The sequence below is a fragment of the Ornithinimicrobium murale genome (assembly GCF_003352835.1).
In the GTDB taxonomy this organism is placed as follows: Bacteria; Actinomycetota; Actinomycetes; order Actinomycetales; family Dermatophilaceae; genus Ornithinicoccus; species Ornithinicoccus muralis.
In genome coordinates this window covers 1-57671 of sequence record NZ_QLVD01000002.1, presented here as the reverse complement: position 1 = coordinate 57671, position 57671 = coordinate 1, and the positions used below count along the sequence as shown (strand labels likewise).

The window sequence follows — 57671 nt, the reverse complement described above, 5'->3', positions numbered from 1 at the left end:
TCACTGGAGAGCCCTGCACCGGCGCTGACCTGCGGGTTCCCTGCCACGACCGCCACCAGCCTGAGCAGCTTGGGCACCGGGCTGCCACCAGGTGCCCACGGGGTCGTCGGGTGGCAGGCCCTGATGCCGGAGCACGACCGACTGCTCAACCACCTCTCCTGGGACGACGGCCCCCACCCCGAGACCTGGCAGCCGCACCCCACCGTCTTTCAACTGCTGGAGGCGGCGGACGTCCGGGTGACCCGGATCGGTCCCGGCTACTTCGACGGCTCCGGCATGACCCGCGCAGCCCAGCGTGGCGGCGGTTTCGCTGCCGCGCAGGAGCTCCCGGCCCGGGTTGACGCTGCCATCGCCGCGCTGTCGGCCGCGCCGCGCTCGTTCGTGTACCTCTACTGGGGCGAGGTGGACAAGATCGGCCACACCTTCGGGCCCGGGTCCTGGCAGTGGGGTGAGGAGGTGGAGCGCACCGACGCAGCCCTGGCCGACCTGGCCACGCGGCTGCCGCCAGGCACGTCCCTGACAGTCACCGCAGACCACGGCATGGTGGACGCGCCCGAGTCCCTCCGCCGGGACCTGGCGTGGGAGGAGGACCTGGCCCGCGGCATACGGCACCTGGGCGGCGACCCACGGGTGCCCCAGCCGCACTGCGATCCGGGAGCCGTCCCCGACGTCCTCGCCGCCTGGACCGAGCTGCTGGGGGACTCTGCCCTGGTGGTGAGCCGCGAGGAGGCTGTGGATCACGGGTGGTTCGGCCCCGTCGAGGACCGTGTCGAGCCCCGCATCGGCGACCTGGTTGTGGCCATGCGCGGCCACGCCACGGTGCTCGACTCACGGGCCCAGCGGCCCGAGTTCCTCGCGCTGCAGGGACACCACGGCTCGTTGACACGCGACGAGATGGCGATTCCCCTCCTGCACCTCCCGGCGATTACGTAGACTGCACGCCGTGGCCGAGCTTGTCTTCTTCACCGGAACGATGGACTGCGGCAAGTCGACTCTTGCGCTGCAGATGGACCACAACCACGCCGCTCGTGGTCGGGCCGGTCTGATCTTCTCCAAGCACGACCGCGCCGGACAGGCGATGCTCTCCTCGCGCCTCGGGCTGGCCCGGGTGGGCATCGAGGTGACCGACGACCTGGACTTCTGGGACCTGGTCACCGAACAGGCCACGAACGGACGGCGGATCGACTACCTGATCTGTGACGAGGCCCAGTTCTACACCCCGGTCCAGGTCGAACAGCTCGCGCGGCTGGTCGACGAGATGGGCCTGGACGTCTTCACCTTCGGCATCACCGCAGACTTCCGGGCCCAGCTCTTCCCCGGCTCGCGTCGGCTGATCGAGCTCGCCGACCGCACCGAGGTGCTGCAGGTCGAGGCGCTGTGCTGGTGCGGCAAGACCGCCACCCACAACGCCCGCGTCGTCAATGGCGTCATGGTCGTCGAGGGTGACCAGGTCGTTGTCGGAGACGTGGGCGAGGCGGACGGGGAGGGCGAGCTGCCCGGCCTGCCGGAGGTGGAGTACGAGGTGCTCTGCCGCCGGCACTACATGCGCCGGATGACCTCACACGCGGCCCGGGCCGCGGCCCTCTCGCCCGAGGTGCTGCCCTTCGACCTCGACCTTTGCCCGGTGCCGCAACGATGATCGGGCGCAGGCGGGACGAGGCGTCCGAGAGCGCCCCGGGGGAGCGTGACGACTGGACCCTCGACCCCGATCCAGACCGTGATCGTGCCGCCGGAGCATCCCTCTGGGAGGACCCCGCCTCCCAGGCCGAGCAGGAACGCTGGCGCGAGCAGCATCCGCTGGACGAGGGCCCGGGATACGGCCCGATCGCCGGCACCTCGGCCCGACCCCGGCCGTCCAGGACCGCCAAGGTCGCTCAGGCCGGCGCCACCGTGGGGCACGGCCTCACCAAGGGCGCCAAGGCGGTGGCGCACGGCACCAATGTGGTCAGCCACTCGGCATACCGGGTGACGCGCCGGGCGACCCACGCCGGCGGTGCGGGGGAGACCGGACTGTCCCGACTGATCGAGGTGCACGGACTGCACAACGCCGGTGACGCCGTCGTGGCGATCTCGTTGGCCGGGTCACTGTTCTTCTCCGTGCCGACCGGCGAGGCGCGCGGACAGGTCCTCTTGTTCCTGCTGCTCACGCTGTTGCCCTTCAGCATCATCGCCCCGTTCGTCGGCCCCTTCCTGGACCGCTTCCGGCATGGCCGACGGTGGGCGATCGGCTCGATGATGGCCGTGCGTGCCGTCCTCTGCCTCGTGCTCGCCGGCTCGCTGGAGAGCGCCGCCTGGTGGCAGTTCCCCGCAGCGCTAGGGATTCTTGTGGCCTCCAAGGCCTACAACGTGACCCGCTCGGCTGCGACGCCGCGGTTGCTTCCGAAGGGGATGACGCTGGTCAAGGCCAACGGGCGCATGTCCATGGCGGGGGTGGTCGGCGCGGCCGTCGCGGCACCGCTGGCGGTGGGCATCGCCTACTTCGGGTCCGGATGGTCGCTGCGGCTGGCCTTCGCGATCTTCGCCCTCGGCACGGTGCTCGCCATCCTGCTGCCACCGGCGGTGGACTCCTCCAAGGGGGAGAGCGAGGTGCCGATCTCCGAGGTCGCCGGTGGCCGGAGCCGCTGGGTGCCACCGGCCGTGGTCAACGCACTGCGCGCCAACGTGGGCCTGCGGATGCTCTCGGGCTTCCTCACGATCTTCCTGGCCTTCCTGCTGCGCGAGTCGCCACCGGAGGGCTGGGGTGGCAGCTTCACCCTGCTCATCGGGCTGGTCGCCGCTGCGGCAGGCATCGGCTCCGCGATCGGCACCGTGCTGGGGTCGCTCACCAAACTGGTGCCGCCCCGGGCACTGGTGCGCATCTCACTGATCATCGATGTGGGGGCCGCTGTGGCCACCGCCATCAACTTCGGCATGGTGACCGTCATCATCCTGTCCGCAGTTGTCGGCATGTGCCAGCAACTCGGCAAACTGGCCCTCGATGCGGTGATCCAGGAGTCAGTGCCCGAGCACAGTCGCACCTCGGTCTTCGGGCGCTCGGAGACCCTGATCCAGTTGGCGTGGGTGATCGGCGGTGGGTTGGCCGTCGTGCTGCCTGCGGATGCCACGATCGGCATGACGGTGATCGCGGTGGTCCTGGTGCTCTGGCTCGTGGTGGTGCTGCTGCCCTCCCGCGGCCGGAAGATCACCTCGCCGACATCGATCGCGTCCCCCTCGGACTGAGTCCCTGCGGCAAGGTCCGCAGGCTGGGTCGATGGAGCGGGGCCGATGGTGCCCCGGTGCTGAGGTGTCGGGGGACGTGACATTGGTGTCTCCAGATGCACCAGCCGACCCATTGGTGCGGGTCAGGACACCAGTGTCACGTCCTGGCAGACCTAGCCCTAGTGGGCTCGGTCTGCGAACGTTGGGTGCTCAGCCGCGCCGGTCCTTGGCGCCGAACATGATGTCGTCCCAGCTCGGCACACCGGGGCGGCCGTCCTTGCGCCGCTTGGGCTTGGGGGTCGGCTTAACGGGCTCGTCCCCGGCCTCGGCGGGATCCTCATTCGACTCCTCGGCAGAGGAGTCACCATCGCTGCTGTCCGGCGCCGGTTCGGCGTCGCTCGCCGTGTCGGACGACCGGTCAGGCTGGGTCGTCTCGGCCTCGTCGAGGTCGCCGCCCAGCTCAAGCGCGTCCTCCTCGACCACCTGTTCGCCGAGCTCGACCTCCACGTCCTCATTCTTCGTCCCGACCGCGTCCCCGCCACTCCGCTGGTCCGTGCCGGACGTTCCGGTGCCCTCGCTGAGGTGGTCGTCGTGCCCGCTGGTCTCGTCGTCTGCGCCGCTGGGCTGGTCGTCGAGCTCACTGGCCTCGTCTGCCTCGTCGGGGCCGAAGAGGTCATCCAGGGTGGACTCCTGCGGGCTGAGGTCCTCGTCGGACTCACCCGGGTCCACCTCGTCGTTGTCGAACTGCAGCGGCACGTCATAGCCGGTCTGCTGCTGCTCGGTGGTCCTCTGCGCCGCTGGTTCGTCAGTGCCGTCGGCCTCAGGATCAACGGCGGCCTCAGGATCAACGGCGGCCTCCAGTTCGGTCGCCGTCCCCGGCGCCGGCGACTCACCGTGGGCCGCGGGCGGCAGACCCATCGTGTCCGGGTCGTAGGCCAGTTCCTCCAGGGGCAGCACGTCTTCAGGGGCATGCTCCAGCTGCGGCAGGCCGGCCGGGTCCGTGCTGCTGGTCGAGGCCTTCTTGCGGCGACCGCGGGAGCGGGAGCGCTCCCGCATCGACATCACGAGGTCGACATCGCCCGCCGACGACCGGCCACTGAGCAGCGGCGTGTCGGCCGCGCGCCCACCCGAACCGCGCGAGGTGCTGCGGGCCCCGCGCGCGGCACTGCCCGGCAGCGCCTGCTCGTCCTCGCTGAGCCAGCGGGCCTCATCATCGAGTGCTTCGACGGTGCGGTCCACGGGGTCGAACTGCCAGGCCGCAGCGCGCTGTCGCTGACCGGCGACGAAGCTGACCACCACGGTCCAGGTGCCACCCTCGGGTCGGGTCGCGTCCCACCCGACGTTGTCAGTGTCCACGCCTCGCTCCGCCAGCCGCTCCAGCACGCGAGAACCCAGGGTGGGAACGCCACCCTCGGGGGAGCGGCCTCGCACGTGGGCGGCCTGGGCCATCCCGGAGACGTGCTCGCGCTCGGCCAGGATCGGACCCTCGAACCGCGCCACCCGCTCGGTGGGCCAGCCGGTGATCTCGGCGACCTCCTCAGGGCTCTGACCAGCGCGGATCATCGCCTGGACGTTGCGGGGACTCAACGGCGTGGCTGGCGCGTCGGCGGGCGCGCTGCGCGAACGCAGCGCCGAGCGGAGCCTGGCATCGACCGGCAGCAGCAGCTCGGTGCCGTCAGCGATCGACAGGACCAGGTGCTGCCCGTCCTCGTGGACGGCAGTGAACCGCAGCTGCTCCATCAAACTCTCCTTGTGTCGGCCTGGTCCGACTGTGCCACTTCTCACCTCGCCCGGACAGCAGGCCACGCCGCCTGGAGGGCTACCTTAGGCATAACCATGGTGACCCAGGACTACGACCTCCAGTTGCTGCTCGACATCCTCGGGGTCTTCGTCTTCGCGCTGTCCGGCGGTCTGGTCGCGGTGCGCAAGGGACTGGACCTCGTGGGTGTCGTCGTGCTCGCCTGGGTGGCTGGCCTGGGCGGTGGGATGATCCGCGACGTGCTGCTCGGCGACACCCCACCGGACGGACTGACCGACTGGCGCCTGCTGGCACCGGCGGCCCTGGCCGGGTTGGGCGTCTTCCTCTGGTACAGCCGGCTGCGGGCGGTCATCCCGATCCGGTCCAGCCTCCGGGCCAAGCTGATCGGCCGCGCAGTGAGAGTGCTGGACGCCGGTGGTCTCGCGCTGTTCGCGGTCAGCGGCTCCCTCAAAGCCCTGCAGTTCGACTCCGGGGCCCTGGCCGCGGTCATCCTGGGCGTGATCACCGCCACGGGCGGCGGCGCCCTGCGCGACGTGCTGGCCGGGCAGGTGCCGGAGGTGCTGCGGCGCGAACTCTATGCCGTGCCCGCAGTGCTCGGCGCCACGCTGATCGTGGTCGCGCACTCCCTCGACTTCCTCACCCCCTTACTCATCTGGGGCGCGGTCGCACTGGTCTTCGTGATCCGTGTCGTCGCCGTCGCCCTGGACCTCAATGCCCCGACCGCACTGCGAACAACAGGAGAGCACCGATGACTGACCCGATCGCCGAGCCCACGGACCCCGGACAGGACGGGGCCGACCAGAGCCCGACCGCGGCCCGACCGCCGACCGGCGAGTCGGCCTACGAGGCTGAGTCCCTGGCGGAGCTGGAAGAGGAGGCTGCCGAGGAGACCACCGGCGAGGCTGACCCCTATGACGCCGTCGTCCTGGTGAGCTTCGGAGGCCCTGAGGCGCCGGAGGAGGTCATGCCCTTCCTGCGGCGGGTGACTCGCGGGCGGGGGATCCCCGACGAACGGCTGGAGGACGTCGCCGAGCACTACCACGCCTTCGGCGGCAAGAGCCCCATCAACGACCAGAACCGCGCGCTGCTGGCCGCCCTGGGTGAGGAGTTCGCGCGCCGCGAGATCAGCACGCCCCTGCTGTGGGGCAACCGCAACTCCGAGCCGTTCCTGACCGACACCCTGCGCGGAGCAGCCAGCGAGGGGATGACCCGGTTCCTGGCGGTCACCACGAGCGCCTACAGCTCCTACAGCTCCTGCCGGCAGTACCGCGAGGACCTCGCCGAGTCGATCGCCGAGTTGACCGAGGAGGGCACGCCGGTGCGGGTCGACAAGGTCCGGCAGTACTGGAATCACCCCGGCTTCGCCTCCACCAACGCTCGCCTGGTCACCGAGGCTGCCCGCCAGGTCCGCGACCGCAGCGGCGAGGTGCCGCGCCTGGTCTTCGTCACGCACTCCATCCCGAACGGGATGGATGACACCTCGGGTCCGGGGGACGGTGAGGGCAATGTCTACAGCGCCCAGCATGAGGCTCTGACCCGCGCGATCACCGAGGAGGTCCGGGCCACGCTGGGGGAGGACCTGGTCGGCGAGCTGACCTACTGCTCCCGCTCCGGCCCGCCCACCCAACCGTGGCTCGAGCCGGACATCAACGACCGGCTGCGTGAGCTCTCGAGCGAGGGCGTGACCCAGGTGATCCTGGCGCCGATCGGCTTCGTCTCCGACCACATGGAGGTCATCTTCGACCTGGACACCGAAGCACAGGAGACGGCAGCCGAGGTCGGCATCGAGGTGCTGCGCGTGCCGACGGTGGGCATCGACCCGCAGTTCGTCTCCGGCCTGGCCGACCTGGTCGTGGAGCGTGCCGCAGAAGCGCGCGGTGAGTCCCCGGAGCGACCGTCCTGGCCGGTGGCCGAGCCATGGCCGTCGGTCTGTGCTCCGGGCTGCTGCCCGAACCTGCGCGTCGCCAAGCCCGCCGCCTGCGGCGCGGACTGAAGGACCGGCATGTCCCGGGTGTCCCACGACGCGGGGTCCCGACCCACCGCCGCGGTTCCTGCTGCCGGAACCCACGGCGGTGACGGTCTCGCGGTGGCGCGGGCTCTGGGGCTGGACCCCGACGAACTCGTGGACCTGTCCCAGAACATGAACCCTGTGGCTCCACCGGTCGCCCCGTTGGTCGTCCGACACCTGGACGCGTTGGGGCGCTACCCGGACACCCGGGAAGCGACCGGTCTGCTCGCGGACGCACTGGGAGTCGGGCCGGAGCGGGTGCTGCTGACCAACGGGGGCAGCGAGGCGATCCACCTGGTGAGCTCCGTCCTGGGCGGACACATCCGCAGCGAGCCGGAGTTTGCCCTCCACCCGCGGGGCATGACCGGCCCGGTGTGGCGCACCGACCCGCACAGCCCCACCGGCGTGCTCGCCGGCCCCGACGAGCACGCCGATGTCTGGGACGAGGCGTTCTACGCCCTGGCCACCGGCCGATGGAGCGCCGGACGACCCGGCGTCGTGGTCGTGGGGTCGCTCACCAAGACGTTCCACTGTCCCGGGCTGCGGCTGGGCTACGTCGTGGCTGCGCCGGAGCTGATCGAGCGACTCACCCGCGCGCAGCCGCACTGGTCGGTGAGCACCCTCGCCCTCGCCGTGCTGCCCGACCTGCTGGCCGGTGCCGACCTGCCGGGCTGGTCGCGGGCGATTAGCGGGCTCCGTGGCCAGCTGGTCGAGGTGCTGCAGGGGCATGGGCTGAGCGTGCGGCCTGGCGACGCCCCCTGGGTCCTGGTCGAGGACGCCGCCGGGCTGCGGGAGCGCCTCGCGCCCCACGGGGTGCTGGTGCGCGACTGTGCCAGCTTCGGGCTGCCCGGCACGGTGCGGATCGCGGTCCCCGCCCCGGAGGGCTTGGAGCGGTTGGACCAGGCACTCCACCGGGATGCGGCCGCGGAGGTCCGGGGGCCTGTGTAGAGTGCCCAGCGTCATGCAGACGAAGTCCGGTGAGAACCCGGCACTGTCCCGCAACGGTGAAGCCACCCAGACCCCGGTCAGAGGTGGACGAGTCCGGTCGAACTGCCTGGCGTTCCGCACCATTTTGCCCTCGAGGACAAGGGCTGGTTCGGCAGACGGATCCTGACCGGGACTGCTGTCGCTCGAGCACTCACCTCGACCGACAGGAGACCAGATGACCATCCGTCCCCGGGCGGCCGCACCCGCCGCCTTCCTTCTCTGCCTGACCCTCGTGGTGGCCGGCTGCGGCAGCGACGACCAGCCAGCTGAGCAGGCCACCGGCACCGACGCAACGGACGAGGCCAGCGCCACCGCACCGAGCGACGACACCACGGCCACGAGCGCGGCGGACGACTTCCCCGTCACGCTGGACACCGCCTCCGGTGAGGTCATCATCGACGAGCAGCCTGAGCGTGTCGTGTCGCTGTCCCCGTCGGCCACCGAGACGCTGTTCGCCATCGGCGCGGGTGAGCAGGTCATCGCCGTGGATGCCTACTCGACCTTCCCGGAGGAGGCGCCGGTCACCGACCTCTCCGGCTACGACCCCAACGTCGAGGCCATCGTCGGCTACGAACCGGACCTGGTGGTCATCGCCAACGACAGCAACGACGTCGTGGCCTCGCTGGACGCCCTCGACATCCCCGTCCTGGTCAACCCGGCGCCAGCCGACATCGAGGACGGCTACGACACGATGGCGGCCCTGGGGATCGCGACCGGCCACGTGGACGAGACGGCCACCGTGATCGAGGACCTGCGCGCCCAGATGGACGAGGCCTTCCAGGGAGCTCCGCAGGAGGAGGGGCTGCGGGTCTACCACGAGCTCGACGACACGTTCTTCTCCGCCAGCAGCCACAGCTTCATCGGCTCGGTGTATGAGCAGATGGGGGCGGTCAACATCGCCGACGCGGCCGACGCCGACCAGGCCGGCTACCCCCAGCTCACCGAGGAGGCCATCATCGAGGCCGACCCGCAGCTGATCGTCATCACCGACCAGGTGTCCTACACCGCCGAGGACGTGGCGGCCCGGCCCGGCTGGGCCGACGTCTCCGCCGTGCGGGACGGGAACATCGTGGTGGTTGACGCCGACATCGCCTCCCGCTGGGGTCCGCGACTTCCCCAGCTGGTGGAGACCGTGGCTGGGGCGATGAGCCAGGTCGGCGCGCCGGTCGGTCGGTGACCACCCGAACGCACGCCGCCAGCGCGGGCGACCCCCTGGAGCGGTCCGCCGACCGAGCCTTCCGGCTGCCTGTTCCCGCCCTGCTCGGCAGCCTGGCTCTGCTCCTGCTGGCCTGCCTGCTCTCGGCCACGCAGGGCGCCGCCGGACTGCCGGTGGGTGGCGTGATCCGCTCCCTCCTGGACGCCGTCCCGCTCATCGAGGTCGACCGGACGCTGTCCTCCCAGCACGAGGCGGTGTTGTGGCAGATCCGGCTCCCGCGCACCGTCCTGGCCGCCCTGGTCGGGGCCTCGCTCGCCGTGGCCGGAGCCGGCTACCAGGGCGTCTTCCGCAACCCGCTGGCCGATCCCTACCTGCTGGGCGTGTCAGCGGGGGCGGGGCTCGGTGCCGTGCTGGCCCTCGGCTTCGGCCTGAACCTTGCCCTCGGCCCGGTCGCCGCACTGCCGATGGCCGCGTTCGTCGGCGCGCTGCTGGCCGTCACCGGCTCCGTGCTCGTGGCCCGCGGCTCGTTCCGGAACCCGGCGACGCTGTTGCTGGCCGGCGTCGCGATGGCGGCGCTGTTCTCGGCGGCCCAGACGTTCGCCCTGCAACGGCTGGACCAGACCAGGGCGCGGGAGGTGCTGTCCTGGCTGTTCGGCCGGCTGGCCGCCGACGGTTGGCACCCCGTGCTGCTCCTGTTGCCCTATGTCCTGGTTGCCGGCCTGGTCCTGCTGCTGCACGCCCGTCACCTGGACGTCCTGCGGCTGGGCGACGACGAGGCCCGTGCCCTGGGTCTGAAGCCGGCGCGCTCGCGCCTGCTCGTGGTGACCGCCGCGACCCTGATCACGGCGGCGGCGGTGTCGGTCAGCGGCCTCATCGCCTTCGTCGGGCTCGTGACGCCGCACATCGTGCGGGTCCTGGTCGGGCACTCCTACCGGGCGATCGTGCCGCTGTCCGCGGTCGTGGGAGGTGGCTTCCTCGCCCTCGTCGACATCGGGGCACGCACCCTCACCGCGCCTGCTGAGCTGCCCGTCGGCGTGATCACCGCCTTCGTCGGGGCGCCGTTCTTCTGCGTCATCCTGTGGCGACGGAGGCACGACGCATGAGTTCCCCGACGACCCGCTCGCCAGCGGTCCTGCGCGCCCGTGACGTGCAGGTCGCCTTCGGCGGTGTGCAGGTGCTCGCGGGCGTCGACCTGGACCTGCACCGTGGCGAGTGGCTCGGCCTGATCGGTCCCAACGGATCGGGGAAGTCCACCTTCCTCAGGTCCCTGGTCGGGCTGGTGCCGAGCACTGGACAGGTGCACCTCGGTGATGGCTCGGTCCCGGGCCCGCGGGACGTGTCGCTCATGCCCCAGTCACCCGAGCTGCCGCCCGGGATGACCGTGGTCGAGTACGTCCTTCTCGGTCGCACCGCCCACCTCGGGTGGCTCGAGCGGGAGTCTCCCGCCGACCGTCGCATCGCCGTCGACGCGCTGCACCGGCTCGGGATGGGCGGGTTCGCCGACCGGACCCTGCGCGGACTCTCCGGGGGAGAGACCCAGCGTGTGGTCATCGCCCGCGCGCTGACCCAGCAGGCACCGGTCCTCCTGCTGGACGAGCCGACCAGCGCCCTCGATCCCGGTCACCAGGTGGAGGTGCTCGAGCTGGTCGATGACCTGCGCCATCGGGACGGGCTCACCGTGGTGGCGGCGATGCACGACCTGGGGATCGCCTCCCGCTATGCCGACCGGTTGCTGCTGCTCGAGCGCGGTGCGCCGGTCGCTCTGGGCACGCCCCACGAGGTGCTGCAGGACTCGCTGCTCAGCCAGGTCTACGGCTGGCCCCTGCACGTCCACCACCTGGACGGGCACCTGGTCGTCGTGCCCGCCCCCCGTGCCCCACGGCATACCGGCGCGGTGTCTGCCACCGAGCACTGCACCCCACCGGGCCGACGAGGCTCGCCCACCCACCACCCACTCGACCCCGACCGGACCCAGGAGGTCTCGTGAACAACCCCGAGCACACCGAGCCACGCACCGCACGGCCCTACGACCGGAGGGCGCTGCGCTCGGCGCCGTCCCTGGTCCTGGTCACCACCGGCCACGGCAAGGGCAAGTCCACCGCGGCCTTCGGGACGCTGCTGCGCAGCAGGGCGCGGGACTGGCCGACCCTGGTGGTCCAGTTCCTGAAGTCAGGGAAGTGGCGCACGGGCGAGGAGGCGATGCTGCGACAGCTCGGGGTGGAGTGGGCCAGCGCCGGGGACGGCTTCTCGTGGGAGTCCACCGATCTGGACGAGAGTCGCGCCAAGGCCGTCGCGGCCTGGTCCTTCAGCAAGGACCTGATCGCCGCGGGGTCGCACCGGATGGTGATGCTGGACGAGATCTCCTACCCGATGAACTGGGGCTGGATCGACCCGGTCGAGGTCGCCGGTGTCCTGCGGGACCGCCCCGAGGACGTCAGCGTCTTCCTCACCGGGCGGGAGATGCCGGAGCCGGTGATCGAGGTGGCCGATACCGTCACGGAGATGGTCAAGGTCAAGCACGCCTTCGAGCGCGGGATCCGGGCGCGGCGGGGGATCGACTATTGAGCACCGCCCGTGGTGCGCTCCTGGTCGTGGGGGCGACCAGTGGCGCCGGCAAGTCGACGGTCGTGTCCGCGCTGTGCCGGGCCCTGGCGCGCCGAGGTGTGCAGGTCGCGCCGTTCAAGGCGCAGAACATGTCCAACCACTCCGCCGTCACCCCCGACGGTGGTGAGCTCGGCCGGGCGCAGGCGATGCAGGCGTTGGCCGCCCGCGTCGAGACCGACCGGCGGATGGGTCCGGTCCTGCTCAAACCCTCCGGAGCCCGCTCCTCCCATGTGGTCGTGCTGGGGGAGGAGGTGGCCGTCGACGAGGCCGACGGCTACGGCGAGCGCGCAGTGCGCCTGCGGACCCTGGTCCTCCGGTCGCTGGTCGGGCTGCGGGCGATGCACGAGGTGGTCGTGCTGGAGGGCGCCGGCCGTGCGGCGGAGATCAACCTGCTGGACCGGGACCTGGTGAACCTGCCGCTGGCCGCTGCCGCGGGCATTCCGGCCGTGCTCGTGGTCGACATCGACCGGGGAGGGGCCTTCGCCTCGGCCTACGGCACCTGGGCCCTGCTGCCCGACCGGCTGCGGGAGCGGCTGGTCGGTGTCGTGTTCAACAGCTTCCGGGGCGACGCGTCGCTGCTGGCCGACGGTCTGCGGGAGCTGGAGGAACGCACCGGGCTGCCCGTCCTGGGGGTGCTGCCCCACCTGGGCGACCACCTGATGCTGGGGGTCGAGGACTCGCTGGACCTGGCCTCGCCCGGGCGGCCGGCACCGGAGCCGGTCGGCAGTGAGGGCGCGTCCGCCCGGCCGCTGCGCGTGGCGGTCATCCACCTGCCCCGGCTGGCCAACCCCTCCGACCTGGACCCCCTGGTGCTCGAGCCGTCCGTCGAGCTGCGCTGGGCCACCCGTCCCGGTGACCTGGCCGACGCCGACCTGATCGTGCTCCCCGGCACCCGCGCCACGGTGGCCGACCTCGCCTGGCTCCGGGACCGGGGGCTGGACCGTGCCCTCGCGACCAGCAGCGCCCGGGTCCTCGGGATCTGCGGCGGCTACCAGCTGCTCGGCGAGGTCATCCACGACGAGGTGGAGTCCGGGGCCGGGACGGTTCCCGGCCTGGGGCTGCTGCCCGTCGCCACGACGTTCGCGGCGCCCAAGGTCGTCACCCGGTCGAGCGGGGTCCCCGACGGCCCGGCCGGGACGCCCTCCGTCTCCGGCTACCAGATCAGGTGGGGCCGCCCGGAGCGCCACGGCTCCGCGCAGGCGTGGCTGCACCTGGAGGAAGGGCCCGAGGGCTGCCGGAGCGCCGACGGCCGGGTGCTCGGCACCAGCCTGCACGGTGTGCTCGACAGCGACGGGCTGCGTCACGGGCTGCTGGCCGAGGTGGCCGCAGACCGCGACCGCTCCTTCACTCCCTCAGGCGTGCCGTACGCCCGGGCCCTGGACGCCCACCTGGACCACCTGGCCGACTGGGTCGAGGCGCACCTGGACGTCCCGGGCCTGCTGGAGCTGGCTCGGACGGCGGTCGCGCCCGGCGCGGAGCCGGGCTGGTGAGCCGCCTGGGTGACCGTGCGCTCGGCGTCGCCGTCGGCCTGGTGCTGGACCGCCTGCTCGGTGAACCACCGGACCGGCTCCACCCCGTCGCGTGGTTCGGCACGGCCATGCAGGGGGTGGAACAGCGGTTGTATGCCGACTCTCGGCCCCGCGGCACGTGGCACGCCGCGCTCGGGGTCGGGCTCGGCGTGACGGCCGGGGAAGCGCTGCGCGCGGCCGCCGGAGGGCGCGGCACCCACGGTGAGGTGCTCTCGACCGCCGTGGCCGTGTGGCTCGCCAGCGCGGGCCGTCTGCTGCGCGGGACCGCGGGCCAGATCGAGGATCGCCTGAGGGAAGAGGACCTCACCGCGGCCCGGGACCAGCTCTCCTGGCTCGCGGGGCGCGAGCCCTCCGGGCTCGACTCCGCCGGTGTGGCGGCAGCCGTGGTGGAGTCGCTCGCGGAGAACACCGTGGACGCGGTGCTGGCACCGGCCTTCTGGGGGCTCCTCGGCGGCGCGCCGGGTGCCCTGGCGCACCGCGCCTCCAACACGATGGACGCCATGGTCGGGCACCACAGCGCGCGCTACGAGCGCTACGGCTGGGCCTCGGCCCGGCTGGACGACGTGCTGGCCTGGCCACCCGCGAGGGCCTTCCCGGTGCTGCTGACCGGGTGTGCTCCGGGCCGGGCTCGGCAGGTCATCACCACGGTGCGCCGGGACGCCGCCGCCCACCCCTCGCCCAACGCGGGTGTCGCCGAGAGCTCCCTGGCGGGTGCCCTGGGCGTGGAGCTGGGGGGACCACTGCGCTACGGCGAACGGACCGAGGACCGGCCCCTCCTGGGCGAGGGGCCACGCCCGCAGGCGCCTGTCGTGACCCGGGCGCGCAGGCTGGTCGACCGGGTCGAGCTGGCGGCCGTGGGGCTGTGTCTGCTGACCTGGTGGGCTGACCGGAGGACGGGCCGGTGAGGCCATGGCGACCCCCCGGTTAGGTGCACCGGCACGGCATACGGCACAATCCCCGCGAACGACTGCGTTCGCGGGCATCTGCACCCACGGCACAGGCGCCGTGACGCAAGAACCTGACCTTTGGCGACAGTGCAGCCAGGGGCGGGCACAAAATCGGGTCTTCCGACGTTCATACGCAGACCAATCGCACACCACAGGGTCAGCCAGGCCCTGTGACACCAGCTCGAGAGAGAGGAGAGGGACGTCATGGCAACCGACTACGACGCACCTCGTAAGTCTGAGGACGACATCAATGAGGACTCTCTGGAGGAGCTGAAGGCTCGGCGGGCGGACAAGAGCTCCTCGAGCGTGGACGTCGACGAGACGGAGCACGCCGAAGGGTTCGAACTCCCGGGGGCAGACCTGTCGGGTGAGGAGCTGTCGGTCCGGGTGCTGCCGCGCCAGGCCGATGAGTTCACCTGCTCGCGCTGCTTCCTGGTGCACCACCGTAGCCAGCTCGCCAAGGAGGTCGGCGGTCTTCCCGTCTGCACCGAGTGCGCGGCCTGACCACCGACGATGGCCGGGGGCCCGCGCATTGCGGGTACCCTCGACTCACGTGACCACCCAACCGATTCCGGTGCTTCTGCAACGGCTCGACGACGCCCTGCCGGTCCCCGGCAGGGCACACCCGGGTGATGCCGGGGTCGACCTGTTCGCCCGCGAGACCGTGACGCTCGCGCCGGGGCAGCGCACGCTGGTGCCGACGGGGGTGGCGATCGCCCTGCCCGACGGCTACGCGGCCTTCACCCACCCCCGCTCCGGCCTGGCCACCCGCCACGGCATCACCATCGTGAACGCGCCGGGCACCATCGACGCGGGATACCGCGGCGAGATCATGGTCAACCTGCTCAACACCGACGCCGCCGACGCCTTCACGGTGCAGCGCGGCGACCGGATCGCCCAGCTGATCGTGCAGCCGGTGTCCGTCGTGGCCTTCACCGAGGTGGCCACGCTGCCCGGCAGCGCACGGGGCACGAGCGGGCACGGTGCCTCCGGGGGATTCGGGACCGGCACCACCCAGACCAGCACCGACACCAAGACTGAGAAGGACTGACGCCTCGTGGCAATCTTCGGCCGGAAGAAGAAGGAGACCGCCGACGCGGTCGAGGAGACGACCGAGCAGGTCGTCCCGGAGGGGGAGCCGGGCGTGGACCGTGACTGGGAGCGTGAGTTCGACGGTCCCTACGACATCTCGGAGCGCCCGGAGGCGACGGGCCTGGTCAACCTCGGAGCCCTCAAGGTCCCGGCCGTCCCCGGCATGGAGATGCGCCTGGACCTGGAGAAGGCGACCAACCGCATCACGGGCGTGACCTGCACCATCGGCACCTCCAAGGTGCAGCTGCAGGCCTTCGCCGCGCCGCGCAGCGAGGGACTGTGGACTGAGATCCGCGAGGGCCTGGTCGAGGGCATCAAGGCAGCCGGTGGCTCCGCCCAGGTCGACCCCAAGGGCGTGCTGGGCCAGGAACTGCTGGCCCGTATGCCGGGGCGCGACGCCAGCGGTCGCGTCGCCTTCGCCCCCAACCGCTTCATCGGGGTCGACGGGCCCCGCTGGTTCGTGCGCGCCGTGATCAACGGCCCCGCCGCCGGTGACCCGCAGCAGCTGCAGGTCGTCCGCTCCTTCCTGCGCCGGGTGGTCGTCGACCGCGGGACCGAGGCACGCCCGCCACGTGAGGTGCTGGCGCTGACGCCGCCCAAGTCCGTCGTGGAGGAGGCCGCCCGCAGGCGCCAGGCCGCCCAACAGGCCGCTGCCGAGAAGAAGGCCGCGGAGCAGGCGGCCGCATCCCAGGCCGCAGCGGGGGCCGACGACGCCGCAGGGCCCCCTGCCGACGGGCCGGAGCAGACCGACCGATGAGCCTGCGCAAGGCCCTGGACGAGCTGGCCGTTGACGAGTCCGAGCTGGCGGCCGAGGAGCTGGCCGCCGAGTGTTCCCGCCCGGGGTGCACGCGCATCGCCGACCTGCAGGTCCGGTCGCAGGCCTCGGTCACCGGCACCGTCCACAGCATCGCGGTCCTGCCCGCCGGTCGGGCCCCCGAGCTGCGCATCGAGCTGTTCGATGGGACCGGGGTCCTCGACGTGGTCTGGCTCGGTCGCCGCGAGATCGCCGGCATCCGACCCGGCGCCTATCTGACCCTCACCGGGCGGGTGACGCTGGTGGATGGCCGCATCACGATCTTCAACCCGGGCTACCAGATGCTGCCGAAGCATGTCTGAGCAGCAGCGCGTCCCAGGCCAGGGCGAGGCGTCCGGTCCGGACCACGAGGTCGCCGCCGTCGAGACGGTCGAGCAGGTCATCCGCCGCCGGATCTCCGACGTGCTCGGCGGGTGGTACGGCTCGCTGGAGACGGCGTTGCCCACCGTCGCGTTCGTGGTCCTGTGGCTGATCCGCGACGAGGTCCGGCCGGCGCTGCTGGCCGCCGGCGGCGTGGCGATCATCCTGCTGGGCATCCGCCTCTACATCGGCGGCTCGGTCCGCTTCGTGCTGACCTCGATCTTCGCCACGGCGATCGCCGCGTTCTTCGCCCTGCGCTCGGGCAACGCCCAGGACGCCTTCCTGCCCGGCATCCTGACCTCGGCGGCGTATGCCGTGGGGACGCTGATCTCGATCCTCACCAGGTGGCCCGCAGTGGGTTTCATCGTGGCGGCCGGTGATCCCGACTATGTCGAGCACCCCACGGCCTGGCGCAGGGACAGCGCGCTGGTCAAGGTCTGCAGCCGGCTCACCTGGGTCCTGGTGGTGCTCTTCGTCGTGCGGGTGGCGATCATGCTGCCGCTCTACTTCGCCGAGGAGGTCGCCTGGCTCGGGGTGAGCAAGATCGTGCTGGGCTGGCCGGCCTACCTGACGGCCATCGTGATCATGGGCATCATGCTCGCCACCGGCCACACCCCGACCGCCGAGTCGTCCGCGGCCCAGCCCGAGGACAAACCTGCGCCGTGACCGGGCCATGACGAGCGAGGGGTGGCGCGGCCTCCGGTCGTGACGGTGGCACGGTCGTGCCCGGTCGGGCGGTTCAGGTGCGCGGCGGTAGCTTGGCCCTCGCCTGGCGACGGATCGGTGCCGGCACCCGGTCACCGAGACGGTCCAGGAACTCCTCGACAGCCTCGGGGGCGACCCCACCAGCGTGTTTGAGGGCGATGCCGACCGGTTTGGACACCACCGGGTCGGGGTCGTCCAAGAGCAGCTCGGCGAGCCTGAGCAGGTCGGTGATGCCTGGCGCGTGCAGTGGTCGGGTGTAACTCAACGGCGCGGTCATCGCCGTGCGCCTGCGGAGGGGATCAGGGGAGGCCGCGAGCTCGAACAGCGGTGCGCGGGACCGCTCCCTGAGGTAGTTGCCGACCACGCGGGGAGCCGCCCGGTCGACCATGGACCACGTGTCGATCGCATCGTGTCGATCCAGGTAGAGCCGGTAGCGGGCCTCCCGTTGGTCCTCGGTGACGCGTTGCCCACGCACGCCGAAGTCGAGGATGCAGATGGCCGCTAGCCTCGGCTCGTAGGCACTCAGGTCGAGCAGCTTCTCGACCTCCGCGAGGGGCATGCTCCTCGCCTGCTGCGTGATGGCAAAGAGGGTGCCCATCCGGACCCCCAGCACCTCACCGGGTCCCCGGTAGTGCTCGTTGGGGTGCCGGGCCGGGTCGGCCACGGCGTGGAGCTCCTCGAGCAGCGCGGCAGCGGTCGACGTGGTCACGACGGCGCGGCACCCAGGAAGGCGGACACGACCTCACCCGCGCGCGGAGATCTGCTGGACGGCCCAGCTGTTGCCGTCCGGGTCCTGGAAGTAGACGAAGCCGATGTTGTCCAGTGCCGATCCTCCCCGCTCCAGCGCATCGGGGGGACCGCCCATGACGTGAATCTCGCTGACCTCGACGTCACGCTCGACCAGGTGCGCGTGCGCTGCCACCAGGTCCGGGACCACCAGCTGCAGGCCCTGGAGGCTGCCCGGCGGCATGGAGGGCACGACGCCCTCGCCGATGACGATGGAGCAGCCGGAGCCCCGCGGAGTCAGCTGCACCACGCGGTTGCCGGGGCTGATCGTGGTGTCGTGGTCGACCGTGAAGCCCAGCTGGTCGGCGTAGAAGCTCTTGGCCCGGTCGATCTCGGCCACCGGGACCACCACGACCTCCAGCGTCCAGTTCATCATGTCCCCTCGGGTCGGCTCGGGTGATGTGCTCATGACAGACCCGACTCCCAGCCCAACGAAAACTCATCGGCTCGGCTCACGGGGCGTCGAGGGCGGCCACGAGCTCCATGTGGTGGGTCATCGGGAAGGCGTCGAAGGCGCGCACGTCGCGCAGGATATAGCCCTCCTCGATGAGGTAGCCGACGTCCCTGGCCAGTGCGGCCGGGTCACAGGCGACGTAGCCGATCGTGCGTGGGCCGAGCGCCCCGACATCCCGACACACCGCGCGTCCGGCGCCGGTGCGCGGAGGGTCCAGCACGACCAGGTCGGCGGTGCGGCCAGCGCGCACCATCCGGCGCACGGCACGGTCCACCCGGTCGCGGGTCACCGTGACCCACGGGCTGGCAGCCAGGTTGTCCCGAGCATGCTCGGTGGCCGTCCGGTCACCCTCGACCGCCTCGACCGAACCCCGGTCACCCACCGCGGGGGCGAACGCTGCCGCGAAGACCCCCACCCCGGCATACAGATCCAGCACGTGCTCACCCGGGCGAGGTGCCAGCCACTCCAGAACGGTGGCGACGAAGGTGCGGGCGGCGCCCGGGTGCACCTGCCAGAACCCGCGGGCGGACACGTCCAGCTCGAGCTCGCGGTCGGGCAGGGCGACCCGCTCACGGACCACGGGGACGGGACCGTCGGGCACCTCCACCACGACGGGTGCGCCGACCGACGGCGCCACGACATCGACCGCGGTGGCTCCCGGATAGGTCGTGGCGAGCACACCGGTGCCGAGCACCCGCGGGTCGGCGATCAGGCAGGTGTCGATAGGGAGGATGTCGTGGCTGCGGTGCCGGCGCAGACCGGGGTGACCGGCGTCGTCGACGGCGAACTCCACGCGGGTGCGCCACCCCTGGCCGTCGCGGTCGCCGGGGATCGCCTCCACCTCGATGTCGCGGCCGAGGTGCTCCGTGAGGTCCAGGCCAGCCAGGCGGGAGAACTGCTCGAGAATCACGTCATGCTTGAGCGCGCGCTGTCCCTGCGGTGACACGTGCTGCCAGTCGCAGCCGCCGCATCGGCCGGGGCCGGACCAGGGGCAGGGCGCCGGCACTCGCGCGGGGGCGGGCTCCAGGACCTCGATGGCGTCGGCCCGCGCGAACCGCCCGCCCGGACCGATCTCGGTGACCTCGACGCGGACCCGCTCACCGGGCAGGGTGTGCCGGACGAAGAGCACCTGGCCCTCGTGGCGGGCGATGCAGTGACCGCCGTGGGCCACAGGCCCGACGGCGACGACGAAACGGTCACCGAGTGCCGCCCCGGTCTGCTCAGTCCTCATCGGTTCCCTCTCCCTGCCACGGCACGGTCACCAGCATGACGCCCGTGGTGCGCAGCAGCCCGCGCCGCAGCCGCTCCAGGGTGCGGTCCCGGACCATCCTGATCCACCAGCCCTCACGCCCGACATACTCGGCGAGGTAGACCACGACCACGTCCCGGGGCCGGTCCCGGCGCACGCGCCGCACATAGTCGATGACCGGCCGCACGGACTCTCGGTAGGGGGAGTCCAGTGCCCGCAACGTCACCGGAAGCTCGCGGGCCTCCCACGCCGCCCGCAGTTCCTGGGTCGACTCCGGCACGACGTCGACGGTGATCGCCTCGAGGGTGTGGGGCCGGGTCGCGCGAGCGTAGGCAAGCGCCCGCATCGTCGGGCGGTCCAGGCGGGGGACGTAGACCAGGGCGTGCACCCGGGAGGGCACGACCTGGCTGGTGTCCACGCCCTCGGCGGGCAGTGAGATCTCGTTGTCCATCGTGCGGTGATAGCGGTAGACCATGGTCATCCCCATCCAGATGAGACCGATCGCGAGCAGGGACAGCCCCGCTCCGTTCGTGAAGCGGGTGAGCAGGACGATCACCAACACGGCGGTGGAGACGGTGACCCCGACCTGGTTGATGGTGCGGCTGCGGATCATGCCGACACGCTGGCGCAGGCTGAGCTCGGTGCGCAGGCGCCGGTTCCAGTGTCGGACCATGCCGGCCTGGCTGCAGGTGAAGGAGATGAACACGCCGACGATGTACATCTGGATCAGCTCGGTCACCGTGGCGCGGTAGACCAGCACGAGCGCGGCGGAGGCGGCGGCCAGCAGGATGATGCCGTTGGAGTAGGTCAGCCGGTGGCCACGGGTGACCAGCCCCCGCGGCAGGAAGCGGTCGCGCGCCAGCCGGGAGGCGAGCACCGGGAACCCGTTGAAGGCGGTGTTGGCGGCCACGAAGAGCATCACGCCCGTCGTGATCGCTACCAGCAGGACGCCCAGGGCCTCCGGACCGAAGACGACCTTGGACAGCTGGCCGAGCACCGTGTCCTGCACGAAGTCGGGACCCACCGGTTCGCCGTCCTGGCGGAGCTGTTGCTCGGGGTTGACCGCCATCTGGATGCCGGTCTCCCGGGTCAGCCAGAGCACCGAGACGATGATGGTGATCGACAGCGTGGCCATGATGGCCAGGACCGAGGCGGCGTTGCGGCTCTTGGGCCGTCGCAGTGCGGGCACCCCGTTGGCGACGCCCTGCACGCCGGTGAGCGCCACCGAGCCGGAGGCGAAGGCTCGCAGACACAGGAAGATCAGGGCCAGACCGGTGAGCTCCTCGTAGCCCTCGGCGGGGAGGAGCTCGTACTCGGCGCTCGCGGCCCGGCCGAGCGTGCCGGTCAGCAGTTGCACGGCTCCGGTGACGATGAGGATGCCGAGGGCACCGAGGAAGGCGTAGACCGGCACGGCCAGCGCGCGGCCGGACTCGCGGACGCCACGCAGGTTGATCAGCGTGAGCAGGGCGATCAGCCCGGCGGCCACGGCCGCCTCATAGCCCCGCAGGAACCCCAGGGCCGCGGCCGCGTTCTGCACGGCGGCGGAGACCGACACCGCCACGGTCAGCGTGTAGTCGACAATCAGGGCGGACCCGACCACCACCCCCGCGCGCGGCCCCAGGTTGTCCGAGGCGACCTCGTAGTCGCCGCCGCCGCCGGGGTAGGCGTAGACGGTCTGCCGGTAGGACGCGACGATGACGAGCATGACCAGGCCGACGGCGACGCCGACCTCCCAGGAGTAGAAGTAGATCGCCGCACCACCGGCCAGGGCGAGGGTCAGCACGATCTCGTCCACGGCATACGCCACCGAGGACAGCGCGTCGCTGGCGAACACCGGCATCCCGAGCCGCCGGGGGAGAAGGGTGTCGCTGAGCCGATCGGTGCGCAGTGCGCGACCGATGAAAACCCGCTTGAGCAGGTCGCCGGACTCCATGCGGGCCACTCTAGAGAGAGATTGGCCGTGAGTCCGACATCTGACCGCCCGCCGAGGTAGCGTCGGCACCGTGCACTTCGTCATCATGGGCTGCGGTCGCGTCGGGGCGACCCTCGCGCACAGCCTGATCAAGCGCGGCCACCAGGTCGCCGTCATCGACCAGGACCCGGCGGCCTTCCACCGCCTCGGTCCGGACTTCCCGGGGCGTCGTATCAAGGGTGTGGGCTTTGACCGGGAGGTCATGAAGGACGCCGGTGTGCCGCAGGCCTTCGCCTTCGCCGCGGTCAGCAGCGGCGACAACTCCAACATCATCGCGGCGCGGGTGGCCCGGGAGACCTATGGCGTGGAGCGGGTCGTGGCCCGGATCTATGACCCCAAGCGGGCCGAGATCTTCCAGCGCCTCGGCATACCGACCGTGGCCACGGTGCGGTGGACGGCCGACCAGACGCTGCACCACCTCCTTCCGGAGGGGAGCACCCCCGACTACTTCGATCCCAGCGGTGCCCTGGTGATCGGCCAGATCCACGTCAACCCGCTCTGGATCGGGCGTCGGCTGACGGAGATCGAGCGGACCTTCGGCGTGCGGGTCGCCTTCGTCACCCGACTGGGTGACGCCCTGATCCCCACGGCAGAGTCGGTCTATCAGGAGGGCGACGAGCTGCACCTGGTGGCGCGGCGAGGGACCCTGCCCGAGCTGGAGCACCGGCTGGACACCGTCCGGCCGGAGGAGTGAGGTCCTCGTGCGTGTCGTCGTGATCGGTGCCGGCAGTGTCGGCCGCTCCATCGGCCGGGAGCTGCTCCACAACGGCCATGACGTCCTGATCATCGACCGGGACGCCACCGAGGCCAAGACCTCGATGGTCCCTGCCGCCGACTGGATCATCGGGGATGCCTGTGAGATCAGCACGCTGACCACCGCGCAGCTGGAGACCTATGACCACGTCGTCTGTGCGACCGGCGACGACAAGGTGAACCTCGTGGTCTCCTTCCTGGCTCGCACGGAGTTCGCCGTGCCGCGCACCGTGGCCCGGGTGAACAACCCCCGCAACGAGTGGTTGTTCAACGACGCCTGGGGTGTGGATGTGGCCGTCTCCACCCCGCGGCTGATGACCGCGCTGGTCGAGGAGGCGGTCACGGTCGGTGAGATCGTGCGGCTCTTCGAGTTCCAGCACGGCGCCGCCCACATGGTCGAGCTGACCCTGCCCGAGTCCAGCCCCTACGTCGGTTCCCGCGTCGGTGACGTTCCCCTGCCTCCGGACACCCAGCTGATCACGATCCTGCGCGACGGTCAGGCGATCTCGCCCAGCCCGGACGAAGCGATCGAGGTCAACGACGAGATCCTGTTTATCTGCCCGCCCGAGGCTGAGCACCAGCTGGCCCTCACTCTCAACCCGGAGAGCCGCACCCGCCCCCAGCGTGACGACGAGGACGAGGCCTGACACCGCTCCCCGAGGTCGGCGCACACGCACGGGCTCGACACCGGGGCGACCTGTCCGGTGGCGACCGGGGAGCGGGCTGTGCGGGTTAGGCAAGCCTTCCGTAGACGTGGCTCCCGAGGTGCGCGAGACTGCCAGGTAGGAGAGCGTCTGTGATAGAGTTATCTTGACGTCAAGATAAATCGGAGAGGAGTCGGCGTGAGCGACACGACCAACAGTTTCGGGGCCAAGGGCACCCTTGAGGTGGGTGACGCCAGCTACGAGATCTACCGCATCACCGACCTCGAGGGCTCGGCCAACCTGCCATACAGCCTGAAGGTGCTGCTGGAGAACCTGCTGCGCACCGAGGACGGCAAGAACATCACGGCCGACCACATCAACGCGCTGGCGCAGTGGGATGAGAACGCCGACCCGAGCACGGAGATCCAGTTCACGCCGGCCCGCGTGATCATGCAGGACTTCACCGGTGTTCCGTGCGTCGTCGACCTGGCCACGATGCGCGAGGCGATGGTGGACCTCGGTGGTGACCCGACCAAGATCAACCCGCTCGCACCGGCCGAGCTGGTCATCGACCACTCCGTCATCATCGACGTCTTCGGGCAGCCGGATGCCTTCGAGCGCAACGTGGAGATCGAGTACGAGCGCAACGGGGAGCGCTACCAGTTCCTGCGGTGGGGCCAGACCGCGTTCGAGGACTTCAAGGTCGTGCCGCCGGGCACCGGCATCGTCCACCAGGTCAACATCGAGCACCTGGCCCGCACGGTGATGACCCGCGAGGTCGACGGCGAGCTCCTGGCCTACCCGGACTCCTGCGTCGGCACCGACAGCCACACCACCATGGTCAACGGGCTGGGTGTGCTGGGCTGGGGTGTGGGTGGCATCGAGGCCGAGGCCGCAATGCTGGGCCAGCCGGTCTCCATGCTGATCCCGCGTGTCGTGGGCTTCAAGCTGTCCGGGTCGATCCCGGCGGGTGCGACCGCGACCGACGTCGTGCTGACGATCACCGAGATGCTGCGGGAGCACGGTGTGGTCGGCAAGTTCGTGGAGTTCTATGGCGAGGGTGTGACGCAGGTGCCGCTGGCCAACCGCGCCACCATCGGCAACATGAGCCCGGAGTTCGGGTCCACGTGTGCGATCTTCCCGATCGACGGTGTGACCCTGGACTACCTGCGCCTGACGGGCCGCTCTGACGAGCAGGTCGCCCTGGTCGAGGCCTATGCCAAGGAGCAGGGCATGTGGCTGGACGCCTCGGTCGAGGCCCGCTACAGCGAGCGCCTCGAGCTGGACCTGTCCACGGTCGTGCCCTCGATCGCCGGCCCGAAGCGCCCGCAGGACCGCATCGCGGTGACTGAGTCCAAGGAGCAGTTCTGGGCGGACTTGAAGAACTACGTGGTCGACGGCCAGGGCATCGAGAAGAGCTCGGTCGACCAGGAGCTCGCGGACACCTTCCCGGCCTCCGACGCGCCGTCCCACGATGCGCACGAGGCCTCTGAGCAGGCGGGGCGGCCGGAGCACTCGGCGCGTTTCCCGAACGGCGAGCGGGCCAGCAACCCGGCCACGGTCACGCTGGACGGCAAGGAGGTGGAGATCGACCACGGGCACGTGGCGATCGCCTCGATCACCAGCTGCACCAACACCTCCAACCCCTCGGTGATGATGGCCTCGGCGATGCTGGCCAAGAACGCCGTGGAGCGCGGCCTGACCGTGCCCCCGTGGGTGAAGACCTCGATGGCGCCCGGATCCAAGGTCGTCACCGGCTACTTCGAGAAGGCGGGCATGTGGCCCTACCTGGAGAAGCTCGGCTTCCACCTGGTCGGCTACGGCTGCACCACCTGCATCGGCAACTCCGGCCCGATCATCCCGGAGGTCTCCGAGGCGGTGAACGCCAACGACCTCGCGGTGACGTCCGTGCTCTCGGGCAACCGCAACTTCGAGGGCCGGATCAACCCCGACGTCAAGATGAACTACCTGGCGTCCCCGCCGCTGGTCATCGCCTACGCCCTGGCCGGCACGATGGACTTCGACTTCGAGGCCGAGCCGTTGGGCGTCGACACCGAGGGCAACGAGGTCTTCCTGAAGGACATCTGGCCCGCGCCCGAGGACGTCGAGGCCACCATCGCGACGTCGATCAGCCGCGACATGTTCACCGAGGACTACTCCGACGTCTTCGCCGGTGACGAGCGCTGGCAGTCGCTGCCCACCCCCGACGGTGACACCTTCGAGTGGGCCGATGACTCCACCTACGTCCGCAAGCCCCCATACTTCGAGGGGATGCAGGCCCAGCCGGCGCCGGTCGAGGACGTCAGCGGCGCACGGGTGCTGGCCAAGCTGGGTGACTCGGTCACGACCGACCACATCAGCCCGGCCGGGTCGATCAAGGCTGACAGCCCGGCAGGTCGCTACCTGTCCGAGCACGGCATCGAGCGTCGAGACTTCAACTCCTACGGCTCGCGACGCGGCAACCACGAGGTCATGATCCGCGGCACCTTCGCCAACATCCGGCTGCGCAACCAGCTGCTGGACGGCGTCGAGGGCGGCTTCACCCGCAACCTGCTGGACGGCTCCACCGAGCCGGTTGCCATCTTCGATGCGGCGCAGGCCTACGCCGAGGCCGGCATCCCGCTGGTCGTGCTCGCCGGCAAGGAGTACGGCTCCGGCTCCTCCCGCGACTGGGCCGCCAAGGGCACCCGCCTGCTGGGGGTCAAGGTCGTCATCGCCGAGTCCTACGAGCGGATTCACCGCTCCAACCTGATCGGCATGGGCGTGCTGCCGCTGCAGTACCCCGAGGGCCAGACCGCCGACTCCCTCGGCCTGGACGGCACCGAGACCTTCTCCTTCACCGGCATCACCGCACTGAACGACTCGATCCCCGAGACCGTGCACGTGGTGGCCGAGAAGGACGGTGGCGAGAAGGTGGAGTTCGACGCCGTGCTGCGCATCGACACCCCCGGTGAGGCGGACTACTACCGCAACGACGGCATCCTGCAGTACGTCCTGCGTTCGTTGGTCTCTGCCTGAGACTGACGTCCGCACGACAGCGGCCCCGCACCGGTTCACGGTGCGGGGCCGCCCGCGTCTCATCAGGCCCCGGGAATGCCCGAGCGGCTGCCTCTGTTAGAATGATTGAAAGATCAACCAATGATGGAAGAGGCACTGATGACCACCACGCCCGCACTGCTCACCCCGAAGGACCTGCTGGCGGCTGACACCTCGATGGGCGCGGTGACCCTCGACGTTGCCGACCTCGACGTGATGACCGCCTACTACCGGGACGCGATCGCCCTGCAGGTGCTCTCCAGCCAGGGCTCGCGGGTCACGCTGGGTCGCGGGACCGAGCCCGTCGTCATCCTGCGACACAGCCCCGAGCTCAAGGCCGCCACGCCGGGGCAGGCCGGGCTCTTCCACACGGCCATCCTCTACGAGACCCAGCAGGCCCTCGCCGCGACCGTGGCCACCGCCGCGCAGTACCCGGGTGTCCGGTTCGTCGGCTCCAGCGACCACCTGGTCAGCCAGGCCTTCTACTTCGACGACCCGGAGGGCAACGGGATCGAGCTCTACTGGGACCGCGACCGCACCGAGTGGAGCTGGACGCACGGCCAGGTCGAGATGTCCACCCTGTTCCTGGACCCGAACCAGTTCCTGCGCGAGCACCTCACCGAGGAGGGCCTGGCCGACCCCGCCGCGCTCGGCAGCGCCATCGTGGGGCACGTCCACCTGTCCGTGGGGGACGTCGCGACCGCCCAGGAGTTCTATGTCCACAAGCTCGGCTTCGAGACGACGGCGACGCTGGGGAACCAGGCGCTGTTCGTCAGCGCCGGGAAGTATCACCACCACATGGCGATGAACGTCTGGAACTCCCGTGGTGCCGGTCCCCGTCAGCGGACCCTCGGTCTGGGGCAGGTCGACATCGTCGTGCCGACCGCAGACGAGGTCGGAGCGCTGACCGAGCGGATGAAGCACTTCGGCATGCAGACGCGCGACGACGGCCGCACGGTCTCCTTCGATGACCCGTGGGCCAACCTGATCAACGTCCGCGCCGCGGACTGACCCGGGGCCGTATGCCGATGCTCACCTGCCCCTGATCCCGCCCCGGTGGTGGGGGCCTCGCTCTGCCGAGAGTGAAATGACTCGCTCCGGTCCGGGCGCCGCGCTAGCGTCACCTCATGGGAAACGTGGTGCGACTCTCCGACCGCCCGTCGCCGGGTCGAGCACGGCGCGGCACGGTGCGCCACGTGCAGCCGCCGCTGTGGCGGGAGGCGCTGGGTCGGCAGCTCCGCGGTGAGCGGGAGTTCCGAGGGGAGCGCATCGCCGACGTCGCGGGCCGGGCGGGGCTGTCGCCCCAATACCTCTCCGAGCTCGAGCGGGGCAAGAAGGACCCGTCCTCGGAGATGCTCGAGGCCCTCGCTGGTGCCCTGGACCTGTCGGTCCTTGACCTCACGCGTCGTGCGAGCGCTCAGCTCACGGTGGCGTTGCGCACGGCCCGGGGGAGCGACCCCGTCCTGCTGGCCGCGTGACCGTCCCACTACGCCCCCTGGCGGTCTCGCTGCGGCCCCTGACGGCGGCTGACGGGGAGGTCATCGCCGGGTGGGCCCAGGACCCGGATTTCTGCCGGGCCGCCGAGTGGTCCACCGCTCTGTCGCAGGTGGAGCACCGCGACTTTCAGCGCAGAACGATCACCTCGCCGCCGCCCGACCTGCTGCGCCTGGCGGCGGAGCAGGAGGGGCGGCTGGTGGGCTACGTGGACCTGCACGGCACGGAGGCCGGACGCCGGGAGCTCGGGTTCCTGGTGGGACCCCGGTCGCTGTGGGGCCGAGGTCTGGGTCTGGCCCTGGCCCGCTCAGGTGTGGCGCACGGCTTTGCGGTGCTGGGGCTGCGGGAGATCTGGGCCGAGGCCATCGGGGCCAACCGGGCCTCAGTCCGGATCCTGCAGCGCCTCGGCATGACGGAGACAGGGCAGGGGCAACCGGCCAGCTACCTCGGGCAGCCCAGCCACTACCGGCGGTTCGCCCTGGGCTCCACGTCGTGGGACCACGCGCGGTTGCGCCCCACTCACGCCACGAGCGCCTCCCGCGCGGAGAGCACCTGGTCGACGACGCCATAGTCGACGGCAGCCTGGGCGGTCAGGATGAGGTCGCGGTCGGTGTCTCGGCGGACCTGGTCGGCCGTGTGGCCGGTGTGCTGGCCCAGGATCTCCTCCTGCATGCGGCGCACCCGCTCGATCTCGTCGGCCTCCAGGATCAGGTCCGGCACGGTGCCGCGCCCCTCGGCCGCCGGCGCGTGGATCACGACCCGCCCGTGCGGAAGGATCGAGCGGTGCCCTGCCGCACCGCCGGCCAGCAGGACGGCCGAGCTGGCGACCACCTGGCCCACGCAGGTCGTGTCGATGCGCGGCCGGACGAACTGCATCGCGTCATAGATGGCCAGGGTTGCCGGGATCGAGCCGCCGACCGAGTTCAGATAGAGCGCGATCGGAGTGTCTGGGTTCTCGTTCTCCAGGTGCAGGAGCTGGGCGATGACCGCGTTGGCCACCCCCTCGTCGATGCCGGTGCCCAGGTAGACGATGCGGTCGGCGAGCAGCCGGCTGTAGATGTCGAGCGTGCGCTCTCCACGGGGACTCTGCGTCGTGACATAGGGGATGGCATAGGTGCTCATCGCGTGCTCCCCAGGCCGATGGGGGCGGTCCGCCCCGGCATCACGTCCTCGAGCGATCCGGCGATCGCGTCGATGAAGCCGTAGTCCAGTGCCTCCGGAGCCGAGAACCACCGGTCCCTGCGGGAGTCCTCCTCGACCCGCTCGACCGGTTGCCCCGTGTCCTCGGCGATGCACCCCAGGACCGTGTCCCGGGTGTGCCGCAGGTCGTCGGCCTGGATGGCGATGTCCATGGCGGTGCCACCGATGCCGGCCGATCCCTGGTGCAGCAGCACCTTGGCGTGCGGCAGTGCGTAGCGCTTGCCCGGTGCGCCGGAGGACAGCAGGAACTGACCGGCGCTGTAGGCCATGCCGACGTTGACGGTGACCACGTCGTTGGGGATCATCCGCATGCAGTCCCGGATGGCGAGCATCCCAGGCACCGAGCCGCCGACCGAGTTGATCAGCAGTCGGATGTCCTCCCGTGGGTCGGCGTCGGCCAGCAGGAGCAGGGCGGCAACCAGGCGGTTGCTGTTGCGCTCCTCGAGGGCCTCGCCCAGCACGAGTGTGCGGCGGTCAAAGAGCTGTCGGTGGATCTCGTGGTCCAGCCCCTGCGCGGGGTCTGTGGTTTCGGTGCTCATGACTCCAGACTGCGGGGGCGCCGGCGGAGACCGGAAGGGCACGCTGCTGTGAGCAGCGCAGCCACGTCAGGGGCCCGCTCGTGCTGCCTGCGGCACCGCCGTAGCATCAGCAGCTATGGCCGACCTTCACGCCCTGTTCGAGCGCGCGGCTCACGAAGCCGCCGACTTCCGCGCGTCCCTGCACGAGCGGCCGGTGCAGGCGCCCGCCGGTCAGTCCGTGGTCCGCAGCCGGCTGGCCGTCCCCCTCCCGGAGGGGCCACGCGATGCCGGGGAGGTGGTCGAGCAGCTCATCGACGCCGCGCAGCCGGGCCTGATGTCCACGCCGGGCCCCCGCTACTTCGGCTTCGTCATCGGGGGTGCCCTGCCGGCCGCCTCGGCCGCGGACATCCTGGCCGTCGGTTGGGACCAGTGCGCGTTCAACGGTCATCTCGCCCCAGCCGCGGCCGCGGCCGAGGACGTCGCCGGGGCCTGGCTGAAGGACCTGCTGGGACTGCCCGCGTCAGCCGGGGTCGGCTTCGTGACCGGCGCCCAGGCCGCGAACACGGTCGGACTGGCTGCGGCACGGCACCACCTGTTGCGCCAAGCAGGGTGGGACGTGGAGCGCCGCGGGCTCGCCGGAGCGCCGCAGATCAGGGTGCTCGCCGGCGCCGAACGGCACGCCACCATCGACCGCTCCCTGCGGCTGCTGGGCCTGGGCTCCGACGCACTGGCGGAGGTGGCCGTCGACGCGCAGGGAGCCATCGACACCGACGACCTCCGACGGGTCCTGTCCACCGAGCCCACGGACGAGGCTCATCCGAGCGTGCTCTGCCTGCAGGCCGGCAACGTCAACACCGGTGCCGTCGACGACCTGCGCACTGCCTGCACCATCGCTCGCGAGCACGGCACCTGGGTCCACGTCGACGGGGCCTTCGGCCTGTGGGCAGCGGCGAGCGCCGCGCGTAGGCACCTGGTGGACGGTGTGGAGCTGGCGGACTCCTGGGGGTGCGACGGTCACAAGTGGTTGAACGTGCCCTACGACTCCGGCTTCGCGTTCTGTTCGCGTCCTGACGTGCAGACGGCCGCGATGTCCTACACCGCCTCCTACCTGACCGGCTCCGGCACGGCCCCGGGCGCGGCCGACTACACGGCCGAGTCCTCTCGACGCGCCCGCGGGTTCGCGGTGTGGGCGGCCCTTCAGGAGCTCGGACGTCAGGGGGTCGCCGACCTGGTCGACCGGTGCAGCGACCACGCGCGGCGGTGTGCCGACGCCCTGACCACTGCCGGGCTCGAGGTCGTCAACGACGTGGTGCTCAACCAGGTGCTCGTCGGTTTCGGCGGCGAGGGCTCGGAGGCCGACCGGCGCACCGACGCCGTGATCAGCCTGATCCAGCAGGACGGCACCTGCTGGATGGGTGGCACCACGTGGCGTGGCCGGCGACTGATGCGGATCGCCGTCTCCAACCACCTCACCACCGCCGCTGACATCGACCTCTCCGTCGAGGCCGTGCTGCGGGCGGTCCGGAGCCTCGACGACTGACGACGCACGGAGACCGCGGTGGACGATGGCGTCATTCTCCGCGCAGGTGGGGCGGGACCGGTACCCTTCCCGCATGGCAACAGCGACGGTTGCCCACGAGGCCGTGGGGGCCAGGGGCGAGGGCGTCAGTGCGTGGCAGGTCGCGCGCTGGCTGACCCTGGTGCTGTATGTCGTGACTCTCCTGGGAGCACTCGTCGGCGGTGCCCGGGCCGTGTCCGTTGACGACCTGCAGGCAGCCCTGCAGCGGGGCGCCGTGGAGCAGGTGCGCGTCGTGGGCGCCCTCGATGGTCCGGATGGCTACTCGGACGGCGTGCAGGGGGTCTCCACCGTCCGGCTCGAGTGGCGGGACGGTTGGCACCGCAGCGTGGCCGAGGTGCGGCAGGCCAGCTCACTGGAGGAGCTGCACTCGCAGGGGTTCGACGAGATGTCGAGCGACTACATCATCGGCGATGTCGGCCAGGAGCTGCAGGGGATCGCGCCGGACCTGGAGATCGTCCGGGCCGAGTGGCAGAGCGGGGCCTACGGGTCTTTCGGCGACTGGGAGGTGCGCGGCGCGTGGGCCTATCTGCCGATGGCGCTCCTCGTGGCCTGCGTCGCGCTGCTGGTGAGATCGCCGCAGCCCCGACTGGCCACCCGGTGGGCCTGGGTGTGGCTGGTGCTGAGCCCAGGTCTGATCGTCGCCGCCCCTGCCTACCTCATCCTCGGTGCACGGGGCAAGGTCCCCGGGCAACCGCGCCTCAGCGGCGTCGTTTCCTTCCTGATCGTGGTGCTCCTGCTGCAGTAGGGCCTGGCCACCCGCAGGACCGGGCTCACAGGTCGGTCAGCGCCACGCTGGCATCGGTCAGCCGTTCCGGGGCGACCGTGCGCCCGATCAGGGTCCGCAGGTCCTCGTTCACGTCCCAGATGTTGACGTTCATCGCGGCGCTCACCGTGCCCTCGCGCAGCCAGAACGCGATGAACTCCCCGGAGCTCAGGTGACCCCGGATGGCCACGTCGTCCTCGGCGCTGCCGCGTCCGACGTACTCCATGCCCAGGTCGTACTGGTCGGTGTAGAAGTAGGGCGCCCAGTCGTAGACCTCGCCGCCACCGGTGATCGTCGCCGCGGCCAGCTTGCCCTGCCGGATCGCGTTGTCCCAGTGCTCCACCCGGAGCGGGCCCAGTGTCGTATGCCGTGCCTCGGCGGCGTCTCCGACGGCCAGGACGTCGGGGTCGTCAGGGGAGCGGAGGTGTTCATCGACCACGATGCCGGAATCGACGGACAGGCCGGCGGCCCGCGCCAGGTCGGTGTTCGGCGCCGCGCCGACACCGAGCAGCACCAGGTCGGCGGGGAGCCGCTCACCGTCCACGACCACTCCCGTGACCCGCCCGTGGTCACCGGTCAACTCCGAGACACTCACGCCGGTTCGCAGGTCGACACCGTGCTCCTGGTGCAACCGGGCAAAGTGCTGCGCCACCTCGGCGCCCAGCACCTGCAGCAGCGGCAGCTCGGCCATCTCGAGCACGGTCACCTGCGACCCGCCCAGCCGGGCTGCGGCCGCCACCTCCAGGCCGATCCACCCGCCGCCCACGATGACGATCCGCCGGTGCTCGGCGATCGCCGCCCGCAACGCGTTGCTGTCGGCGATCCGGCGCAGGGTCAGGACGTTCTCCAGGTCGGAGCCGGGCAGGCGGAGGCGTCGCGGTGTGGCGCCGGTCGCGAGCACGAGCGTCCCGTAGCTGAGCCGTTCACCGCTGGCCAGCTCCACCTCATGCGAGGCCCGGTCGAGCGCCACCGCTGCGTCGCCGAACCGCGTGGAGACGTCGTGCTCGGCATACCACCCCTCCGGGTGCACGTAGGCCTCCTCGATCTCCGCAGCACCCTGCAGGTAGCCCTTGCTGAGCGGAGGGCGCTCATAGGGTCGGTCCTGCTCATCACCCACCAGGGTGACGGGTCCGGCATACGACCGGGCGCGCAGCGCCTCCACGACGTGTGCGCCGGCGAGACCTGCACCGATCACGACGACACCGGCGTCCGTGCTGGGTTGGCTGCTCATGAGGTGCTCCTAGGTGATGAGGGTGAGGAACTCGGCGCGTTGGGCGGGGTCGCGCAGGGTGCCGCGCAACGCGCTGGTGCGGGTGGTGGTGCCCCGGGCGCGGACGCCTCGCAAGGTCATGCAGGTGTGCTCGGCCTCGATCACGACGCTGACGCCACACGGGGCGAGCTCCGTGTCGATCCAGTCCGCGATCTGCTGGGTGAGCCGCTCCTGCACCTGGGGGCGGCGGGCGAACAGCTCCACGACGCGGGCGAACTTGGACAGGCCCAGGATGCGCGAACCCGGCAGGTAGCCGATGTGCGCGATGCCGGTGAACGGCAGCAGGTGGTGCTCGCAGACGGACTGGACCGGGATGGCGCGCACCAGGACCAGCTCGTCGTAGCCCTCGTCGTTGTCGAAGGTCGTCATCTCGAAGGGCCGCGCAGTGAGCATCGCGGCGTAGGCCTGGGCCATCCGCCGGGGGCTGCGCGCCATGCTCTCGCTGTCGCAGTCGACACCGAGTGCCGCGAGGAAGGCGGCCGCGGCCCGGGTCGCCTCCTCGAGCCGGTCCACGGCATGTGGCACCGGGCTGGGGGAGAGCTCTGAGTATGTCGTCACCTGGGTCCTCCTGGACGGCGCTTCTAACGGAGAGTATGGTTGACGTTAGACCTGTTGGAGACGGATCGCAAGAGGGAGTGTTGATGGCACCGCACGAGGACCCCGCGGGCCCGGGCGGCACCGCGAGCGGACCGGCTGACCCCTTCGGACGCGCCGTCAGCGGCATCGCGTCGCTGAACGAGCCGGTGCGCCGCGAGTTGTACCGGTACGTCTGCCGCCGGGACGAGCCCGTGGGCCGCGAGGAGGTCGCCGAGGCCACCGGGATCGCCCACCACACGGTGAAGTTCCACCTCGACCGGCTGGCGGACGACGGGCTGCTGAGCGTGGACTACCAGCGCCTCGGCGGGCGCACCGGACCGGGTGCCGGTCGGCCAGCCAAGGTCTACCGCGCGAGCAGGGAGGAGGTGGCGCTCTCCCTGCCTCCCCGGGAGTACGCTCTGGCCGGTGAGCTGCTCGCCGCGGCGGTCGAGCAGGCGAGCGATGACGGCCGGCCGGTGCAGGACGTGCTGCACGAGGTGGCCTCGGCCCGCGGCGTCGCCCTGGCCCGTGAGGCGGTGGGTGGGGCGCCTGGCACCGTTGCTGCCGACATCACCACCGATGCTGACGCCGCAGCCGCCCTGGCCCGCGTGTCCTCGGTCCTGGAGCGCCACGGCTACGAACCGCGGATCGAGGACAACCAGGTGATGCTGGCGAACTGCCCGTTTCACGCGCTCGCGCAACGGCACACCCAACTGGTGTGTGGCATGAACCTGGCCCTGCTGGAGGGGCTGTCCGAGGAGCTGGCCCCGGCGTGCCTCAGCGCCCGCCTCGACCCGGCGCCGGGTCGGTGTTGTGTGCGGCTGACTGGGGCCGCGGCTAGCGGATCGTGATCGACGCGGGCTCGGCCACTCTCCGCGCACCGTCCTCGTCACGGGTGGTGTCGCCCGCCTCAGCGGCGAGCGGCCCCGGCCCGACCGGGGCGCCAGTGGTCCAGAAGATCCCGAGCCGCACCCCATTGAGGTCCTGCACGTGGATGTCCATGTCGAAGACCTCGCGCAGCACGTCGCGCCGCATGATCTGCGTCGGCGTGCCCTGGACGATCACCTCTCCGTCGCGCATCGCCACGATGTGGTCGGAGTAGCAGGAGGCGAAGTTGATGTCGTGCAGCACCAGCACGATCGTCTTGCCCAGCTCGTCGGCCGCCCGGCGCAGCAGCGTCATCATCGAGGACGAGTGCTTCATGTCGAGGTTGTTGAGCGGCTCATCGAGCAGGATGTAGTCGGTGTCCTGCGCCAGGATCATCGCGATGTAGGCGCGCTGCCGCTGGCCGCCGGAGAGCTGGTCGAGGAACCGGTCGCGGAACGGCTGCAGGTCCAGGTAGTCCAGGGCCTCGTCGACCAGCCGGTGGTCCTCCGGCGTCAGGCGTCCCTTGCTGTAGGGGAAGCGGCCGAAGCGGACCAGGTCCACCACGGTCAGTCGGGCCGAGATCCGGTTGTCCTGGCGCAGCACCGCCAGCCGACGGGAGATCGCGTCGTCACCGGCGGTCTGCACGTCCAGGTCATCGATGAAGACGGTCCCGCTCTCGGGCTTGATGAGGCGGCTGACCACCGAGAGCAGGGTCGACTTGCCCGCGCCGTTGGCCCCGACGATCGAGGTGAGTTCTCCGACGGGGAGGGTGAGTCCGACCTCGTTGAGCACCACCTGCTTGTCGTAGCGGTGGCTGACGTTGCGCACAGTGATCACAGCTTGACCGTCCTCATCAGGAGCAGGATGAAATAGATGCCGCCCACCAGGTTGACGACGACGCTGAGCGTGGTGCCGTTGTCCATCAGGTGGCCGACCACGAACTGGCCTCCCACGGTGCAGAGCACCCCGACCAGCATGGACCCCAGCACCAGCTCAGTATGCCGGTGGGTCGGGATGATCTGTCGGGCCAGGTTGGCCACGATGAGACCGAGGAAGAGCATCGGCCCCACCAGGGCGGTGGAGACCGCCACCAGCACGGTGACCACGGCCAGGGTCAGGGTGACGACCCGGTGGTAGGGGGCGCCGAGGGCCACCGCGTTGTCGTGGCCGAGGTCGACCACGTCGAGGTAGCGCAGCAGCGGCACCAGCGCCACCACTCCCACGGCGCACACTGCCGCGGCGACCCACAGCAGCGCCCCGTCGACCGTGTTGAAGCTGGCGAACATGACGTCCTGCAGGGTCAGGAAGTCGTCGGGGCTGAGCACGCGGGAGGCCAGCGAGGTCAGTGAGCCGAACAGGGAGCCGATCACGATGCCGACCAGCACGAGCACCAGCAGGTTGCGGCTGTTGCGCCCGAACAGCCACCGGAACAGCAGCAGGCCGAAGACCGTCAGTACCACCGTGTTGAGCAGGAACCGCTCACCGACGCCCATCATCATGAAGGCCGTGCCGCCGAAGAAGAAGACGACGATCGTCTGCACCAGCAGGTAGAGCGCGTCGAAGCCCATCACGCTCGGCGTCAGGATCCGGCTGCCGGCGATCGTCTGGAAGACCAGGCTGGAGGCGCCGACCGCCGCGCCGACGACCACGAGGGAGCCGACCTGGCGACCGCGCAGATCCATCGCGTAGTCCCAGGAGCCGCGCACGTCATAGGTCAGGTAGGCGATGATCCCGGCCAGGCACAGGACGGCCAGTATGCCGAGGGTCACCGTGATCCGGCGCCGCCGCCGGGCCTCCTCGGCGGAGGTGTGGGCAGGGCGGGTCGCGGACTGGCCGCGCGCCGAGGCGCGCTCGCGCAGGGACTGGAGCGTCGTCATACGGCAGCTCCCTTGGCCGAGCGGAGGATGAGCCAGATGAAGACCACACCACCGATGGCTCCGGCGATGGTGGCGACCGGGAGCTCGTAGGGGTGGATGACGACGCGGCCGACCACATCGCAGGCCAGCACGAAGGCCGCACCGGCCAGGGCGCTGACCGGCAGCACCTTCTTGACGTTGTCGCCCATCAGCAGGGTGACCACGTTGGGGACGATCAGCCCGAGGAAGGGGATCGCGCCGACGACCACCACCACGACGGCGGCCATCACCGAGACCACAATCAGGCCGACATAGAGGATGCGCTGGTAGTTCAGGCCGAGGTTGGTGGCGAACGACTCGCCCATCCCGATGACCGTGAACCGGTCGGCGAACAGGTAGCCGATCACACCGACCACCAGGACCGTGTAGAGCGGTTCGTAGCGGCCCTCGAGGATCCCGGAGAACGAGCCGGTCGTCCAGATGTCGAGGAACTGCACCATGTCGCGCTGGTAGGCCACGAAGGTGGTGATGGCTGCCAGGACGCCGCCGTACATCAGCCCCACCAGGGCGACCACGATGCCCTCCCGGTGCTGGATGCGCTGCAGCATCTGCAAGAAGATCATCGTGCCCAGGATCGCCGTGCCGATCGCGATCAGCATCTTGATCGTCAACGAGGTCGAGTTGAAGAACATCGTGGCGATGAGGATCCCGAGCACGGCCGCCTCGACGGTGCCGGAGGTGCTGGGGGAGACGAAGCGGTTGGCGGTGATGCGCTGCATGATGAGGCCGGCCACCGACAACGAGGCGCCGGCCAGGAGAATGGCCATCAGGCGGGGGATGCGCGAGGTCGCCAGCAGGTGCCAGTCCTGCGCGGTCGGCGGGAACAGGTCGGCGACACCGACACTGCTGGCGGCGCCGATGCCCAGGGACAGATAGCCACCCACGGCCAGGACGGCGACGCCGATCCACAGGTGGACAGGACGCACCCCGCCCCGGCTGGTCGCCGGGGCGGGGCGGGTGGTCGTGGTCGCGCTCAGAGGGTCGCCTTGACGTCGTCGATCATCTGCTGGATCGAGCTGGGAGCGGCGTTCGCGATGTACCAGGAGAAGCCGTCAACCAGCTGGATCTTGTCGTTGGCCGCGGCATCGGTGGTGTTGACCAGGTCGTTGTTCAGCACGTCCAGGGCCGGGGCCTCGTCCGAGCCGATCGCCGCGGCGCGGTCCAGGACCAGCAGCACACCGGGGTTGTACTCGGTGAAGAACTCCTGGCTGATCTCCTGCCCGTGCGAGCCGTCCTCATCGACCGGGGCCCCGGTGTCGGTGTAGCCGAAGGCGTCATAGACGATGCCGAAGCGGGAGCCCGGTCCGTAGGCGCTGGCCGTGCCTCCCGAGACCTGCACGAACAGGGCGGTGTCCCCGCTGTCGGCCGCCTGCGCCCCGACCTCTTCGACCTGGCTCACCAGGTCGTCCATCAGCTCCTGGGCCTCGGCCTCCTTGCCGAAGATCGAGCCGAGCTGCACGACGCGCTCCTGCGTCGTCGGAAGCTGCTCGGCGGGCTCCTCGAAGCGGACGGACATGTCGATGACGACCGGAGAGATCTTCTCCATCTCGGCGAGGACCTCCGGGCTGCCAGTCCGGGAGCCGATGATGATCAGGTCGGGCTCGAGCTCGTTGATGGCCTCGTAGTCCGGCTCCTTGACAGTGCCCACCGTCGGGATGTCTCCGCCGTCGTACTCCGAGAGGTCCTCGGGCAGAGCCGAGTTGGAGACCGGGGCCGCGTCCACCTCGATGTCCAGGTCGGACAGGGTGCGGGCCACGCTCCAGTCGGTCGTCACGACGACCTCCGGGTTGGCCGGAACCTCGACCGTGCGGCCCTGCGCATCGGTGATGGACACGGTCTCACCCGCGGCCTCGTCGCCACCATCGGCCTGTGAGTCGGAGCCGCACGCGCTCAGCGCGAGCGCCGCGGTGAGCGTGAGGCTGGTGGCCAGGGTGCGGGTGCGGATGGAGGTCCGGGATGTCATGGGCTGCGACTCCGATGCGTGTGGAAGGCTTTGGTTAGCCTCACCTAACCAGCCCGTGCGTCATTTATCAAACGTTGCCGTGTTGTATATCTCACACCGTGGCATGCGCGCTCAGACCGGCCGCCGCCCTGATGAACCGGGGCCGCCCTGATGAGCCGATGGCCCTGAACCCGCTCCTCGCCCTGGTCGTCTTCCATGACGGCTACCTGGCCGCGTCGGCGCGAGGCTCAGTCAGGCTGCATCTCCTGAGCCAGCCGCCTGGTGAAGGCCTCGGCCCGCGCCGTGGCCTCCTTGAGTTCAGTGATCCGGGTCCTGGTGCTGGTGTGCGTCTGGCTCACGACCGCGCGGGCGCCGGCTCGCTGCTCCGCGGTGCTGTCCGTGCCGTCGAGGATGTCCAGTGCCGTCAGCAGGTCCCGGATCTGTTCGATGGTGAAGCCGAGTGGCTTCATCGGCTTGATCAGCAGCAGACGGTCGATGTCGTCATCGGCATAGAGCCGGAACCCGCCCTCGGTGCGCCCCGAGGGGGTGATCAGACCCATCTCCTCGTAGTAGCGAATGGTGCGGTGGGACAGGCCGGTGCGCTCAGCCACCTCACCAATGTGCACGACCTGCTCCGGGGGGTGAGTCACGCAACATCCTGGTCTGGGGCGCCGAACATGGGCAGCAGGCTACCTGCGGGCAGGTTGGACTCCACGGTGCCCATGCGCCAGCGGCTCACGAACAGGGCGAGCAGGGTGCCGTCCGAGCGTTCCAGCACCTCGGCCCCCTGAGTGGTGTCGACAGCGGGCGCGGCGCGTGACGTGGTGCGTCGGGCGACGGAGTAGGACAGTGGCTCCAGGATGGTCTGGGCGCCGAACTCGTGCTCGAGGCGGTGTGTGGCGACCTCGAACTGCATCGGGCCCACGGCGGCCAGCACGGGAGCCTGCGCGCCGCGCCGGTCGGAGACGAGCACCTGCACGACCCCCTCCTGGTCGAGGAGTTGGATGCCGCGACGGAACTGCTTGGCACGTGCACTGTCCCGGGGGCGGATGACGGCGAAGTGCTCCGGCTCGAACCTGGGCAGCGGCGGGTAGGTGACGGGAGGGCTGCTGTGCAGGGTGTCCCCGACGTGCAGGGTGTGAGCGTTGACCAGGCCGACGACGTCGCCGGGGAAGGCCTCGTCGATCGTCTCGCGCTCCCGCCCGAACACGGACTGGGCGTACTTGGTCTGGAAGGGGCGCCCGGTCCCGGAGTGGGTGAGCACCGTGCCACGCTCAAACCGGCCGGAGCACACCCGCATGAACGCCACCCGGTCGCGGTGGGCCGGGTCCATGCCGGTCTGCACCTTGAAGACGAAGCCGGAGAATGCCGCGTCCACCGGTCGGGTCCGGCCCGCCACGTCGGCCCAGGCGCCGGGGGCGGGAGCCAGCCTGGTCACCGCGTCCAGGAGCTCGGCCACGCCATAGTTGAGGACCGCGGCGGTGAACAGGACCGGGGTGGTGCGCGCGGCCAGGAAGGCGTCCTGGTCGTGGGTCTGGCCCGAGGAGGAGAGCAGCTCCAGCTCTTCGGAGGCGCGCTCCCAGTCCAGGCCGTGGCGCCGGTCCGCCTCCTCGGCGTCCAGTGCCTCACGGTGGGCGACTGTGGCGCCGCCCGGGGTGCGGGTGAACTGCGTCATGCCCCCGGTGGCTGGGTCCATGACGCCGCGGAAGTCACCGGCAGTGCCGACCGGCCAGTTCAGCGGGGTGGGCACGATGCCGAGCCGCTGCTCGATCTCATCCAGCAGGGCCAGCGGCTCCTGGCCGGGGCGGTCCCACTTGTTGATCACGGTGATCACCGGCGTGCGTCGTGCGCGGCAGGCCTCGAACAGTTTGAGGGTCTGTGGTTCCAGCCCCTTGGCGGCATCCAGCAGCATGACGGCGCAGTCGACGGCGGAGAGAACTCGATAGGTGTCCTCCGAGAAGTCTGCGTGCCCGGGGGTGTCCAGCAGGTTGAGCACCACGTCCTCGAGGGTGAACTGCAGGGCGGCCGAGGTGATCGAGATGCCGCGCGCCTGCTCCATCGCGAGCCAGTCCGAGACCACGCCGCGCCGGGATCCTTTCCCGTGCACCGAGCCTGCCTCCGCGATCGCGGAGGCGTGCAGGGCAAGGGCTTCCGTGAGGGTCGACTTGCCGGCGTCCGGGTGTGAGATCACCGCGAAGGTGCGGCGTCGGGCCGCCTCGGCGGCCACGTCCTGGGTCATGAGTGCTCCTGTGGCCGCACTCCGGCGACCAGGTCGGTGGTGGTCACGGCCATCAGGGCCGCCCTCGGTGGGTGGGTGCGGCCAGACGTGAGCTCCGGGTCAATCAGGTGCCCCGGGGCGGGGGTCTTCCGGGCGAGGAACAGGGGGGACACAGGTGACACTCTAACGCTGCGGTAGAGTTAGTGGTGCAGCGACGGCGTGCAGCCGTCGCTTCCTCTGTGTCGAGCCGCCCCGGCTCACGCTTCCACGGCACCCCAACGTCGTCGTCGCCCCAGATCTTCGCCCCATGCCGCCCTGCCCTCAAGGAGTCCTATGACCGAGCACGCGACCACCCTCCCCCAGGAGTCGTCCGTCCAGGTCGTGCCTGAGGCGGGGGAGCGGGAGACGTCCACACGCGCTGCCCTGCGCAACCCGCGGCGGCTGCGCACCGAGGTGCTGGCGGGGTTGGTGGTCGCGCTGGCGCTGATCCCGGAGGCGATCTCGTTCTCGGTGATCGCCGGGGTCGACCCGCGCGTCGGGCTGTTCTCAAGTTTCGTCATGGCGGTGACGATCGCCTTTGTCGGTGGGCGACCTGCCATGATCAGCGCTGCCACGGGCGCGATCGCGCTGGTCATCGCCCCGCTCGCGCGGGAGCACGGACTCGACTACTTCCTGGCGACCGTGATCCTGGCCGGTGTCCTGCAGATCGTGCTGGCCGTCCTGGGGGTGGCCAAGCTGATGCGGTTCATCCCGCGGATGGTGATGGTCGGCTTCGTCAACGCCCTGGCCATCCTGATCTTCACCGCTCAGCTCCCCTACCTGATCGACGTGCCGTGGTTGGTCTACCCGTTGGTCGTGCTCGGCATCCTGATCATGGTGGCCCTGCCCAAGGTGACCACCCTCGTGCCGGCACCGCTGGTCGCGATCCTGGCGATCACCACCTTGATGTGGACCGCCGGCTGGGAGCTGCCCGACGTGGCCGACCAGGGCGAGCTGCCGACCTCCTTGCCCCAGCTGCTGATCCCGGACGTGCCGCTGACCCTGGAGACGCTGCAGATCATCGGTCCGTTCGCCCTGGCGATGGCCCTGGTCGGCCTGCTCGAGTCGTTGATGACCGCCAAGCTCGTTGACGGCATCACCGACACCCACTCCGACAAGACCCGCGAGGGCTGGGGGCAGGGTGTGGCCAACATGCTCTCCGGCGTCTTCGGCGGCATGGGCGGCTGCGCGATGATCGGGCAGACCATGATCAACGTGAAGGTCTCCGGTGCGCGCACCCGGATCTCCACCTTCCTGGCCGGTGTCTTCCTGCTGGCCCTCGTGCTGCTCGCCGGGCCAGCGGTGGGCATGATCCCGATGGCGGCCCTGGTCGCCGTGATGATCATGGTCTCCGTCGCCACCTTCGACTGGCACAGCATCCATCCCGCGACGCTGCGCCGGATGCCGCACAGCGAGAATCTCGTCCTCCTGCTCACCGTCGCTGTCACCGTGGTGACCCACAACCTCGCCTACGGCGTCATCACCGGCGTGGTGACCGCCATGGTCCTGTTTGCCCGCCGGGTCGCGCACTTTGCGTCCGTCGCGGCTGTCACCGAACAGGACGTGGACGATGACGGCACCACGGACGTGCGCGTCTACAAGGTCAGCGGTGAGCTGTTCTTCGCCACCAGCAACGACCTCGTCTACCAGTTCGACTACGCCGGCGACCCAGACAGGGTCATCATCGACCTGTCCGACAGCCACATCTGGGACGCCTCCACCGTCGCGGCCCTCGATGCCATCGAGACCAAGTACGCACGCCACGGCAAGACCGTAGAGATCGCCGGTCTCAACAGGTCCTCGGCGCACCGGCACCGCCGACTCAGCGGACAGCTCGGCAACGGGCACTGACCTCGGCGCGACGCCCGATCGGTGTCGTACACTTGTTCGTATGTCAGGACCGCCCGGATGGCCAGAGCGTGTGCCGCCCACGGGTGTGCCTGGATGGGAGGAGGCCGCGGTCGCCTGGCTGCTCGACCAGTGCCCGGCCGACTACCGCGCCTACCGTGCGTGGCGCCGACACCCGGTGGCGCTGGCCTGGATCACGGTGCGCCACCTGCGGGCCGAGCTGGACGCGATGAGGGGAGCGTGGCGCGATGTTCGTGCCGACCTGGGGCCGCTGCTGCCTCCGGGCTCGCTCGGCGATGTGCTCGGTTCACTGACCCAGGAGGGGCTGCGGCTGCGCGCGGCCCTGCGCAGCGCGGAGCTGCTGCTCGAGGCGATGCGGGTGCGGGCACCGATCCGGACGTGACGGTCTGGTCGTGAGAGTTCTGTGTGCATCGGGTGTCGGCAGCGCGGCCCGGAAGGTCCCGGAGGGCAAGTGGTCGTAGACTCGGTTGCCACGTCCTCGCCGGACCTGCCGTGCGAGGACACGTCGTTCCACGGAAAGGGCGCCAACGCATCGTGGGTCTGCTCAGCACCATCGCCGGACCAGCCGATCTCCGACGGCTGTCGCCGACGCAGCTCCTCGACCTCGCCGAGGAGATCCGGGCCTTCCTGGTCGACTCTGTCTCTCGCACCGGTGGCCACCTCGGGCCCAACCTGGGCGTTATCGAGCTGACCCTGGCCATCCACCGGGTGTTCGACAGCCCCCGCGACGCGGTGGTCTTCGACACCGGTCACCAGTCCTACGTGCACAAGCTGCTCACCGGCCGGCACGACTTCGGCACCCTGCGCAAGCAGGGTGGGCTCTCCGGCTACCCCAGCCGCGCCGAGTCCCGCCACGACGTCGTCGAGAACAGCCACGCCTCCACCTCGCTGTCCTGGGCGATCGGCATCGCGACCGGCCGCAAGCTGCGCGGCGAGACCGATCGGCACACGGTCGCGGTGATCGGCGACGGGGCACTCACCGGCGGGATGGCCTGGGAGGCGCTCAACAACATCGCCGCCAACCCCGACCTGCCCCTGGTCATCGTGGTCAATGACAACGAACGGTCCTACGCCCCCACGATCGGCGGGATGGCCGACTACCTGGCCTCGCTGCGCGCCACCCGCAACTACGAGAACGTCCTGTCCTGGGGCAAGCGCGTGCTGCACCGCACGCCCGTCGTCGGCGCCCGGATGTATGACACGCTCCACGGCGTCAAGAAGGGCATCAAGGACATCGTCAGCCCGCAGGGGATGTTCGAGGACCTGGGGCTGAAGTATCTCGGTCCCATCGACGGGCACGACCTGCCTGCCGTGGAGAACGCGCTGCAGCTGGCCCACGACTTCGGCGGTGTGGTCCTGGTGCACGTGATCACCGAGAAGGGGCACGGCTACACCCCTGCGATCACCGACGAGGCCGACCGGTTCCATGCCGTCGGCGTGATCAACCCCGAGACCGGGTTGCCGCTCGAGCTGTCCGGACGTTCCTGGACCGATGAGTTCAGTGACGAGCTGCTCGAGCTCGCCGAGCAGCGCACGGACATCGTGGCCCTGACCGCCTCGATGCTGATCCCGGTGGGGCTGTCCGGCTTCGCTGAGGAGCACCCCGACCGGGTCTTCGACGTCGGCATCGCCGAGCAGCACGCGGTCACCATGGCCGCCGGGCTCTCCTTCGCCGGCCTGCACCCGGTCGTGGCGATCTATGCCACCTTCCTCAACCGCGCCTTCGACCAGTTGTTGATGGACTGCGCCCTGCACAAGCAGGGGGTCACCTTCGTGCTGGACCGCGCGGGCGTGACCGGCACCGACGGCGCGAGCCACAACGGCATGTGGGACATGGCACTGCTGTCCATCGTGCCCGGGCTGCACCTGGCCGCGCCCCGCGACGGTGCCCAGATCCGCGCCGCCCTGCGCGAGGCGGTCGCCATCGAGGACGCTCCCTCGGTCCTGCGCTTCCCGAAGGGCACGGTGGCCGAACCGATCCAGGCCGTCGGCGCCCACGGTGCGGTCGACATCCTGCGGGAGGCCCAGGACCCGGACCTGCTGCTGGTCTCCATCGGGTCGATGGCCGGCACCGCAGACGAGGTCGCCGAGAAGTTGGGTGCCCAGGGCGTCTCGGTCAAGGTCGTGGACCCGCGCTGGGTGCTCCCGGTGAGCGAGGACCTCCTGGAGCTGACCTCGGCCGCCCCCGCGGTCGCGGTCATCGAGGACAACCTGGTGGACAACGGCATCGGGGCGGCGCTCACCGCCAGGATGCGCGCGACCGGCGCCCGGACGCCGGTCTGGACCTACGGCATACCCAAGCAGTTTCTGGACCACGGCTCCCGGGGCCAGGTCCTGGAGCGGATCGGGCTGACACCCGACACGATCGCGACCTCGCTGATCGACCGGTTGCGCGACTGACCCCATGGCCGGGAGCACTCGGGTGGCGGCAGTGCTCAACCCGACCGCTGATCGTGCCTGGGCGGCCCAGGCCGAACTGCACCGCATCTGCCGGGTGCTGGGCTGGCCGGACCCGGTCGTGCACTACACGACGGTCCATCAGCCGGGGGCCGAGCAGGCCCGACATGCGCTGGACGAGGGCGCCGAGCTGGTGGTCGTCGGCGGGGGAGACGGCACGGTGCGCCAGGTGGCCGGTGTGCTCGCCGGGACCGGGGTGCCGCTGGGCATCCTGCCCCTGGGCACCGCCAACCTCTTTGCCCGCAACGTGGGGCTCCCGCGACGCCGGGTGCAGGAGATGGTGCGGGTCGCGCTGCAGGGCGGCACGCGAGAGCTGGACATCGGCCGCGTCCGCTATGTGCAGCTGGGTCCTGCCGGTCCGGTCGAGTCACCCGAGCACCACTTCCTGGTCCTCGTCGGGATCGGGCACGATGCCGCGACGGTGGCAGCCACCCGGCAGGACCTCAAGCGCTGGATCAGCTGGCTCGCCTACTTCGAGCCCGGGCTGCGCCACCTTGCCAGGCCCCTGCTCCCGCTGCGGGTCGAGGTCGACGGAGCCGCCCGGGAGGACGTGGCCGCCTGGAGCATGCTGGTGAGCAACTGCGGACTCATCCCGGCCGGCATCACGGTCGCCGCGGACGCCGAGTTGGACGACGGGCTGCTCGACCTGGTGCAGGTGGCCCCGCGCTCTGTGCTGCACTGGGCACCCATCGCACTCCAGGGCGTGTTCGGCCTGGGTCGAGAGGTCCCTGGGCTCTCCTTCCGGCAGGGCAGCAACCTGCGGGTCTTCAGCGAGGACCCGGTTACCATCCAGATCGACGGCGACCCCCACCCCGACGTGCTCGAGGTGGATGCGACGGTCGAGGAGCGTGCCCTGCTCGTCCGGACCCCGCGCTCTGCCAGGGCGAGCGAGATCGCCGGCCTGATGCGCGGCTGGACCAGACGCGGAGGTGAGCGGCGCATCCTCCGGTTGCTACGGCATACGCCCCCCGAGCAGCTGGATGAGCTGCTCGGTGAGCTCGATCTGACCGCTCTGGTGCGCAAGATCGATGACCGGTGGCTGGGGCCCGACCACCGCAGGGAGCTGCTCCACCTGCTGGTCCGAGAGCGTCGTCAGCACCTCTCGGTCCCGACGCTGGCCCGGCTCGTCCACGCCCTGCACAAGGGACCGACGCCGGACAGTCACGAGCACGCGATCCGTGATGTCATCCTGTCGCTGCACGGCGAGGAGCTGGGGCTGTTCAAGAGCCTGACCAACACGGCCGGCAACCATCACGACCTGGACCACCTCGTGTTCGACGACATCGACGACGAAGCGGTCCGGGCGGAGATCCTGACCCACATCGCCCGGGAGGCGGCCGGCTATGACTCGCCCGACCTGCGCATCTTGAGCGACATCGACGACACGGTCGTCTGCATGCTGCACGACAAGCGCTATCCGCGGGGGAGTGTCTACCCCGGCGTCGCCGAGTTCCTGCACGCCCTGGACCGAGGCGCAGCGCTGGCGCCGGGTCGGCCCGGCGACCTCACCTTCATCACTGCCCGCCCCAGTGATCCCCGGGGGCTCGTCGAGGGCTACACCCGCAACGGGCTGTCCGGCCTGGGGCTCCCGGCGCACTCGGTGATGACGGGCCACATCCTCAACCTGGCGACCAAGGGCCGCATCGCCGAGCGCAAGATGATCAACTTCGACCGTTCACGCCTGCTGTTCCCCGAGTGCGAGGTCGTCTTCATCGGCGACAACGGCCAGGCCGACGTCGACGTCGGCCGCGCCATGCTGGCCCGCGACCCGGAGCACGTGCGGGCGGTCTTCATCCACAACGTCACCCAGCAGGGTCCTGAGGTGGGCGAGTCGCTTGCGGCGGACGGGATCTGGCTCTTCGACACCTATGCCGAGGCGGCGACCCGGGCGCACGCGCTCGGCCTGATCTCGGACGAGGGTCTGGAGCAGGTCCGTGCTGCGGTCGCGGTGTCCGGGTCGGGCTAGGTGGACGGCTGCTCGGGCGCACGCGCTCGGCCTGGTCTCGGACGAGGGTCTGGAGCAGCTCCGTGCTGCGGTCGCGGCGAGATTGGTCGCGATCCGGATGTGTCCGCGAGCGGCTCTACTGCTCCGACGGGCTCCACGCGAGCGGGACCTGATCGGTCTGCTGCCTTGCTCTTGGAGCGCCTGCCGCTTCTTGGAGCCCGTCATGACAGGCTCTCAGAACCGGCAGGCGCTGTCAGTTGACCGGTTCCGGCTCGTCCTCGGGCATCCGCACAGTCCGGAACGGGGACAACGTCGGGATCAGCGCGGCCACCACCAGGCCCGCCACACAGACCAGGATCGTCGGCCGGTTGCCGAAGGTGACGGCGAACCACCCGGCCAGCGGTGCCGAGACGGTGATCGTGCCCCAGTTGAGGGACCGGATCGTGGAGTTCATCCGGGCGCGCAGCCGGTCGGGGGTGACGGCGTTGCGATAGCTCATCTCCAGCGGCCCACGCAACCCGTTGCTCACGCCGTAGATCAGCTGACCGGCGATGAGGACCGACAGCCCGGCGCTCCCCTCGGGCGCCAGTGCGGCCAGCAGGAAGGCCAGCGGGGCCAGCCAGGTGGCCGCGCACATCACCGGGCCGGCGCCGAACCGGTCCGCGGCCCGTGGGGTCAGCCCGGCGGCGGCGACCCCCGTCACTCCCGCGCAGGCCAGGACCAGGCCGATCGCCACCGGCCCCAGCCCGAGCTCCTCAGAGGCATAGAAGACCAGGATGGTCATCACCGCCGAGTTGAAGAAGAACCAGGTGTGCAGGCCCAATGCATAGGGACGCAATGTCGGGTGCCGATAGACCCAGCGGGCGCCCTCGCGCAGCTCCCGCCACAGGTGGCGGTCCGTGCCAGCAGCCGGTGCTGGCTCGGTGACGCGGATGGAGGAGAGCACCAGCGCGGACACCGCGTAGGTGCCCGCGTTGACCAGGATCGCCAAGGGTGCCGACGCCACACGCACGAGGACGCCGGCCAGCAGCGGCCCCACGGCCTCGGCCGCTGTCATGGACTGTTCGATGCGGGCGTTGGCCCGCGACAGCAAGGAGGTGGGCACCAGGCGGGGCAGGAACGACTGGTGGGCCGCGGTCGCGGACAGCGAGGCCGTGCCCGCGACGAACACCAGCCCGGCGACCAGCGGCACGGTCAGAAGGTCCAGCAGCCCCAGCACCCCGATGGCGCCGAAGGCCAGGGCGCACACTCCGTCGCCCAGGACCAGCACCGGTTGGCGGCGCACCCGGTCGATGAGCACCCCCGCGACCAGCCCGAACAACAGCATCGGCAACCACTGGGCCGAGCGGACCAGACCGAGCTCCACCTGGTCCGCCGCGAGCGTCTCGATGAGCAGGAGCTGCAGTGCGAGTCCGGAGGTGAACACTCCCAACCACTTGGCGGTGTCGGAAATCCACAGCCGCACGAAGGCCGGATAGCTGAACACCCCCGCGCCCCTGGTCATGGGGCCAGTCAAACAGGTCGCCTCTCATCGCCCAGGGACCGGGTTGCTCTCCACTCGTCCCGGGCAGGGGCCCCCGCCGGGGGCAGTGGGACCTTGGCTGAGGGCCCCGCCCGGCGGGTAGTGAGACCCAGACTGGGGCCCCGCCCGGCGGGCAGTGAGACCCAGGCCCGCCCGGCGGGCAGTGAGACCCAGCCCCGCCCGGCGGGCAGTGAGACCCAGACTGGGGCCCCGCCCGGCGGGCAGTGTGACCCCGACTGAGGGCCCCACTGCCCGTTCGGCTCAGCGCGGCAACTGGTGCGCGTCGGGCACCGCCAGGGTGCCCTCGGTGATCTCCGGGGCGATGACCTGGCCGCGACCGAACCCGGCCATCGGGCCGCTTACCGGCAGGTTGAGGTGGGAGTTGCGCAGGTCGACCTCATAGGGCGTGGCGTCGCCATCCAGGGTCACCACCCAGCCACGGTTGGCACCCACCACCAGCACGCCGAGCTGGTGACCGGCCTCGACGGTGACGTCATTGGGCGCCAGCTCGACGGTGACGCTGTGCTGACCGGCCCCGTCCAGGCGAGCCCAGCCACGGGCGAGCACCTGCAGGTCGGTGCTGTCGACGCGCTTGCCGACGTCGCGATAGCAGGCGTCGTCCTCGGGGGTGGAGGCACCCCAGCAGGACTCCGTCCCGAGGGTGATCGCACCGTCGCCGGTGGTGAGCACCCGCTCCGCCTCGCCATAGTCGACGAGGGCCACACCGACCTGGCCGGTCTCAGCAGTGTGGGTGATGTCCAGTTCGACGCTGGCCGTCCCGGACAGGCGGACGGGGTGCCTGAGGGTGCCACTGGTGAAGAGCAGCCGGTTGTCGTTGTCGCCGGGCAGGACGGCCTGAGCCTCGCGCAGCGTGGGGGAGTTGACGAAGGACGAGGTGCCGTTGCCCTTGCGCCCGAGCTCCAGGGTGCCGTCACCGTGCAGGTTCAGCCGCTGGGTGCGTGCCGAGACAATGGGCCACTGGTCGGAGTGCTGCCACTCATCCGGTCCGGTCTCGACGCTGACGATCGGCTCGTCGAGGATGCCGTTGTCGATGTCCATCAGCTCGTGGTCGAACCACCGGTGCAGGGTCTCGACCCACACCTCCCGCTCGGAGTCGAACGGATCGACGTGGCCGAGACGGGTCAGGAACAGCTTGCGGTCCACCCCCTGCTCACCCAGCACGTCCCACCAGGTGGAGAAGTTCCGGGTCTTGACGTTGGTGTCCTGCAGGCCGTGCATGATGAGCGCGCTCGCGGTCACCTGGGAGGCGTCGTAGTGGGAGCCGTCGCGGTAGTCACGCTCGGCCCAGAAGTCGGTGTACTGACCCGTCTCGTCGCCGTCGTTGTCGTTCATCCAGGCCAGCCGCTCGGAGCAGTCCACCGGCTCGGTGCGGTTCCGGGCGACCGTGCGGGACAGCCCCGAGGGGTAGTTGTAGGACTTGGGGACGTCCTGGTAGCGGTTGTAGTCGTACCACGAACTGATCGCGGCGATCGGGACGATCGTCTCCAGTCCCTCCACCCCGGTGGCCGCGACCCCGTTGGCCAGCGTCCCGTCATAGGACTTGCCGATCATGCCGGTGCGGCCGTTGCTCCAGGTGGCATTGACAACCTCGCCGGAGGCCGTGGTCGCGGTGCCGTCGCCGTTGAGCCAGTCGATGACGGCCCGGACCGACTCGATGTCCGAGACGCCACCCTGATCTGTGCACCCCGTGGAACGGCCGGTACCGGCCATGTCGACCGCCACGAAGGCGTAGCCACGCGGCACGAAGTAGTTGTCGTAGTAGAGCGGGAACTTGCTGATGACCCCGTCCTCGTCGTACTCCTTCAACTCAGCCTCGTTGCCGCGCCCGCAGCACAGGTAGTAGGGGCTGGCGTCCATGATGACCGGCACCTGGGCGGTGCCGGCGAGCTCCGCAGGGCGGATGATGTCCACCGCGATCTGGTCCGCGACACCGTCGCCGTCCAGGTCAGGGGCAGTCACCCACACCGACTCCCGGATGGCGTCGCCGTAGTCATAGACCCGTGCGCTGAGCCCGTCCTCCAGTGTGGGCACACTTGCAGGGAGCATGACCGGAGCGGCGACGGGAGCCGGCTGTGCGGCAGGAGTGGCGGAGGCGACGGGGATGCTGACGAGGGCGGCGGGAGCCACCACGGCCAGCGATCCGAGCAGGGCGATCAGTCGGGTTCTCATGAAGATCCTCTGGTGTGCACGACGGTGTGTCCGCCAAGGTTCTGGCGCTTGCGGAAAGGCCACGGACCCTTGTGCCCTCGAAGCGCAGTGTGGCAGAAGGGATCACGGGAGTCCAGGGTTGTTCACACCGGCTTGACCTCCTCGAACAGCACCTGGGGGTCGACGTCGAGGCCGCGTGCCTGGAACCAGGAGCAGACATTGCGGCAGTCCCGCATGAGCAGCTCCGGGCCGTTGGGGTTGGCGATCAGGTCGATGACCTGCGGCAGGTCGATGATCACCAGCCGCTCACCGGCGGCCAGGATGTTGTAGGCGGACAGGTCGCCGTGGGCGAGTCCCTCGCCGGCCATCACCGAGATCGCGGTGCCGAGCTGCTCGAAGTACTCCTCCAGCAGGTCCGGCCCAGGCCTGACCTGCGCCAGTCTGGGGGCTGGCGTGTCGGCATACTCGATGAGCTCCATCAGGATCTCGGTGCCATCGACCTGGACCGGGTAGGGGACCGGCAGCCCGGCGGACCAGTAGCGGCAGAGGGCGTCCCACTCGGCGATCGCCCACTGGACGGCGGCGACCGAGCGACCGTAGCTGGACTTGCGGGTCAGAGCACGTCGGTCGCGGCTGCGGCGGGCGGTGCGGCTCTCGGTGTAGACACCGCTGCGGCGGAAGCTGCGGTGGTCGAGGTCGCGGTAGCGCTTGGCTGCCATGACGATGCCGGTGCCGTCGGGGGCGGTGCGCTCCAGGAGGAAGACGTCGGCCTCCTTGCCGGTCTTGAGCACGCCGAGGTCGGTGTCGATGGCGCCGGAGTCGGTGACGACCCAGTCGGGCACGGGCGCCGGTCCGCGGCAGCCCTTGTCGACGTCCCAGTAGGTGGTGAACCGTTGGTCCTCGGTGGTGTCCTCGGCGCCCCCGCCGTCCCCGTCGCGCGGGGTGTCGTCGGGGCCGTCGATCGGGACATAGTCGAAGACGAAGAAGGGGTCGATGTCGTCGGCGCGCTGGCCGGTCGGGTGGTGTGGGGTGCGCTCGGTGGGGCGCTGGGTGTTACGGGCGGACGCGAGGTCCTGGTGCTGTGCGTGCACGTGAGCTCCTGAGAGAGGGAAGGTGGCTGGTGGGCACACCGGAGACAGTCGTGAACATGTCCTGCTCCTCTCCTCAGGGGCCGTCGAGCGGTCCCGTGGCCACGGCAACTGCCGTATGTCGTGTGCCAGGGTCGCGCAGGACACCGCGCCGCCGCAACGGGTTATTGGCGCCTGCGCCGCGGCTGGACCCCACTGGGTCAACGGTCGTGCGGGAATGGACCCCACTAGGTCGGCCCTCACGTGATGAGTCTGACCATCGCACCATGCGGCGATGTCTCACCCAGGCTCTGCATTCGGCGTTGACCCAGTTTGAGCTCGGCATTTGATGCGCTATTTGACGTCACCTGCAGAGCCCACTGGCCGTGCTGCGCCACCTGCAGAGCCCGCAGGCCGTGCTGCGCCACCTGCAGAGCCCGCTGGCCGTGCGGCATCACCTGCCGAGCGTTCGGCCGTCATCGCACGCTGACTGCCGGGCCGCTGCGGCTGCTCGAGCCGCGTGGCAGGTCCTCGGGCGCCACCTGAGCCGTCCTGTGCTCTGTCATGCGATCTCGGTCCTGCAGCATTCGGGCCACAGCCTGACTATCGCCACACCGAAACCGCATGACACGCAAGCGGACCGTCCAGGGGCCGAATGTCCGCCAGGAGAGCGGGGCGGTCCCGGTCCAAACGTCCCCAAAAGCGCGCGCGAGCCGAGGCGGGCCAAACGTCCCCAAAAAGCGCGCGAGGTGGTCCAAACCTCCCCAAAATTAGGGGGAGACCTGGCGGAGCTGGCCGTCGAGGCGGCGGGTCCACCCGCGCCCGTCCAGGTGCTCCAGGAGCGGCACGGCCACCCGGCGGGTGGTGCCCAGCGCCTGCCGGGCGGCGCTGAGGGTGAACGGCTGCTCCAGCGTCACGAGCTCACGCATCGCCCGGGCGGGCCCGTCGGGCAGCAGCACGACGTCGCCGGTCAACCGCAGGAGCCGCCCGGTGCGCGCCGCGGCGGCGAGCTCGGTGGCGCCCAGCCCCAGGTCGGCGAGCTCATCGCGGTCCGGTGCAGCGAACGGATCCTCGCGCAGTCGCGTCTCGACGCGTGCCACCGCGGCCTCCGCGGCGCCGAGACCATCGGAGCCGGGGGCGTGGACCCGACCGCCCGCGACCCGCAGCCCGGCGGCCCGGGCCAGGTAGCGCACGAGGTCGGGGGCAGGATCGGGCAGGTCGCGGGGGAGGGACCCGCCGTCGTCGACCGGACGCAGATGGTCCGGCAGGCTCAGCCCGCGGGCCGCGGCAGCCAGCGGTATGCCGTGGCTCAGCGGGTGCTGTGCGTGGTGGTCCCGCAGCAACCCGGCCAGCCGCTCGACCCAGTCCTCGAGCGCCGCCGGGTCGACCAGCCACCCGCCGATCCGGATGCCGCCGGCCGGTTCGGGCAGACCCAGCCGGGCCAGGACGTCCGGGTGCACCGCCGAGCGGGACCGCAGTCTGGTGCCGGCAGGGTCTCCGCTCTCTGCCAGTGCCGCGGCTCGGCGGGCCGCTGCGCCGCGCCGCCGCAACGGCAGGGGGTCGACGTCCAGCACGCGGATCGACCACAGGCGTCGGTCTCCGGGGTCGCGCAGGATCGCCAGGTCGCCCACGTGCCATGGCACGGGAGCCGACACGGTCACCCGGGCGTGCCGTCCGTCGTCGAGCGGCCGCACGTGCGCTGAGAGCGACGCGGTCCCGACGTGCAGGACGGCCTGCTCCGGAGGGATTGCACGGTGCAGGTCCGGACGCGCCGGCTGCGCCAGCCCGGCGTCCATGGAGGTGAGCGCGACGTCGATGACCTGCGCCACGGCATACGCGCCGGGGGTGAACAGGACCGAGGCGCGGCCGGCCAGCTCGGTCTCGGTGCGCCGCAGGTTGACTGCCACCCGGGACACCGGCCCGACGACGTCGTGGGCGACGTCCTCGCTGTGCAGGCCCCTGACGACCACCTCGCGGGAACGGTCGCCGGAGAGCAGGGTGAGGTGGTCGCCGGTCCGCAGGGTGCCGGCGCCGAGGGTCCCGGTGACGACGGTGCCGGCGCCGGGCACGGTGAACGAGCGGTCGCACCACAGCCGCACCGGTGCCGCCGGGTCGGGGGCAGGCATCCGATCCACGAGATCGTCGAGGGCCACCCGCAGTGCATCCATGCCCTCGCCCGTCACGGCCGAGACGGGGCACGCCGGCAGGGTCAGGCCGGCCGCGCTGAGGTGGCGCCGGGCCTCCTCCTGGACCGCTCGCTGCCGGTCGGGGTCCGCCAGGTCGCAGCGGGTCAGCACGAGCACACCATCCCGGATGCCCAGGGCACGGACTGCGGCCAGGTGCTCGGAGCTCTGGGCCTGCCATCCCTGGTCAGCAGCGACCACGAACAGCACGGCGGAGGCCGGACCGAGGCCGGCGAGGGTGGTGCCGATGAAGCGCTGGTGACCGGGCACGTCGACCAGCGCGACGTCCACACCGCTGGGCAGCGTCGTCCAGGCGAAGCCGAGCTCGATGGTCAGGCCCCGGTCCTTCTCCTGGGCGAGGCGGTCGGGGTCGCGGCCGGTGAGCGCCCTCACCAGCGTCGACTTGCCGTGGTCGACGTGGCCGGCGGTGGCGAGCACCCGCTTCACCCGCGCTGCCTCCCTGTCGGGACCGACCGGCATCCTCCCGCGCTCCCTTCCCGCCGGGACCATCCGGCATACTCCCGTGATCGGGGACGTGTGGCGGAGGCGGACGGGAATCGAACCCGCCAGACCGAGCTGCTCGGCCTCACCGGTGTTGAAGACCGGGGGGCCCACCAGGAACCCAGACGCCTCCGCCTCGCAGCCTAGTCGCCACGACATACGGTGAGGACATGGATCCGACTCGGCTGACCCAGTTCGCGCGCGGCGGCGGCTGCGCGTGCAAGATCCCGGCCGGCGAGCTGGAGCAGATCGTCGCCGGGCTGCACGGCTCGATCCCCTCGCCCACCGCCGAGGTGCTCGTCGGGCTGGACGACGGTGACGACGCGGCGGCGGTGCGGATCGAGGGCGGGACGGCGTTGCTGTCCACGGCCGACTTCTTCACGCCGGTGATCGACGACGCCTACGACTGGGGCAGGATTGCTGCGGCCAACGCCCTGTCGGACATCTACGCGATGGGCGGCACGCCGGTCATGGCGATCAACCTCGTGGCCTGGCCCCGCGAGGCGCTGCCGACCGAGCTCCTGCGGGAGGTGCTGCGCGGTGGCCTGGACGTGGCGTCCCAGGCCGGCTGCCCGGTGATCGGCGGGCACAGCATCGACGGGCCCGAGCCTATGTTCGGCATGGCGGTCACCGGAACTGCTGACCCCGCTCGGCTCATGCGCAACGACGCGGCCGAACCCGGACTGCCGATCTCACTCACCAAGCCGCTGGGAGTGGGCGTGCTCAACAACCGGCACAAGACCACCGGCGAGGTGAGCACCGAGGCGGTCGAGAGCATGGTCGCGCTCAACAGGGACGCCTCCCGCGCCGCCCTGGCGGCAGGGGTGAGGGCGGCGACGGATGTCACCGGCTTCGGGCTCCTGGGGCATCTCTACAAGATGTGCCGGGCCTCCGGCGTCGCCGCCCGGGTCGATGCCGCTGCGGTGCCGTATGTCGCGGAGTCCCGTGAGGCGCTCGCCGCCGGTCATGTGCCGGGCGGGTCCCGACGCAACCTGGACTGGGTGCGTCCGCACCTGTCGACCCTAGGTGTCGGGGAGGACGAGCTGATCCTGCTGGCCGACGCCCAGACCTCTGGCGGTCTGCTCGTGGTGGGAGAGATCCCGGGCGCACCGGTGGTGGGGGAGACGGTGTCGGCAGGCAGCCTGGGCGAGGGTGTGCTGGTCGCGGTCGCGTGAGGGCGTGGGGAGCCCTGGTCTCGTAACGCACGTCAGCGGACTCGAGCGTCGAGAGCAGCGCACTGACGAAGCGGAATGTGATGGATCCGCGCCCTGAGCGCTCTGCTTGCTGATGGTCGTGACAGCACTCAACTGCCGAGAGTCGGACGGTATTCGGAGGGACCGCCCATAGTGTGGGAGTCAGTGCTGGGCACTGCTCGCCCAGAATTGGCGCTCGGGCGTGATGGGTGGGTCTCGAACCCTGACCAAGGAGGATATCTATGTGGTCCAGATCGCTCCGTGTTGGCGCGCTAGCAGTGGTGCTGGTCGTGAGTGGTTGCTCGAGTGATGCCTCAGAAGAATCTGTTGGCACAGGTGAGACTGAGCCGCGGTCGGCAGAGATCGAACGTGCGAATGATTTCCAGACCAGCGTGATGTCGTGCCTGACTGAGCGAGGTTGGCCAGTTAAGTTGACTGATGATGGCGGAGGCATCACCTACGACGGTGTGGATCCCGGACCCGAGGTTGGCGAACGATACAACCAGGATCTCGACGCATGCACGCTGGAAGCGGGGCCGCTGCCGACTTATCAGCCACTCAGCGATGCCGAGATCCGGGCATACTTCGCGCTCAACCTGGAGGTCGCAGCCTGTCTAGAAGCCGAAGGGATAACGGTCCCTGAGCCGCCCTCCGAGGACGTGTTCGTGGAGGCACACCGTGCCGCGGCTGTGGGGACAAACGTCGAGACCTGGAACCCTCACGCCGCGGTACCACCAGACCAAGGCCCCCGCATGCTCGAGAAGTGCCCTGAGCCGACACTTGAGGACCTCGTCGGCTGACCTTCGGGGCGCAGCCAGCTGCGCTCATCGCAGGCTGGACGAGTAAGTATCCGCACATGCCGCGAGTCGCTCGCGTCGATGTTGGGATGTCTCCTGCCTGGTTCCTGCTCGATGGACGGTTTCGTCACATTACCGGCTCTTCACAGATGAGGGTGTAGTTGGGGCCTGAATCCGCCGGCCTCGAGCAGTGCTCGGGCGATGTAGTGGGCGAGGTTGCGGAAGCCCAGGGCCAGTCCGCGCAGGTGCTCAAGGCGGCCGTTGATCGCCTCGCTGGGTCCGTTGCTGGTGCGGGGCCGCTCGAAATAGGCCAGGACGTCGCAGACCCGCCGGGCCAGGGTGCGGCCGAGCTTGCGCAGCTCGACCAGCCGCTCAGGGACACCGGTGCCCAGGGCCTGGATGACCGCGGCCATTTCCGCCCGGCCGGTGGCCTTGTCGGTCTCGCGGTAGGCGTGGATCATCCGCTGATAGATGCCCCAGGTGCACTCGACCTCGGCGTGCTGCTCGATGGCGAAGAGTTTCTCGATCCGCTCGTGCTGCCGGTCGGTGAGCAGGTCCGCGCCGGTGTGCAGGGTCCGCCGCGCCGAGTAGAGCGGGTCACCCTTGCGGCCACGGTGCCCGTGCAGCTCCTGCTGCACCCGGCGCCGGCACTCATCCAGCGCCTCCCCGGCCAACCGGACCGTGTGGAAAGGATCCATCACGGCCACCGCGTCGGGCAGTTCCTCGGCCGCGGCCGTCTTGAACCCCGTGAAACCGTCCATGGCCACGGCCTCGACCCCGCCGCGCCAGGCCTGGTCACGGTCGGCCAGCCAGTCCTTGAACGCCTTCTTGCTGCGGCCCTCGACCACGTCCAGCAGCCGCGCGGGACCGGTGCCCTCGCGCACCGGGGTGAGGTCGATGATCACGGTCACGTATTTGTCGCCCTTGCGGGTGTGCCGCCACACGTGCTCGTCGACCCCGACCACGCGGACGCCGTCGAGGCGCGCCGGGTTGTCGATCAGCAGGCGCCTGCCTTCGGCCAGGACCGCGTCGTTGGCCGTGTTCCACGACACCGCGAGCCCTTCGGCGACGCGGGCCATGGACAGGTGCTGGACCACGATCCCGACCAGGCCCCACCGCAGCCCGGCGCGGGAGATCTTGGCCCGTGGCTCAGCCGCTGCGGTGGTGTCCTGGCGCCACACGTGCGAGCACTCGGTGCACCGGTACCGGCGGACCGTCACCAGCAGGGTCGTGGGGCGCCACCCGAACGGCTCGTGCGCCAGCTCCCTCGTCACCGTGTCGCGCGGGACACCCTGGCATCCGCACCGCCGGCACCAGTCGTCCGGGTCCACGACCCGGCAGGCGAGCACCGCACGATGAGGTTCGAGGCGCTGGCCGGTCACTTCCAGGCCGAGGTCGTCCAGGCGGGTGAAGGTGGACGCTCCTATGGTCTGTCAAGCGGTTGGCTGGGCCGGCCTGTGCTCGAGGAGTCGGTAGAGGTCTCGGGCGACGTAGCGTTTCAGGCAGCGTTTGATCTCGCGCGATGTCTTGCCT

General features: G+C 70.6%; 53 protein-coding genes and 1 tRNA gene (1 of these 54 running past the window's edge). 32 read left to right on the top strand and 22 right to left on the bottom strand.

All coding sequences use genetic code 11. The annotated features are described in order from the left end of the window. The 3 genes in view from DPQ65_RS01155 to DPQ65_RS01145 are tightly spaced (at most 10 nt apart) and all read left to right on the top strand, a layout consistent with a single transcriptional unit that may run on beyond the window. On the top strand, nt 1–933 hold the 3' portion of the coding sequence (locus DPQ65_RS01155) for an alkaline phosphatase family protein (protein ID WP_238146605.1). Its footprint begins 228 nt before the window's first position; 933 of the gene's 1161 nt are visible here — the last part of the coding sequence; its start codon lies off the left edge, out of view; its stop codon occupies nt 931–933. Nucleotides 934–943: 10 nt separating this feature from the next. After that, complete coding sequence (locus tag DPQ65_RS01150) at nt 944–1639, top strand: thymidine kinase (protein ID WP_114905558.1); 696 nt, start codon at nt 944–946, stop codon at nt 1637–1639. Next, nucleotides 1636–3219, top strand: a complete 1584-nt coding sequence (locus DPQ65_RS01145; RefSeq protein WP_114905557.1) for an MFS transporter — start codon at nt 1636–1638, stop codon at nt 3217–3219. The genes DPQ65_RS01150 and DPQ65_RS01145 overlap by 4 nt, the downstream gene beginning before the upstream one ends. Nucleotides 3220–3408: 189 nt before the next feature. Here the strand turns inward: DPQ65_RS01145 and sepH are convergent, their stop codons facing one another. Next, nucleotides 3409–4938: a septation protein SepH gene (gene sepH / locus DPQ65_RS01140; protein ID WP_114905556.1), complete on the bottom strand. Its 1530-nt coding sequence runs from the start codon at nt 4936–4938 to the stop codon at nt 3409–3411. A 96-nt stretch (nt 4939–5034) separates the two neighbouring features. On the opposite strand from sepH, the gene DPQ65_RS01135 reads away from it, so the two are divergent. The 14 genes from DPQ65_RS01135 (at nt 5035) to DPQ65_RS01070 (ending at nt 17120) form a co-directional block, all read left to right on the top strand. After that, the gene (locus DPQ65_RS01135) at nt 5035–5709 is read left to right on the top strand and encodes a trimeric intracellular cation channel family protein (protein ID WP_114905555.1); all 675 of its coding nucleotides are present in this window, start codon (nt 5035–5037) and stop codon (nt 5707–5709) included. Next, entirely contained in the window at nt 5706–6950 is a 1245-nt protein-coding gene (locus DPQ65_RS01130) for a ferrochelatase (RefSeq protein WP_114905554.1), read from the top strand. The genes DPQ65_RS01135 and DPQ65_RS01130 overlap by 4 nt, the downstream gene beginning before the upstream one ends. 9 nt (nt 6951–6959) lie before the next feature. Continuing rightward, a complete protein-coding gene (locus DPQ65_RS01125) occupies nt 6960–7913 on the top strand; it encodes an aminotransferase class I/II-fold pyridoxal phosphate-dependent enzyme (RefSeq protein WP_114905553.1) in 954 nt (317 codons plus the stop codon). A 214-nt stretch (nt 7914–8127) separates the two neighbouring features. Next, a complete protein-coding gene (locus DPQ65_RS01120; protein ID WP_114905552.1) occupies nt 8128–9129 on the top strand; it encodes an ABC transporter substrate-binding protein in 1002 nt (333 codons plus the stop codon). After that, complete coding sequence (locus DPQ65_RS01115; RefSeq protein ID WP_114905551.1) at nt 9126–10211, top strand: FecCD family ABC transporter permease; 1086 nt, start codon at nt 9126–9128, stop codon at nt 10209–10211. Before DPQ65_RS01120 ends, DPQ65_RS01115 begins: the two co-directional genes overlap by 4 nt. Then, entirely contained in the window at nt 10208–11095 is an 888-nt protein-coding gene (locus DPQ65_RS01110) for an ABC transporter ATP-binding protein (protein WP_114905550.1), read from the top strand. Before DPQ65_RS01115 ends, DPQ65_RS01110 begins: the two co-directional genes overlap by 4 nt. Continuing rightward, nucleotides 11092–11673, top strand: a complete 582-nt coding sequence (cobO, locus tag DPQ65_RS01105) for a cob(I)yrinic acid a,c-diamide adenosyltransferase (protein ID WP_114905549.1) — start codon at nt 11092–11094, stop codon at nt 11671–11673. The genes DPQ65_RS01110 and cobO overlap by 4 nt, the downstream gene beginning before the upstream one ends. Beyond that, a complete protein-coding gene (locus DPQ65_RS01100) occupies nt 11670–13202 on the top strand; it encodes a cobyric acid synthase (RefSeq protein ID WP_114905548.1) in 1533 nt (510 codons plus the stop codon). The genes cobO and DPQ65_RS01100 overlap by 4 nt, the downstream gene beginning before the upstream one ends. Continuing rightward, complete coding sequence (gene cbiB, locus DPQ65_RS01095) at nt 13199–14146, top strand: adenosylcobinamide-phosphate synthase CbiB (RefSeq protein WP_114905547.1); 948 nt, start codon at nt 13199–13201, stop codon at nt 14144–14146. The genes DPQ65_RS01100 and cbiB overlap by 4 nt, the downstream gene beginning before the upstream one ends. A gap of 246 nt (nt 14147–14392) precedes the next feature. Further along, nucleotides 14393–14692, top strand: a complete 300-nt coding sequence (locus DPQ65_RS01090) for a DUF4193 domain-containing protein (protein WP_114905546.1) — start codon at nt 14393–14395, stop codon at nt 14690–14692. 49 nt (nt 14693–14741) lie between these two features. Further along, the gene (gene dut / locus DPQ65_RS01085) at nt 14742–15239 is read left to right on the top strand and encodes a dUTP diphosphatase (protein ID WP_238146604.1); all 498 of its coding nucleotides are present in this window, start codon (nt 14742–14744) and stop codon (nt 15237–15239) included. A 6-nt stretch (nt 15240–15245) separates the two neighbouring features. Continuing rightward, nucleotides 15246–16037 (top strand): DUF3710 domain-containing protein, encoded by a 792-nt coding sequence (locus tag DPQ65_RS01080; protein ID WP_114905544.1) that lies wholly within the window; start codon nt 15246–15248, stop codon nt 16035–16037. Continuing rightward, nucleotides 16034–16396 (top strand): OB-fold nucleic acid binding domain-containing protein, encoded by a 363-nt coding sequence (locus DPQ65_RS01075; RefSeq protein WP_114905543.1) that lies wholly within the window; start codon nt 16034–16036, stop codon nt 16394–16396. The genes DPQ65_RS01080 and DPQ65_RS01075 overlap by 4 nt, the downstream gene beginning before the upstream one ends. Next, nucleotides 16389–17120, top strand: a complete 732-nt coding sequence (locus tag DPQ65_RS01070) for a DUF3159 domain-containing protein (RefSeq protein WP_114905542.1) — start codon at nt 16389–16391, stop codon at nt 17118–17120. The genes DPQ65_RS01075 and DPQ65_RS01070 overlap by 8 nt, the downstream gene beginning before the upstream one ends. Before the next feature lie 73 nt (nt 17121–17193). Here DPQ65_RS01070 and DPQ65_RS01065 read toward each other — a convergent pair whose 3' ends face one another. Genes DPQ65_RS01065 through DPQ65_RS01050 form a run of 4 tightly spaced genes read right to left on the bottom strand, consistent with a single transcriptional unit; the run spans nt 17194 to nt 21581 of the window. Beyond that, entirely contained in the window at nt 17194–17868 is a 675-nt protein-coding gene (locus tag DPQ65_RS01065) for a DNA alkylation repair protein (protein WP_114905541.1), read from the bottom strand. 33 nt (nt 17869–17901) lie between these two features. Then, nucleotides 17902–18354, bottom strand: a complete 453-nt coding sequence (locus DPQ65_RS01060; RefSeq protein ID WP_238146603.1) for a VOC family protein — start codon at nt 18352–18354, stop codon at nt 17902–17904. A 43-nt stretch (nt 18355–18397) separates the two neighbouring features. Continuing rightward, complete coding sequence (locus DPQ65_RS01055) at nt 18398–19630, bottom strand: class I SAM-dependent RNA methyltransferase (protein ID WP_114905540.1); 1233 nt, start codon at nt 19628–19630, stop codon at nt 18398–18400. Further along, nucleotides 19620–21581 (bottom strand): APC family permease, encoded by a 1962-nt coding sequence (locus DPQ65_RS01050; RefSeq protein WP_114905539.1) that lies wholly within the window; start codon nt 21579–21581, stop codon nt 19620–19622. The genes DPQ65_RS01055 and DPQ65_RS01050 overlap by 11 nt, the downstream gene beginning before the upstream one ends. Nucleotides 21582–21651: 70 nt before the next feature. On the opposite strand from DPQ65_RS01050, the gene DPQ65_RS01045 reads away from it, so the two are divergent. The 6 genes from DPQ65_RS01045 to DPQ65_RS01020 all read left to right on the top strand — a co-directional run bounded on the left by DPQ65_RS01045 (nt 21652) and on the right by DPQ65_RS01020 (nt 28118). After that, on the top strand, nt 21652–22314 hold the full coding sequence (locus DPQ65_RS01045) for a potassium channel family protein (protein ID WP_114905538.1): 663 nt from the start codon (nt 21652–21654) through the stop codon (nt 22312–22314). 7 nt (nt 22315–22321) lie between these two features. After that, nucleotides 22322–23020: a potassium channel family protein gene (locus tag DPQ65_RS01040; protein WP_114905537.1), complete on the top strand. Its 699-nt coding sequence runs from the start codon at nt 22322–22324 to the stop codon at nt 23018–23020. 195 nt (nt 23021–23215) lie between these two features. Beyond that, nucleotides 23216–26035, top strand: coding sequence for an aconitate hydratase (gene acnA, locus DPQ65_RS01035; protein ID WP_114905536.1), 2820 nt, complete (start codon nt 23216–23218; stop codon nt 26033–26035). 138 nt (nt 26036–26173) lie between these two features. After that, the gene (locus DPQ65_RS01030) at nt 26174–27064 is read left to right on the top strand and encodes a VOC family protein (RefSeq protein ID WP_238146602.1); all 891 of its coding nucleotides are present in this window, start codon (nt 26174–26176) and stop codon (nt 27062–27064) included. A gap of 116 nt (nt 27065–27180) precedes the next feature. Next, entirely contained in the window at nt 27181–27531 is a 351-nt protein-coding gene (locus tag DPQ65_RS01025; protein ID WP_114905535.1) for a helix-turn-helix domain-containing protein, read from the top strand. Then, on the top strand, nt 27528–28118 hold the full coding sequence (locus DPQ65_RS01020) for a GNAT family N-acetyltransferase (protein WP_114905534.1): 591 nt from the start codon (nt 27528–27530) through the stop codon (nt 28116–28118). Before DPQ65_RS01025 ends, DPQ65_RS01020 begins: the two co-directional genes overlap by 4 nt. Here the strand turns inward: DPQ65_RS01020 and DPQ65_RS01015 are convergent. Both DPQ65_RS01015 and DPQ65_RS01010 read right to left on the bottom strand, forming a co-directional pair. After that, nucleotides 28067–28669 carry a ClpP family protease gene (locus DPQ65_RS01015; RefSeq protein WP_114905533.1) on the bottom strand — a complete coding sequence of 201 codons (603 nt, stop codon included), beginning with the start codon at nt 28667–28669 and terminating at the stop codon, nt 28067–28069. The two genes, DPQ65_RS01020 and DPQ65_RS01015, sit on opposite strands and share 52 nt — an antisense overlap. Next, on the bottom strand, nt 28666–29286 hold the full coding sequence (locus DPQ65_RS01010; protein ID WP_114905532.1) for a ClpP family protease: 621 nt from the start codon (nt 29284–29286) through the stop codon (nt 28666–28668). Before DPQ65_RS01010 ends, DPQ65_RS01015 begins: the two co-directional genes overlap by 4 nt. A gap of 115 nt (nt 29287–29401) precedes the next feature. Here DPQ65_RS01010 and DPQ65_RS01005 point away from each other — a divergent pair, with 115 nt between their 5' ends. Together DPQ65_RS01005 and DPQ65_RS01000 are read left to right on the top strand one after the other, a co-directional pair. Beyond that, nucleotides 29402–30805, top strand: a complete 1404-nt coding sequence (locus DPQ65_RS01005) for a pyridoxal phosphate-dependent decarboxylase family protein (RefSeq protein WP_114905531.1) — start codon at nt 29402–29404, stop codon at nt 30803–30805. Nucleotides 30806–30878: 73 nt separating this feature from the next. Continuing rightward, nucleotides 30879–31589, top strand: coding sequence for a hypothetical protein (locus DPQ65_RS01000; RefSeq protein WP_114905530.1), 711 nt, complete (start codon nt 30879–30881; stop codon nt 31587–31589). Nucleotides 31590–31614: 25 nt separating this feature from the next. Here the strand turns inward: DPQ65_RS01000 and DPQ65_RS00995 are convergent, their stop codons facing one another. Continuing rightward, nucleotides 31615–32838, bottom strand: coding sequence for an NAD(P)/FAD-dependent oxidoreductase (locus tag DPQ65_RS00995; RefSeq protein ID WP_114905529.1), 1224 nt, complete (start codon nt 32836–32838; stop codon nt 31615–31617). Nucleotides 32839–32847: 9 nt separating this feature from the next. After that, nucleotides 32848–33435 carry a GTP cyclohydrolase I FolE gene (gene folE, locus DPQ65_RS00990; RefSeq protein WP_114905528.1) on the bottom strand — a complete coding sequence of 196 codons (588 nt, stop codon included), beginning with the start codon at nt 33433–33435 and terminating at the stop codon, nt 32848–32850. An 83-nt stretch (nt 33436–33518) separates the two neighbouring features. Between folE and DPQ65_RS00985 the strand changes: the two genes are divergently transcribed. Further along, entirely contained in the window at nt 33519–34304 is a 786-nt protein-coding gene (locus tag DPQ65_RS00985; protein ID WP_162801945.1) for a helix-turn-helix transcriptional regulator, read from the top strand. On the opposite strand, the gene DPQ65_RS00980 is transcribed toward DPQ65_RS00985, so the two are convergent. The 7 genes from DPQ65_RS00980 to DPQ65_RS15435 form a co-directional block, all read right to left on the bottom strand. Next, on the bottom strand, nt 34291–35157 hold the full coding sequence (locus tag DPQ65_RS00980) for an iron ABC transporter ATP-binding protein (RefSeq protein WP_114905527.1): 867 nt from the start codon (nt 35155–35157) through the stop codon (nt 34291–34293). The genes DPQ65_RS00985 and DPQ65_RS00980 overlap by 14 nt on opposite strands. Then, nucleotides 35154–36197 (bottom strand): iron chelate uptake ABC transporter family permease subunit, encoded by a 1044-nt coding sequence (locus DPQ65_RS00975; RefSeq protein ID WP_202862960.1) that lies wholly within the window; start codon nt 36195–36197, stop codon nt 35154–35156. The genes DPQ65_RS00980 and DPQ65_RS00975 overlap by 4 nt, the downstream gene beginning before the upstream one ends. Beyond that, a complete protein-coding gene (locus tag DPQ65_RS00970) occupies nt 36194–37162 on the bottom strand; it encodes an ABC transporter permease (protein WP_114905526.1) in 969 nt (322 codons plus the stop codon). Before DPQ65_RS00970 ends, DPQ65_RS00975 begins: the two co-directional genes overlap by 4 nt. A gap of 47 nt (nt 37163–37209) precedes the next feature. Further along, nucleotides 37210–38199: a siderophore ABC transporter substrate-binding protein gene (locus DPQ65_RS00965; RefSeq protein ID WP_114905525.1), complete on the bottom strand. Its 990-nt coding sequence runs from the start codon at nt 38197–38199 to the stop codon at nt 37210–37212. 227 nt (nt 38200–38426) lie between these two features. After that, nucleotides 38427–38828, bottom strand: coding sequence for a MerR family transcriptional regulator (locus tag DPQ65_RS00960; RefSeq protein WP_202862959.1), 402 nt, complete (start codon nt 38826–38828; stop codon nt 38427–38429). Then, the gene (locus tag DPQ65_RS00955) at nt 38825–40417 is read right to left on the bottom strand and encodes a peptide chain release factor 3 (protein WP_114905524.1); all 1593 of its coding nucleotides are present in this window, start codon (nt 40415–40417) and stop codon (nt 38825–38827) included. The genes DPQ65_RS00960 and DPQ65_RS00955 overlap by 4 nt, the downstream gene beginning before the upstream one ends. After that, a complete protein-coding gene (locus DPQ65_RS15435) occupies nt 40414–40569 on the bottom strand; it encodes a hypothetical protein (protein ID WP_162801944.1) in 156 nt (51 codons plus the stop codon). The genes DPQ65_RS00955 and DPQ65_RS15435 overlap by 4 nt, the downstream gene beginning before the upstream one ends. A 160-nt stretch (nt 40570–40729) precedes the next feature. On the opposite strand from DPQ65_RS15435, the gene DPQ65_RS00950 reads away from it, so the two are divergent. The 4 genes from DPQ65_RS00950 to DPQ65_RS00935 all read left to right on the top strand — a co-directional run bounded on the left by DPQ65_RS00950 (nt 40730) and on the right by DPQ65_RS00935 (nt 46727). After that, nucleotides 40730–42286 carry a SulP family inorganic anion transporter gene (locus tag DPQ65_RS00950; RefSeq protein ID WP_114905523.1) on the top strand — a complete coding sequence of 519 codons (1557 nt, stop codon included), beginning with the start codon at nt 40730–40732 and terminating at the stop codon, nt 42284–42286. A 40-nt stretch (nt 42287–42326) separates the two neighbouring features. After that, nucleotides 42327–42686 carry a hypothetical protein gene (locus DPQ65_RS00945; RefSeq protein ID WP_114905522.1) on the top strand — a complete coding sequence of 120 codons (360 nt, stop codon included), beginning with the start codon at nt 42327–42329 and terminating at the stop codon, nt 42684–42686. Nucleotides 42687–42838: 152 nt separating this feature from the next. Continuing rightward, entirely contained in the window at nt 42839–44704 is a 1866-nt protein-coding gene (dxs, locus tag DPQ65_RS00940; RefSeq protein WP_114905521.1) for a 1-deoxy-D-xylulose-5-phosphate synthase, read from the top strand. A gap of 4 nt (nt 44705–44708) precedes the next feature. Beyond that, entirely contained in the window at nt 44709–46727 is a 2019-nt protein-coding gene (locus DPQ65_RS00935; RefSeq protein ID WP_114905520.1) for a diacylglycerol kinase family protein, read from the top strand. 232 nt (nt 46728–46959) lie between these two features. On the opposite strand, the gene DPQ65_RS00930 is transcribed toward DPQ65_RS00935, so the two are convergent. From DPQ65_RS00930 to DPQ65_RS00900, 5 genes are all read right to left on the bottom strand, one after another. Further along, nucleotides 46960–48210, bottom strand: a complete 1251-nt coding sequence (locus DPQ65_RS00930) for an MFS transporter (protein WP_114905519.1) — start codon at nt 48208–48210, stop codon at nt 46960–46962. Nucleotides 48211–48489: 279 nt separating this feature from the next. Next, a complete protein-coding gene (locus DPQ65_RS00920; RefSeq protein ID WP_114905517.1) occupies nt 48490–50418 on the bottom strand; it encodes a CocE/NonD family hydrolase in 1929 nt (642 codons plus the stop codon). A gap of 122 nt (nt 50419–50540) precedes the next feature. Next, entirely contained in the window at nt 50541–51488 is a 948-nt protein-coding gene (locus DPQ65_RS00915) for a serine protein kinase RIO (RefSeq protein WP_114905516.1), read from the bottom strand. 746 nt (nt 51489–52234) lie between these two features. Further along, nucleotides 52235–54127, bottom strand: coding sequence for a SelB domain-containing protein (locus tag DPQ65_RS00905; RefSeq protein WP_114905514.1), 1893 nt, complete (start codon nt 54125–54127; stop codon nt 52235–52237). Between the two features lie 58 nt (nt 54128–54185). Beyond that, nucleotides 54186–54281 (bottom strand) — tRNA-Sec (locus DPQ65_RS00900). Nucleotides 54282–54318: 37 nt separating this feature from the next. Between DPQ65_RS00900 and selD the strand changes: the two genes are divergently transcribed. Further along, complete coding sequence (gene selD, locus DPQ65_RS00895; protein WP_114905513.1) at nt 54319–55323, top strand: selenide, water dikinase SelD; 1005 nt, start codon at nt 54319–54321, stop codon at nt 55321–55323. Nucleotides 55324–55772: 449 nt separating this feature from the next. Further along, nucleotides 55773–56141 carry a hypothetical protein gene (locus tag DPQ65_RS00890; RefSeq protein WP_114905512.1) on the top strand — a complete coding sequence of 123 codons (369 nt, stop codon included), beginning with the start codon at nt 55773–55775 and terminating at the stop codon, nt 56139–56141. 140 nt (nt 56142–56281) lie between these two features. On the opposite strand, the gene DPQ65_RS00885 is transcribed toward DPQ65_RS00890, so the two are convergent. Then, a complete protein-coding gene (locus tag DPQ65_RS00885; protein WP_114905511.1) occupies nt 56282–57565 on the bottom strand; it encodes an ISL3 family transposase in 1284 nt (427 codons plus the stop codon). Nucleotides 57566–57671: the final 106 nt, after the last annotated feature.

Coding starts and splice junctions, on each gene's coding strand:
- DPQ65_RS01120 (WP_114905552.1), top strand. CDS start 8,128: ATGACCATCCGTCCCCGGGCGGCCGCACCCGCCGCCTTCCTTCTCTGC.
- DPQ65_RS00935 (WP_114905520.1), top strand. CDS start 44,709: ATGGCCGGGAGCACTCGGGTGGCGGCAGTGCTCAACCCGACCGCTGAT.
- DPQ65_RS01010 (WP_114905532.1), bottom strand. CDS start 29,286: ATGAGCACCGAAACCACAGACCCCGCGCAGGGGCTGGACCACGAGATC.
- selD (WP_114905513.1), top strand. CDS start 54,319: ATGGATCCGACTCGGCTGACCCAGTTCGCGCGCGGCGGCGGCTGCGCG.
- DPQ65_RS00995 (WP_114905529.1), bottom strand. CDS start 32,838: ATGAGCAGCCAACCCAGCACGGACGCCGGTGTCGTCGTGATCGGTGCA.
- DPQ65_RS00955 (WP_114905524.1), bottom strand. CDS start 40,417: ATGACCCAGGACGTGGCCGCCGAGGCGGCCCGACGCCGCACCTTCGCG.
- DPQ65_RS01145 (WP_114905557.1), top strand. CDS start 1,636: ATGATCGGGCGCAGGCGGGACGAGGCGTCCGAGAGCGCCCCGGGGGAG.
- DPQ65_RS01130 (WP_114905554.1), top strand. CDS start 5,706: ATGACTGACCCGATCGCCGAGCCCACGGACCCCGGACAGGACGGGGCC.
- DPQ65_RS00975 (WP_202862960.1), bottom strand. CDS start 36,197: ATGACGACGCTCCAGTCCCTGCGCGAGCGCGCCTCGGCGCGCGGCCAG.
- DPQ65_RS00945 (WP_114905522.1), top strand. CDS start 42,327: ATGTCAGGACCGCCCGGATGGCCAGAGCGTGTGCCGCCCACGGGTGTG.
- DPQ65_RS01125 (WP_114905553.1), top strand. CDS start 6,960: ATGTCCCGGGTGTCCCACGACGCGGGGTCCCGACCCACCGCCGCGGTT.
- DPQ65_RS00930 (WP_114905519.1), bottom strand. CDS start 48,210: ATGACCAGGGGCGCGGGGGTGTTCAGCTATCCGGCCTTCGTGCGGCTG.
- DPQ65_RS01030 (WP_238146602.1), top strand. CDS start 26,174: ATGACCACCACGCCCGCACTGCTCACCCCGAAGGACCTGCTGGCGGCT.
- DPQ65_RS00985 (WP_162801945.1), top strand. CDS start 33,519: ATGGCACCGCACGAGGACCCCGCGGGCCCGGGCGGCACCGCGAGCGGA.
- DPQ65_RS01050 (WP_114905539.1), bottom strand. CDS start 21,581: ATGGAGTCCGGCGACCTGCTCAAGCGGGTTTTCATCGGTCGCGCACTG.
- DPQ65_RS01110 (WP_114905550.1), top strand. CDS start 10,208: ATGAGTTCCCCGACGACCCGCTCGCCAGCGGTCCTGCGCGCCCGTGAC.
- DPQ65_RS01025 (WP_114905535.1), top strand. CDS start 27,181: ATGGGAAACGTGGTGCGACTCTCCGACCGCCCGTCGCCGGGTCGAGCA.
- DPQ65_RS01055 (WP_114905540.1), bottom strand. CDS start 19,630: ATGAGGACTGAGCAGACCGGGGCGGCACTCGGTGACCGTTTCGTCGTC.
- DPQ65_RS01005 (WP_114905531.1), top strand. CDS start 29,402: ATGGCCGACCTTCACGCCCTGTTCGAGCGCGCGGCTCACGAAGCCGCC.
- DPQ65_RS01075 (WP_114905543.1), top strand. CDS start 16,034: ATGAGCCTGCGCAAGGCCCTGGACGAGCTGGCCGTTGACGAGTCCGAG.
- DPQ65_RS01060 (WP_238146603.1), bottom strand. CDS start 18,354: ATGAGCACATCACCCGAGCCGACCCGAGGGGACATGATGAACTGGACG.
- DPQ65_RS01000 (WP_114905530.1), top strand. CDS start 30,879: ATGGCAACAGCGACGGTTGCCCACGAGGCCGTGGGGGCCAGGGGCGAG.
- DPQ65_RS01135 (WP_114905555.1), top strand. CDS start 5,035: ATGGTGACCCAGGACTACGACCTCCAGTTGCTGCTCGACATCCTCGGG.
- DPQ65_RS00950 (WP_114905523.1), top strand. CDS start 40,730: ATGACCGAGCACGCGACCACCCTCCCCCAGGAGTCGTCCGTCCAGGTC.
- DPQ65_RS01090 (WP_114905546.1), top strand. CDS start 14,393: ATGGCAACCGACTACGACGCACCTCGTAAGTCTGAGGACGACATCAAT.
- DPQ65_RS00965 (WP_114905525.1), bottom strand. CDS start 38,199: ATGACATCCCGGACCTCCATCCGCACCCGCACCCTGGCCACCAGCCTC.
- DPQ65_RS00920 (WP_114905517.1), bottom strand. CDS start 50,418: ATGAGAACCCGACTGATCGCCCTGCTCGGATCGCTGGCCGTGGTGGCT.
- sepH (WP_114905556.1), bottom strand. CDS start 4,938: ATGGAGCAGCTGCGGTTCACTGCCGTCCACGAGGACGGGCAGCACCTG.
- DPQ65_RS01015 (WP_114905533.1), bottom strand. CDS start 28,669: ATGAGCACCTATGCCATCCCCTATGTCACGACGCAGAGTCCCCGTGGA.
- DPQ65_RS01070 (WP_114905542.1), top strand. CDS start 16,389: ATGTCTGAGCAGCAGCGCGTCCCAGGCCAGGGCGAGGCGTCCGGTCCG.
- DPQ65_RS00905 (WP_114905514.1), bottom strand. CDS start 54,127: ATGCCGGTCGGTCCCGACAGGGAGGCAGCGCGGGTGAAGCGGGTGCTC.